The 56590-nt window shown below is 72.2% G+C and carries 56 protein-coding genes and 2 pseudogenes (1 of these 58 cut by a window edge); 16 read left to right on the forward strand and 42 right to left on the reverse strand.

Annotated features, from left to right (window positions below; translation table 11 throughout):
- Nucleotides 1-320: 320 nt before the first annotated feature.
- Nucleotides 321-725 carry a winged helix-turn-helix domain-containing protein gene (locus tag AB0J80_RS14385; protein ID WP_364704678.1) on the forward strand — a complete coding sequence of 135 codons (405 nt, stop codon included), beginning with the start codon at nucleotides 321-323 and terminating at the stop codon, nucleotides 723-725.
- Nucleotides 726-1187: 462 nt separating this feature from the next.
- Here the strand turns inward: AB0J80_RS14385 and AB0J80_RS14390 are convergent, their stop codons facing one another.
- Together AB0J80_RS14390 and AB0J80_RS14395 are read right to left on the reverse strand one after the other, a co-directional pair.
- On the reverse strand, nucleotides 1188-1649 hold the full coding sequence (locus tag AB0J80_RS14390; protein WP_364704680.1) for a pyridoxamine 5'-phosphate oxidase family protein: 462 nt from the start codon (nucleotides 1647-1649) through the stop codon (nucleotides 1188-1190).
- A gap of 376 nt (nucleotides 1650-2025) precedes the next feature.
- On the reverse strand, nucleotides 2026-2526 hold the full coding sequence (locus AB0J80_RS14395) for a DUF6636 domain-containing protein (protein WP_364704682.1): 501 nt from the start codon (nucleotides 2524-2526) through the stop codon (nucleotides 2026-2028).
- Nucleotides 2527-2855: 329 nt separating this feature from the next.
- On the opposite strand from AB0J80_RS14395, the gene AB0J80_RS14400 reads away from it, so the two are divergent.
- Together AB0J80_RS14400 and AB0J80_RS14405 are read left to right on the forward strand one after the other, a co-directional pair.
- Nucleotides 2856-3788 (forward strand): tyrosine recombinase XerC, encoded by a 933-nt coding sequence (locus AB0J80_RS14400; protein WP_364704683.1) that lies wholly within the window; start codon nucleotides 2856-2858, stop codon nucleotides 3786-3788.
- A gap of 99 nt (nucleotides 3789-3887) precedes the next feature.
- Nucleotides 3888-5075 carry an aminotransferase class V-fold PLP-dependent enzyme gene (locus tag AB0J80_RS14405; RefSeq protein WP_364704685.1) on the forward strand — a complete coding sequence of 396 codons (1188 nt, stop codon included), beginning with the start codon at nucleotides 3888-3890 and terminating at the stop codon, nucleotides 5073-5075.
- A gap of 14 nt (nucleotides 5076-5089) precedes the next feature.
- On the opposite strand, the pseudogene AB0J80_RS14410 reads toward AB0J80_RS14405, so the two are convergent.
- From AB0J80_RS14410 to AB0J80_RS14490, 17 genes and pseudogenes are all read right to left on the reverse strand, one after another.
- Nucleotides 5090-5494, reverse strand: a pseudogene (locus AB0J80_RS14410) (M23 family metallopeptidase); the annotation flags it as partial.
- An 88-nt stretch (nucleotides 5495-5582) separates the two neighbouring features.
- On the reverse strand, nucleotides 5583-5906 hold the full coding sequence (locus tag AB0J80_RS14415) for a DUF2469 domain-containing protein (RefSeq protein ID WP_043532656.1): 324 nt from the start codon (nucleotides 5904-5906) through the stop codon (nucleotides 5583-5585).
- Entirely contained in the window at nucleotides 5903-6739 is an 837-nt protein-coding gene (locus AB0J80_RS14420; protein WP_364704686.1) for a ribonuclease HII, read from the reverse strand. Before AB0J80_RS14420 ends, AB0J80_RS14415 begins: the two co-directional genes overlap by 4 nt.
- Nucleotides 6739-7182 (reverse strand): NUDIX domain-containing protein, encoded by a 444-nt coding sequence (locus AB0J80_RS14425; protein ID WP_364704687.1) that lies wholly within the window; start codon nucleotides 7180-7182, stop codon nucleotides 6739-6741. The genes AB0J80_RS14420 and AB0J80_RS14425 overlap by 1 nt, the downstream gene beginning before the upstream one ends.
- A gap of 56 nt (nucleotides 7183-7238) precedes the next feature.
- On the reverse strand, nucleotides 7239-7889 hold the full coding sequence (lepB, locus tag AB0J80_RS14430) for a signal peptidase I (protein ID WP_364704688.1): 651 nt from the start codon (nucleotides 7887-7889) through the stop codon (nucleotides 7239-7241).
- Nucleotides 7886-8770, reverse strand: coding sequence for a signal peptidase I (gene lepB, locus AB0J80_RS14435; RefSeq protein ID WP_364704690.1), 885 nt, complete (start codon nucleotides 8768-8770; stop codon nucleotides 7886-7888). Before lepB (AB0J80_RS14435) ends, lepB (AB0J80_RS14430) begins: the two co-directional genes overlap by 4 nt.
- Nucleotides 8771-8997: 227 nt before the next feature.
- Nucleotides 8998-9357 (reverse strand): 50S ribosomal protein L19, encoded by a 360-nt coding sequence (rplS, locus tag AB0J80_RS14440; RefSeq protein WP_364704692.1) that lies wholly within the window; start codon nucleotides 9355-9357, stop codon nucleotides 8998-9000.
- A gap of 125 nt (nucleotides 9358-9482) precedes the next feature.
- The gene (trmD, locus tag AB0J80_RS14445) at nucleotides 9483-10247 is read right to left on the reverse strand and encodes a tRNA (guanosine(37)-N1)-methyltransferase TrmD (RefSeq protein ID WP_364704694.1); all 765 of its coding nucleotides are present in this window, start codon (nucleotides 10245-10247) and stop codon (nucleotides 9483-9485) included.
- A 13-nt stretch (nucleotides 10248-10260) separates the two neighbouring features.
- Nucleotides 10261-10821: a ribosome maturation factor RimM gene (gene rimM, locus AB0J80_RS14450; RefSeq protein ID WP_364705056.1), complete on the reverse strand. Its 561-nt coding sequence runs from the start codon at nucleotides 10819-10821 to the stop codon at nucleotides 10261-10263.
- 18 nt (nucleotides 10822-10839) lie between these two features.
- Nucleotides 10840-11097, reverse strand: a complete 258-nt coding sequence (locus tag AB0J80_RS14455) for an RNA-binding protein (protein ID WP_014447131.1) — start codon at nucleotides 11095-11097, stop codon at nucleotides 10840-10842.
- On the reverse strand, nucleotides 11075-11590 hold the full coding sequence (gene rpsP, locus AB0J80_RS14460) for a 30S ribosomal protein S16 (protein WP_364704695.1): 516 nt from the start codon (nucleotides 11588-11590) through the stop codon (nucleotides 11075-11077). Before rpsP ends, AB0J80_RS14455 begins: the two co-directional genes overlap by 23 nt.
- Before the next feature lie 178 nt (nucleotides 11591-11768).
- Nucleotides 11769-12425 carry a hypothetical protein gene (locus AB0J80_RS14465; protein ID WP_364704697.1) on the reverse strand — a complete coding sequence of 219 codons (657 nt, stop codon included), beginning with the start codon at nucleotides 12423-12425 and terminating at the stop codon, nucleotides 11769-11771.
- A 46-nt stretch (nucleotides 12426-12471) separates the two neighbouring features.
- Entirely contained in the window at nucleotides 12472-13125 is a 654-nt protein-coding gene (locus tag AB0J80_RS14470) for a DUF402 domain-containing protein (RefSeq protein ID WP_364705057.1), read from the reverse strand.
- A complete protein-coding gene (proS, locus tag AB0J80_RS14475; RefSeq protein WP_364704699.1) occupies nucleotides 13122-14528 on the reverse strand; it encodes a proline--tRNA ligase in 1407 nt (468 codons plus the stop codon). Before proS ends, AB0J80_RS14470 begins: the two co-directional genes overlap by 4 nt.
- A gap of 122 nt (nucleotides 14529-14650) precedes the next feature.
- Complete coding sequence (locus tag AB0J80_RS14480) at nucleotides 14651-15100, reverse strand: hypothetical protein (RefSeq protein ID WP_364704701.1); 450 nt, start codon at nucleotides 15098-15100, stop codon at nucleotides 14651-14653.
- A gap of 173 nt (nucleotides 15101-15273) precedes the next feature.
- Nucleotides 15274-15690, reverse strand: a complete 417-nt coding sequence (locus AB0J80_RS14485; protein WP_364704702.1) for a hypothetical protein — start codon at nucleotides 15688-15690, stop codon at nucleotides 15274-15276.
- A gap of 62 nt (nucleotides 15691-15752) precedes the next feature.
- Nucleotides 15753-16829, reverse strand: a complete 1077-nt coding sequence (locus AB0J80_RS14490; protein WP_364704704.1) for an amidohydrolase family protein — start codon at nucleotides 16827-16829, stop codon at nucleotides 15753-15755.
- Between the two features lie 52 nt (nucleotides 16830-16881).
- Between AB0J80_RS14490 and AB0J80_RS14495 the strand changes: the two genes are divergently transcribed.
- Entirely contained in the window at nucleotides 16882-17580 is a 699-nt protein-coding gene (locus tag AB0J80_RS14495; protein WP_364704705.1) for a hypothetical protein, read from the forward strand.
- Between the two features lie 3 nt (nucleotides 17581-17583).
- Here the strand turns inward: AB0J80_RS14495 and ffh are convergent, their stop codons facing one another.
- Nucleotides 17584-19140: a signal recognition particle protein gene (gene ffh, locus AB0J80_RS14500; RefSeq protein WP_364704707.1), complete on the reverse strand. Its 1557-nt coding sequence runs from the start codon at nucleotides 19138-19140 to the stop codon at nucleotides 17584-17586.
- A 64-nt stretch (nucleotides 19141-19204) separates the two neighbouring features.
- A complete protein-coding gene (locus AB0J80_RS14505) occupies nucleotides 19205-19477 on the reverse strand; it encodes a hypothetical protein (RefSeq protein WP_364704709.1) in 273 nt (90 codons plus the stop codon).
- 225 nt (nucleotides 19478-19702) lie between these two features.
- Here AB0J80_RS14505 and AB0J80_RS14510 point away from each other — a divergent pair, with 225 nt between their 5' ends.
- The 3 genes from AB0J80_RS14510 to AB0J80_RS14520 are packed head-to-tail and all read left to right on the forward strand — an operon-like array spanning nucleotide 19703 to nucleotide 24865.
- Nucleotides 19703-21517, forward strand: coding sequence for a stealth family protein (locus AB0J80_RS14510; protein ID WP_364704710.1), 1815 nt, complete (start codon nucleotides 19703-19705; stop codon nucleotides 21515-21517).
- Between the two features lie 28 nt (nucleotides 21518-21545).
- A complete protein-coding gene (locus AB0J80_RS14515; RefSeq protein WP_364704711.1) occupies nucleotides 21546-22793 on the forward strand; it encodes a nucleotide sugar dehydrogenase in 1248 nt (415 codons plus the stop codon).
- Nucleotides 22794-22798: 5 nt separating this feature from the next.
- Complete coding sequence (locus AB0J80_RS14520; RefSeq protein WP_364704713.1) at nucleotides 22799-24865, forward strand: acyltransferase family protein; 2067 nt, start codon at nucleotides 22799-22801, stop codon at nucleotides 24863-24865.
- Here the strand turns inward: AB0J80_RS14520 and AB0J80_RS14525 are convergent.
- The 3 genes from AB0J80_RS14525 to AB0J80_RS14535 are packed head-to-tail and all read right to left on the reverse strand — an operon-like array spanning nucleotide 24810 to nucleotide 27854.
- Nucleotides 24810-25238, reverse strand: coding sequence for a GtrA family protein (locus AB0J80_RS14525; RefSeq protein WP_364704715.1), 429 nt, complete (start codon nucleotides 25236-25238; stop codon nucleotides 24810-24812). The genes AB0J80_RS14520 and AB0J80_RS14525 overlap by 56 nt on opposite strands.
- Nucleotides 25225-26217 carry a glycosyltransferase family 2 protein gene (locus AB0J80_RS14530; RefSeq protein ID WP_364704717.1) on the reverse strand — a complete coding sequence of 331 codons (993 nt, stop codon included), beginning with the start codon at nucleotides 26215-26217 and terminating at the stop codon, nucleotides 25225-25227. The genes AB0J80_RS14525 and AB0J80_RS14530 overlap by 14 nt, the downstream gene beginning before the upstream one ends.
- The gene (locus tag AB0J80_RS14535; RefSeq protein ID WP_364704719.1) at nucleotides 26214-27854 is read right to left on the reverse strand and encodes a hypothetical protein; all 1641 of its coding nucleotides are present in this window, start codon (nucleotides 27852-27854) and stop codon (nucleotides 26214-26216) included. Before AB0J80_RS14535 ends, AB0J80_RS14530 begins: the two co-directional genes overlap by 4 nt.
- Before the next feature lie 227 nt (nucleotides 27855-28081).
- On the opposite strand from AB0J80_RS14535, the gene AB0J80_RS14540 reads away from it, so the two are divergent.
- On the forward strand, nucleotides 28082-28573 hold the full coding sequence (locus AB0J80_RS14540; protein ID WP_364704720.1) for a CAP domain-containing protein: 492 nt from the start codon (nucleotides 28082-28084) through the stop codon (nucleotides 28571-28573).
- A gap of 58 nt (nucleotides 28574-28631) precedes the next feature.
- Here AB0J80_RS14540 and AB0J80_RS14545 read toward each other — a convergent pair whose 3' ends face one another.
- From AB0J80_RS14545 to ftsY, 7 genes and pseudogenes are all read right to left on the reverse strand, one after another.
- Nucleotides 28632-29675, reverse strand: a complete 1044-nt coding sequence (locus tag AB0J80_RS14545; RefSeq protein WP_364704721.1) for a class I SAM-dependent methyltransferase — start codon at nucleotides 29673-29675, stop codon at nucleotides 28632-28634.
- A 32-nt stretch (nucleotides 29676-29707) separates the two neighbouring features.
- Complete coding sequence (locus AB0J80_RS14550; RefSeq protein ID WP_364704722.1) at nucleotides 29708-32218, reverse strand: glycosyltransferase family A protein; 2511 nt, start codon at nucleotides 32216-32218, stop codon at nucleotides 29708-29710.
- A gap of 73 nt (nucleotides 32219-32291) precedes the next feature.
- A pseudogene (locus AB0J80_RS14555) lies at nucleotides 32292-34478 on the reverse strand ([protein-PII] uridylyltransferase); the annotation flags it as partial.
- A 20-nt stretch (nucleotides 34479-34498) separates the two neighbouring features.
- Nucleotides 34499-34837: a P-II family nitrogen regulator gene (locus tag AB0J80_RS14560; protein ID WP_364705059.1), complete on the reverse strand. Its 339-nt coding sequence runs from the start codon at nucleotides 34835-34837 to the stop codon at nucleotides 34499-34501.
- Nucleotides 34838-34862: 25 nt separating this feature from the next.
- On the reverse strand, nucleotides 34863-36251 hold the full coding sequence (locus tag AB0J80_RS14565; protein ID WP_364704723.1) for an ammonium transporter: 1389 nt from the start codon (nucleotides 36249-36251) through the stop codon (nucleotides 34863-34865).
- A gap of 236 nt (nucleotides 36252-36487) precedes the next feature.
- On the reverse strand, nucleotides 36488-37285 hold the full coding sequence (locus AB0J80_RS14570) for an aminoglycoside phosphotransferase family protein (RefSeq protein WP_364704725.1): 798 nt from the start codon (nucleotides 37283-37285) through the stop codon (nucleotides 36488-36490).
- A 51-nt stretch (nucleotides 37286-37336) separates the two neighbouring features.
- Nucleotides 37337-38524: a signal recognition particle-docking protein FtsY gene (gene ftsY / locus AB0J80_RS14575; RefSeq protein WP_364704727.1), complete on the reverse strand. Its 1188-nt coding sequence runs from the start codon at nucleotides 38522-38524 to the stop codon at nucleotides 37337-37339.
- A gap of 152 nt (nucleotides 38525-38676) precedes the next feature.
- Between ftsY and AB0J80_RS14580 the strand changes: the two genes are divergently transcribed.
- The 4 genes from AB0J80_RS14580 to AB0J80_RS14595 all read left to right on the forward strand — a co-directional run bounded on the left by AB0J80_RS14580 (nucleotide 38677) and on the right by AB0J80_RS14595 (nucleotide 41701).
- Entirely contained in the window at nucleotides 38677-40356 is a 1680-nt protein-coding gene (locus tag AB0J80_RS14580) for an alkaline phosphatase D family protein (RefSeq protein WP_364704729.1), read from the forward strand.
- 85 nt (nucleotides 40357-40441) lie between these two features.
- Nucleotides 40442-40726 carry a hypothetical protein gene (locus AB0J80_RS14585; protein ID WP_364704731.1) on the forward strand — a complete coding sequence of 95 codons (285 nt, stop codon included), beginning with the start codon at nucleotides 40442-40444 and terminating at the stop codon, nucleotides 40724-40726.
- A complete protein-coding gene (locus tag AB0J80_RS14590; protein ID WP_364704732.1) occupies nucleotides 40723-41139 on the forward strand; it encodes a hypothetical protein in 417 nt (138 codons plus the stop codon). Before AB0J80_RS14585 ends, AB0J80_RS14590 begins: the two co-directional genes overlap by 4 nt.
- Nucleotides 41140-41245: 106 nt before the next feature.
- Nucleotides 41246-41701, forward strand: a complete 456-nt coding sequence (locus AB0J80_RS14595; protein WP_364705060.1) for a DinB family protein — start codon at nucleotides 41246-41248, stop codon at nucleotides 41699-41701.
- Between the two features lie 19 nt (nucleotides 41702-41720).
- Here AB0J80_RS14595 and AB0J80_RS14600 read toward each other — a convergent pair whose 3' ends face one another.
- The 3 genes from AB0J80_RS14600 to AB0J80_RS14610 all read right to left on the reverse strand — a co-directional run bounded on the left by AB0J80_RS14600 (nucleotide 41721) and on the right by AB0J80_RS14610 (nucleotide 46549).
- Entirely contained in the window at nucleotides 41721-42338 is a 618-nt protein-coding gene (locus tag AB0J80_RS14600; protein ID WP_364704734.1) for an HAD-IA family hydrolase, read from the reverse strand.
- A 136-nt stretch (nucleotides 42339-42474) separates the two neighbouring features.
- Nucleotides 42475-46056 (reverse strand): chromosome segregation protein SMC, encoded by a 3582-nt coding sequence (gene smc / locus AB0J80_RS14605; RefSeq protein ID WP_364704736.1) that lies wholly within the window; start codon nucleotides 46054-46056, stop codon nucleotides 42475-42477.
- Between the two features lie 298 nt (nucleotides 46057-46354).
- Entirely contained in the window at nucleotides 46355-46549 is a 195-nt protein-coding gene (locus AB0J80_RS14610) for a hypothetical protein (RefSeq protein WP_364704737.1), read from the reverse strand.
- A gap of 436 nt (nucleotides 46550-46985) precedes the next feature.
- Between AB0J80_RS14610 and AB0J80_RS14615 the strand changes: the two genes are divergently transcribed.
- From AB0J80_RS14615 to AB0J80_RS14630, 4 genes are all read left to right on the forward strand, one after another.
- Nucleotides 46986-47795 (forward strand): CAP domain-containing protein, encoded by an 810-nt coding sequence (locus tag AB0J80_RS14615; protein ID WP_364704738.1) that lies wholly within the window; start codon nucleotides 46986-46988, stop codon nucleotides 47793-47795.
- A 132-nt stretch (nucleotides 47796-47927) separates the two neighbouring features.
- The gene (locus tag AB0J80_RS14620) at nucleotides 47928-49418 is read left to right on the forward strand and encodes a DUF3492 domain-containing protein (protein ID WP_364704740.1); all 1491 of its coding nucleotides are present in this window, start codon (nucleotides 47928-47930) and stop codon (nucleotides 49416-49418) included.
- Complete coding sequence (locus AB0J80_RS14625) at nucleotides 49415-50584, forward strand: hypothetical protein (protein ID WP_364704741.1); 1170 nt, start codon at nucleotides 49415-49417, stop codon at nucleotides 50582-50584. Before AB0J80_RS14620 ends, AB0J80_RS14625 begins: the two co-directional genes overlap by 4 nt.
- The gene (locus AB0J80_RS14630) at nucleotides 50581-51150 is read left to right on the forward strand and encodes a spherulation-specific family 4 protein (protein WP_364704743.1); all 570 of its coding nucleotides are present in this window, start codon (nucleotides 50581-50583) and stop codon (nucleotides 51148-51150) included. The genes AB0J80_RS14625 and AB0J80_RS14630 overlap by 4 nt, the downstream gene beginning before the upstream one ends.
- Here the strand turns inward: AB0J80_RS14630 and mutM are convergent.
- The 8 genes from mutM to coaD all read right to left on the reverse strand — a co-directional run.
- Nucleotides 51104-51958, reverse strand: coding sequence for a bifunctional DNA-formamidopyrimidine glycosylase/DNA-(apurinic or apyrimidinic site) lyase (gene mutM, locus AB0J80_RS14635; RefSeq protein ID WP_364704744.1), 855 nt, complete (start codon nucleotides 51956-51958; stop codon nucleotides 51104-51106). The two genes, AB0J80_RS14630 and mutM, sit on opposite strands and share 47 nt — an antisense overlap.
- Nucleotides 51959-51967: 9 nt before the next feature.
- The gene (locus AB0J80_RS14640) at nucleotides 51968-53155 is read right to left on the reverse strand and encodes a hypothetical protein (protein ID WP_364704745.1); all 1188 of its coding nucleotides are present in this window, start codon (nucleotides 53153-53155) and stop codon (nucleotides 51968-51970) included.
- Nucleotides 53152-54087: a ribonuclease III gene (rnc, locus tag AB0J80_RS14645; RefSeq protein WP_364704747.1), complete on the reverse strand. Its 936-nt coding sequence runs from the start codon at nucleotides 54085-54087 to the stop codon at nucleotides 53152-53154. The genes AB0J80_RS14640 and rnc overlap by 4 nt, the downstream gene beginning before the upstream one ends.
- On the reverse strand, nucleotides 54084-55022 hold the full coding sequence (locus AB0J80_RS14650) for a phosphate acyltransferase PlsX (protein ID WP_364705062.1): 939 nt from the start codon (nucleotides 55020-55022) through the stop codon (nucleotides 54084-54086). Before AB0J80_RS14650 ends, rnc begins: the two co-directional genes overlap by 4 nt.
- Nucleotides 55023-55150: 128 nt before the next feature.
- Nucleotides 55151-55324: a 50S ribosomal protein L32 gene (rpmF, locus tag AB0J80_RS14655; RefSeq protein WP_014694262.1), complete on the reverse strand. Its 174-nt coding sequence runs from the start codon at nucleotides 55322-55324 to the stop codon at nucleotides 55151-55153.
- Nucleotides 55325-55329: 5 nt separating this feature from the next.
- Entirely contained in the window at nucleotides 55330-55893 is a 564-nt protein-coding gene (locus tag AB0J80_RS14660) for a DUF177 domain-containing protein (protein ID WP_364704748.1), read from the reverse strand.
- Between the two features lie 70 nt (nucleotides 55894-55963).
- Entirely contained in the window at nucleotides 55964-56461 is a 498-nt protein-coding gene (locus AB0J80_RS14665) for a hypothetical protein (protein ID WP_364704749.1), read from the reverse strand.
- A 65-nt stretch (nucleotides 56462-56526) separates the two neighbouring features.
- A protein-coding gene (gene coaD / locus AB0J80_RS14670) for a pantetheine-phosphate adenylyltransferase (protein ID WP_364704750.1) crosses the window boundary here: on the reverse strand, nucleotides 56527-56590 show its final stretch. It continues 416 nt past the right edge of the window; only the last 64 of its 480 coding nucleotides appear in the window; the start codon falls outside the window, past its right edge; the stop codon is at nucleotides 56527-56529.

Raw genomic sequence — 56590 nt, forward strand, 5'->3', positions numbered from 1 at the left:
AGCGCACCGGACCTCCGCGCAGCTCTCAGCGCAAGCGCACCGGACCTCCCGGGCGGCCTTCAAGGCAGGCGCATCCGACCTTCCCGCGCCCCTCGGAGTCGGTGAACCGGGCAGTCTGTGAACGCTTCCCGAAGCGCGCTCGGCGCAGCTGCCGGATGACATGTCCGGCAGCGTGGACGGCGGTCGGGACCTCCTGGGACAGCCGACCGCCGCTCGCCACCCGATCAAGCTCGGCCTTCTCAGCGTGGCAGTCTGATCATACCGATGTCTCCCCGTACGTACAATGCTATGGAGCATCGTGACCACGTACGGTGTCCCACATGATCGATCCCTCGGCCGACCGCGCGGTCTTCCGCCAGCTCGCCGATCTTCTGCGCAACCAGATCGAGTCCGGCGAGCTCGCGCCGGGCGAGCCGCTGCCGAGCGAACTGCGGCTGGCCCAGGAGTACGGCATCAGCCGCACCACCGTCCGGCAGGCGATCGGCCAGCTCCGCACCGAGGGCCTGGTGACCGTCGACCGCCCACGAGGGACATTCGTCCGCGTCCCGGAACCGACGGAAGTCGTCACCCTCGGCCGCGGCGAGAAGGCCGGCGCCCGCATGCCGACCGACGCCGAACGCCGCACATACCGCCTCGGCGAAGGCGTCCCGGTCCTCGTCGTGACGGCTGCCGACGGCACAGTCACGGTGTACCCCGCCGACCGCGTGCAGCTGACCCGCCCCTGACGCTCCACGGCCCACCCCCACGGACCAGCCGCTCCCAGCCTCCCGCTCCCGACGTCCCGATCGTCACCTCCCGCCGCCCGGCCACCCCACCTCCCCGCCTTCCGGAGGCCCGGCCTCCCTTCCACCGGGCCACCCGGCCTCCCGGCGGCGCGGCCACCACGCCACCCGGCCTCCTCGCCTCCCGTGGGCCCGGCCACCCCGCCTCCCGACCTCCCCGCCTCCCGGCCTCGCCGCCTCCCGGCCCCCGATCGTCACCTCCCGCCGCCCGGCCTCCCGCCTCCGCCGAAGACTCCCAAGCTGCGCGACCGCCAATGAGTCGATGACCGACGACCGGCGTCCACCCGACGCGCACTGACGCTTCGCGCCTACGCGCACGCATCAACAGCTCAAACGGCCTGATTCCGGCGGCGAGGATGTGTATCCGTGGAGGCCGTCGCGGCGCTCGCCGTGCCGACCGCGCCCTTATTTGCGGGTGCGGCGGCGGTAACCGTGTCTTGCATCCCAGGACTCGATCACGAGGTGGTCCGCCGGGTTGCCGACGTAGGTGACCGAGACCTCGCTCACGTCCACACGGAAGTAGCCGGCGCCTTCATGCGGATCGCCCTCCGGCCGCGGCATCTCGATGGCGGTGCCGGCAAGCTTCGCGTCGCCGGGCCACTGCTCCGGGTGGTCGGCCGGGGGTTCCAGGGTGGGACTGTGGATCGCGACGCGGGGGTCGCGGCGGATGTCGAGCAGCTTCATCGAGCCGCTCATGGAGCCGAATGTGATCTCCCCGGCCTCGAACTTCAGCTCAGTGCCGCTGATTCGCGGGGACCCGTCGCGCCGCAGGGTCGCAATCGTCTTGTTGGTGCCGGCGTCGAAGAGGGACCGCACTTTGGCGGCGAACGTCGGGTTGTCGTCCTCGATCTGCTGCCAACTCGCCATGGCTCGACCCTAGGACCGGGGTCCGACAATAACGGGCCGGGACGAGGCCATCGGGAGGGCCCGCAGACAGGAATCTCCGCGGACGATGGCACCCCGGACGTCCCCGGCCCGCCACCGCAGGTCCCGCAAGGCCCTGTCCGCGGACGCGGACGCCGCCGGACGCCGACGCCGCCCCACACGAACCCCACCGCATCCCGACGCCGCCCCACACGAACCCCACCGGATCCCGACGCCGCCCCACGCGAACGCCGCCGACACGGACATTGCCTCGGAGGAAGGCGGACGGCGTCAGACGGCGCTCTGAAGGAAGCCCTCGAAGAGAAACCGCAAGGCGGCTCAGCAGGAAGCCCGAGGCGCGTCAGAGAAGCCGCGCACCTCAGAAGAAGTCGTACCGCTCCTTGGCGACCGTGAACCCATGCCCCGACGCCTCGTTCTCGCACCGCATACCCGCACTCCCGCTGTCGCAGCGGAAGTCGCCGGCCCGCAGCGCCTGCCCGTACTCGAGAATGTCGTTAGCCCCTAGCACGGTGTCTCCGGCGCAGGTGAAGTTCGCCTGTCCCGTCTTGCCCACCGCGACACCGAAGCCCCAGTCGAGCTCGCAATCCGCCGGCGCGGGTCCGGCCGACCAGTTCTTCTTCGCGAGGTCGCAACGCGCCCCGTCCACGGAGAGATAGCAGCCGATGTTGCGTGACGGCGACACGAAGGCGGCCTCGGTGACGACCTGCGGCGATGCGACCGGCGACGCCGAGGGCGCCGAGGAGGCCGAGGAAGCCGAGGAAGCCGGAGCATCTCCCAATCCGGCATTCGAAGCAGCCGTCGGTGTGACCGCCGGATCGGTACGCGAACCGGACGAACTCGAGCACCCGGCGAGCGCCACAGCCACCGCCACGAGCCCTACACCCGCCCGCAAGCGCGCAACCCCACCAGCCAACCCACCGCCGCGCACCCGCGAAGCACCCCCGGCCGAAGCACCACGTTCAACCCCGGCCGAAGCACCACCTTCATCCCACGAACCGCCACGTCGACCACTCACCGCATCAACCGCCAACCCGCCGCCGCGCACGCGCGCACCCCTCATCACTGCCCACCAGCACTACCAATATTTCCGACATGTCCGGCAGGCGACCCCTCCGGCTTCGAGGCCGGCGCGACTGATGGGATCGTGTGCAGCAGCCATGCCACCTCCAAAGGCGGAATGATAGGTCCGTGGAGCAAGATCGCAGCACCACCCGAGCAGCTCATGAGGCACTTCCGCCGGCCCTGCGCCAAGCCGTGGACGACTTCGGCCTGCACCTCGCCCGGATCGAGAATCGCTCCGCGCACACCGTACGGGCGTATGTCGGTGACGTGGTTTCCTTGCTCGATCATGCGGCCGCCGCCGGGTGCGCCTCTCCCGGTGATCTCGACATCGCGGTCCTGCGGGGATGGCTGGCGCGGCGCATGGCCGAGGGTGCCGCCCGCACCTCTCAGGCTCGGCGGGCCGCGGCTGCGCGCACGTTCACCGCGTGGGCTCATCGGACCGGGCTCTGCGCGGCCGATGTGGGGGCGCCGCTCGCCAGTCCCAGGGCGCATCGCGATCTGCCGTCGGTGTTGCGCGCCGATCAGGCGGCGGAGCTGGTCGTCACCACGGCAGACCTCCATTCGGTACGCGACAGAGCAGTCCTGGAGCTCCTCTACGCGACCGGCGTACGGGTCAGCGAGCTCTGCGGCCTGGACATCACCGACGTCGACGAGGCGCGGCGGGTGGTCCGCGTCTTCGGCAAGGGCGCCAAGGAGCGCGCGGTCCCGTACGGCGTGCCGGCGCAGCGGGCGCTCGACGACTGGCTGCGGCACGGGCGTCCGAAGCTGGTCCGCCCCGGCAGCGGCGATGCCCTGTTCCTCGGCGCGCGCGGTGGACGGCTGCAGCAGACGGCCGTACGCCGGATCGTCGACGCCGCGGCCCGGGCTGCCGGCCTTCCGCACACGAGCCCGCACGACCTGCGCCACTCGGCAGCCACCCACCTGCTGGACGGGGGCGCCGACCTGCGGGCGGTGCAGGAACTGCTGGGGCACGCGTCGCTGTCGAGCACCCAGATCTACACCCACGTGTCGAGCGAACGGCTCCGCGAGGCGTTCAAGCAGGCCCACCCCCGCGCTTGACCACACGGTGCTCGAGACCGGTGGGAGGAGCGGCGGCGGACGGGTGGTCGGGCTGTGGATCACGGCACGATGCAGCGTGTGGTGACGTACGATCGCAGCGTGAGCGCCGGAGATCCGCCCCCGCCCATCCCGGGAGCGCGGCTCCTCTTCTCCCTCGACGCCGCCACCGCCTATCTCAACCACGGCTCCTTCGGCGCCGTGCCGATCAGCGTGCAGCGGGCTCAGCAGCGGTTGCGGGACGAGACCGAGCGCAACCCCATGTCGTTCTTCCTGCCGCCCGGGCTCACCGACCGGATCGTCCATACCCGACGGCACCTGGCGCAGTTCCTCGGGGCCGATCCGGACGGCAGCGCGCTGGTGCCGAACACCACCGCGGGCGTCTCGCTGGTGCTGCAGTCGGTGCGCCTTCAGTCCGGTGACGAGGTCCTGCTGACCGATCACGGGTACGGCGCGAACGCGTTGGCCACCCGGCGCCAGTGTCGGCGGGCGGGTGCCACGGCGCGGACCGTCGCGGTGCCCGTCGACGCCGGTGCGGCCGAGGTGGTGGCGCGGGTCCGGGGCGCGTTGCGGCCCGGGCGTACGAAGCTTCTCATCGTCGACCAGCTGACCTCGCCCACCGCCAAGGTGCTGCCGGTGCGGGAGATCGCCGCCGCGGCACGCGAGCATGACATCCCCGTTCTCGTCGATGCCGCCCATGTGCCCGGCATGCTGCCCGTCGAGGTGGACCGGATCGGCGCCGACTTCTGGGTGGGGAACCTGCACAAGTGGGCGTACGCGCCTCGAGGCACGGCGCTGCTGGTCGTCGCCCCGGCCTGGCGGCGCCGGATGGAACCGCTCGTCGTCTCGTGGGAGCAGGACTCCGGCTATCCGCTGTCGGTGGAGTTCCAGGGCACGTTGGACTACACGTCGTGGCTGGCCGCGCCGACGGGGCTCTTCACGCTGCGCACGCTCGGCGTCGACACCGTGCGGCGGCACAATGCGGCGCTGGCTGCGTACGGTCAGCGGGTCGTCGGTGCCGCCATCGGCCTCGCGCCCACCGACCTGCCGGATCCGGGCGCCGCGGAGGCGTCGATGCGGGTTCTGCCGTTGCCGTCGGGCATCGCCACGACGCACCCGGAGGCGTACGCCCTGCGCCAGGCGATCGCGGAGAAGCTGGCGACCGAGGTGGCGGTGAACGCGTGGGGCGGGCGCGGATGGCTCCGGCTGAGCGCTCAGGTCTACAACCGAGCCGAAGAGTACGACCGCCTGGCGCAGCACCTCCCGGAGCTGCTCAGCAACGCGCGCTGACCCCCGGGCCGCACTCACAGCGGCAGGAGGCGGACGCGGCCGAGTCCCACCAGCGCGAGTGGATCGAGGTAGGCGGCTCCGCGGCGCAGGCCCCAGTGCAGGCAGGCCGCCGCCGGGCAGCCGGGGTGCCCCGGTGCCAGCCGGCCGATCTCCTGGCCGGCGGTGACCGTGTCGCCGATGCTCAGCTGTGCCGGAAGCAGGGGCTCGTAGGTCGTCCGAAGGCCGTCGGCGTGGGAGATGCTGACCACGCCGCGGCCCGCGACGGTGCCGCTGAAGACGACGGTTCCGGGCCCGGCGGAGCGCACGGGTGTGCCGGGCGCGGCGGCGAGGTCGACGCCGCGATGGCCGGTCAGCCAGGGCTGGGCGGGTGGGTCGAAGCGCCGCGTCACGTGGGGATCGGGCACCGGCCAGGTGAAGGACAGGGACAGCAGGAGTGCCAGCAGCAGAGCCATGCCCTGGATGGTCCCGGATCCGGCCTCCGGCCCGCTCAGGCCCTGTGGATAACGGTCAGCCGCCGAAGTTCGCGTCGTCCGGCAGCGAGATGTCCGGCTTCTCCAGCTCCTCCACGTTGACGTCCTTGAACGTCATCACCCGCACGTTCTTGACGAAGCGCGCCGGGCGATACATGTCCCAGACCCACGCGTCGTGCATCTCGACCTCGAAGTACACCTCGCCGTCGGAGTTGCGCACGTGCAGGTCCACCTGGTTCGCCAGGTAGAAGCGGCGTTCCGTCTCCACCACGTACGAGAACTGGCGGACGATGTCGCGGTACTCCCGGTAGAGCTGCAGCTCCATCTCGGTCTCGTACTTCTCGAGATCCTCTGCGCTCATCGCTTCTCGCCCTCCATGGCCTCATCTTCCCCCACCGGCACCGGCGGCCGAGGCTGCTCGCCCGACGCCACGCCGACGGTACCCTCCAGCTCCGGCCAGAGCATCAGCGGCTCGGCGGAAGCCGGCTCCGAAAGAGAACCGGGACGCGCCGCCGCCGGGCGCCGCGCACGCGGCGGGCGGTTGCCCCGGCCGGAGGCGGCCGCCACGTTCACATATGAGAACCGGTGCTCGGCGCAGGGCCCATGCGCCGTCAGCGCCGCGCTGTGCTCCTCGGTGATGTAGCCCTTGTGCACCGCGAACCCGTAGTCCGGGAACCGCCCGTCCAGCTCCACCATCAGCCGGTCCCGGGTGACCTTCGCCAGCACGCTGGCCGCCGCCACGCAGGCCGCCACCCGGTCGCCCTTCCACACCGCCAGACCCGGTGCGCCCAGCCCGTCGACCGGAAAGCCGTCGGTGAGCACGTAGTCCGGGGCCGCCGTCAGCGACGCCAGCGCCCGGCGCATCGCCGCGAGGTTGCACACGTGGAGGCCGCGCGCGTCCACCTCCGCGGGCGGGATGATCACGACCGACCAGGCCAGCGCCCGCTTCACGACCTCGTCGTAGACCCGCTCGCGGGCCGCCGGGGTCAGCAGCTTGGAGTCGGCCAGTTCCTCGATCTCGCCGCGCTTGCCCTCGGGCAGGATGGCGGCGCCGGCGACGAGCGGTCCGGCGCAGGCGCCGCGGCCGGCCTCGTCCGCCCCGGCGACGTTGCGGAAGCCGCGGCGCTGCAGCGCCCGCTCCAGGGCGTAGAGACCGCCTTCGCGCCGGACGACCGTACGGGGAGGTGCCAGCATCAGAGCCGCCGGAGCAGGTCGGCGAGGTCGAGGGGGTAGATCTCCTCGTCCGAGGCGTCGATCTCGGCCGGGGACCACCAGCGGTGCTCGGTGATGGTCTCGCGCTCGCCGGCGTCGAAGCCGTCGAAGGTCACGTCCCAGTGCGGCACGCGGTGCAGGAAGAAGTGCTGGGACTGCCGGTACTGCCGGGTGTCGTAGCTGAACTCGGTCACCTCGTGGTGTACGGGCTCGCCCAGCTCTTCGGGGTCCACGCGCAGCCCGGTCTCCTCGTACAGCTCGCGTGCGGCCCCCTGAGCGGGCGTCTCGCCCTCGCCGAGGCCTCCGCCGGGGGTGAACCACCACCGGGTGCCCGCCCGCGCCGGGTCACCGCCGCGGAGCAGCAGCGCACGCTCGTCGGCGTCGATGAGCAGCACCCGGGCGGCGCGCCGGTCGATGTACGTCACGTCTCCAGCCTATTGCGCCGGACATCGATCTTGAGCCCAGCCCCCAGGGTCCACCGCTACTTGGCGGCGGCCGGGTCGGGGATGCCGTCGAACTGCTCGGGCACCGGGAGCCAGGTGGCCCGGTCGACCGGCCAGAAGATGGTGAAGGCCCGGCCCACGATCGAGTCGGCCTTGATCGTGGCCTCCTCGATGTTCTCGGTCTGCTCCCAGTGCTCCAGGGAGTCGCCGGAGGCGGAGCGGTGGTCGCCCATCACCCAGAGGCGGTCCTTGGGCACGGTGATGTCGAAGGGCTCGTCGGCGGCCGGGTCCTGGTTGCCGTCGGCGTCCTTGTAGATGTACGGCTCGTCCAGCGGGTGACCGTTGATGATCAGGCGCTGCTGGCCGTCGCAGCAGACCACGTGGTCGCCGCCGACGCCGATGATGCGCTTGATGAAGTCCTCGCCCTCGGTGCCGCTCTGCCAGTCGCTGGGCGCCTTGAACACGACGATCTCGCCGCGGCGGGGCTCGCGGAAGTCGTAGACGAGCTTGTTGACCAGCACCCGGTCCCAGACGTTGAGCGTGTGCTCCATCGACGGGGAGGGGATGTAGAAGGTCTGCAGGACGAAGGCCCGAACCAGGACGGCGACGAGGATCGCCACGCCCAGCAGGATGGGAAGCTCGCGCCAGAAGGAACCACGGCGCTGCTCGCCGGTCTGCTCGTCAATCACGAACGGAGCCTACGTCGCCGCGGCCGCAACCACAGTCCGGAACGCGCGGATACGCCGACACTTAGCAGGAACGGCAACATTGCGGCCGTGGTGGCCGGATCGGGTCCCCGGGCCGGCTGCGGGCCGAGCGGTGCGGCGCCGACCGGGTGCGCGGCGGCGTACGCCTTCCAGTTGTCGGGGACGGAGAGGCTGGTGAAGCGGCTCGTCGGCCAGACAACGATGAAGGCGCGGCCGATCACGTTGTCGATCGGGACCGGGCCCTGACAGCGGGCGTCCTGGGAGACCAGCCGGTGGTCGCCCATGACGAACATCTCACCGGCGGGCACGGTCACCTCGGCGAAGCGCCGGCTGCTGCACTGCCGGGGGTTGGGAGGCGCGTCGAGGGGGGAGTTCTCCTGCACGTACGGCTCGTCGATGGGCTGGCCGTTGACCGTGATCCGGCCCTGCTCGTCACAGCACGCGACCTTGTCGCCGGGCAGGCCGATCACCCGTTTGATGAAGTCGCGCTCACCCGGGCGGCTGACGCCGACGAGGTCGCCGATGGTGCGGCCCAGCTTGGCGCCGAAGGTGTTGCTGATGGGCTGGGAGGGCTGCTCGGGGGCCCAGTTGTCGGTGCCGCGGAAGACGACGATCTCCCCGCGGACCGGGTCGCGCATGTCGTAGACGACCTTGTTCACGAGCACCCGGTCGCCGACGAGCAGGGTGTTCTCCATGGAGCCGGACGGGATGAAGAATGCCTGCACGAGGAAGGTACGGATGAGCACCGCGAGGCAGAACGCCACGACGAGCAGCAGCGGCAGCTCCTGCCAGAGCGGCATCTCCTTGCGCCGGATCACCCGGCCGCGGCGCCGCCCGGAGGAGGAGCCCCGGTACCCCTGCATCGGTTCCACGCTACGCATCTCCCGCCGCCTATCCGGTGCACTGCCCCGGATACAGCACTACCGCCCGCAGTGCCCCGCAGGGAACAGGTCGGGCGGTAGTGCGAATGGCCCACCAGCGCGGCGGACGCCGCAATGGCACTGATTCCCATCCGTCACTGGCGCAAGCCTAGTTCGCATGCGCAGTAAACGTCAGTCCGAGTGAATACGGCCCCGGACCGTCACGGGGTTCAGCTGACGGTCTGCTTCTCGCGCAGCTCCTTGATCTTGGCCTTCTTGCCACGGAGCTCACGCAGGTAGTACAGCTTGGCGCGGCGCACGTCACCGCGGGTCACGACCTCGATGCGGTCGATCGCCGGGCTGTTGAGCGGGTAGGTGCGCTCGACCCCGACGCCGAAGCTGATCTTCCGGATCTTGAAGGTCTCGCGCAGGCCACCGCCCTGGCGGCTGATCACGACGCCCTGGAAGACCTGGACGCGGGAGCGGTTGCCCTCGACGACCCGGGCGTGGACCTTGAGCGTGTCCCCGGCGCGGAAGTCGGGAATGTCGGTGCGCTGCGACTGGGCGTCGAGAGCGTCCAGCGTGTTCATCGCTGCATCCTCGGGTAACTCATAGCGCACCGGGAGTTCGATGCGCGAATGGGTGATTCTGATCTTCCGCAACTGAGGAAGATCCTCGTCCGCCCGCCACGGCGTGGGAGCGAACGGCAACCTCCCTACTTTGCCACACCCGACCCCGGGACCCGAAATCCGGCCTCCTCGATCGCCGCGCGGTCGCGCTTGTCGAGGCGATCCGGCGGGTACGCGTCGAAGAGGTCCGGCCGTCGCGCGGCGGTCCGCAGCAGCGACTGCTCCCGGCGCCAGCGCGCGATCCGGCCATGATCGCCGGAGCGCAGCACCTCCGGGACGTCCATCCCCCGCCACGACGCCGGCTTGGTGTAGACCGGCGCCTCCAGCAGGCCGGCCGCGTGCGACTCCTCCGTCAGCGACTCGGCGTTGCCCAGCACGCCGGGCAGGAGCCGGGTGATCGCCTCGAGCATCACGATGACCGCAACCTCGCCGCCGAACAGGACGTAGTCCCCCAGAGACACCTCACGGACCGGCATCCGGGTCGCAGCATCGTCGATGACCCGCTGGTCGATGCCCTCGTACCGGCCGCACGCGAAGATCAGATGCGGAAGCGCGGCCAGGGAGACAGCGTCGGCCTGAGTGAACGGCTTGCCGACCGGGGAGGGCACCACCAGCGTCGCCCCCGGCGACGCGACTTCCGAAAGAGCGGCGGCCCACGGCTCGGGGCGCATCACCATGCCGGGCCCCCCACCGTACGGGGTGTCGTCGACGGTGCGATGCACGTCGGAGGTCCACGTGCGCAGATCGTGCACGGACAGGTCCAGGATCCCGGCGCCCCGCGCCTTGCCGATCAGCGACAGGTCCAGCGGGGAGAAGTAGTCCGGGAAGATCGAGATGACGTCGACGCGCACGGCGGGAAACCTTCTAGAGGTCGAGCAGGCCCTCGGGCAGGTCGACGACGACGCGGCCGGCGGCCAGATCGACGGTCGGCACGATCGAGCTGACGAACGGGATGAGCGCGGTGCCGCCCGCGGCCTTGCGGAGCACGATCAGGTCCGAGGCGGGTGCGTGGTCGATGCGGTCGACCGTGCCCAGCTCGGCGCCGTCGACGCCGACCACCGAGAGCCCGATGAGCTGGTGGTCGTGGAACTCGTCCGGATCGTCCGGCGGCGCCACGTCCGCGCTGTCGACCTGCAGGAACACGCCGCGGAGCGCCTCGGCGACATTGCGGTCGTGCACGCCCTCGAACTGGGCGATGATCTTGCCCTGGTGCCAGCGGAGCGACTCCAGGGTCAGCTTGTCCGGCACCCGGTAGGGGACGCCGGCGGCGGGCGCCGGGCCGGTGCTCACCCTGCGGTCCCGTGGGACCTCGGTGGCGAACACCGCCCCGGCGACGAATCTCGCCTCTGGCTCATCGGTCCGGACGGTCACCATGACCTCCCCACGGATGCCGTGGGGCTTACCGATCTGGCCGACAACCAGCAACATCGCGCGACGGATGCCTCAGTACGCGTCGACGATGTCGACGCGGATGCCGCGCCCACCGATCGACCCGATGACCTGACGCAGCGCCTTGGCCGTCCGCCCGCCCCGACCGATGACCGTTCCCAGGTCCTCGGGGTGCACGCGGACCTCGAGCCGCTTGCCGCGGCGCGAGTCGACCAGCCGCACCCGGACGTCGTCCGGGTTGTCGACGATGCCCTTGACGAGGTGCTCCAGCGCGGGCCGGAGCGCCCCGTCAGCTCGCGTCGGCGCCGGCACCGGCCGGGTCCTCTGCGGTCTCGGCGACGGCCTCGCGGTTGGGCTCGGCCGGGTCGGCGGCCTTGGTCTGCGCCGGCTTGGCCTCGGCGGCCTCGGGCGCGGCGGCGACCTTGGTGGCCTTCTTCGCGGGCTTGGCCGGGGTGTCGGCGACACCGGCGGCAGCCTTGGCCTCGGCCTCGTAGGCGGCCTGGCGGTTGGCCTTCTCCGGCGCGACGAGCAGCGGCGGCGGGGCCGGCAGGCCCTTGAACTGCTGCCAGTCACCGGTCTTCTCGAGGATGCGCTGCACGGCCTCGCTCGGCTGCGCGCCGACCGAGAGCCAGTACTGCACGCGCTCGCTCTTGACCTCGATCACCGACGGGTCGTGCTTCGGCTGGTAGATGCCGACGTACTCGATGGCACGGCCGTCACGCTTGGTGCGCGAGTCGGCGACGACGATGCGGTACTGCGGGTTGCGGATCTTGCCCATCCGCAGGAGCCGGATCTTAACGGCCACGGTTGTTTCGCTCCTGATGATCACGAGGGTGAGCCGACGGAACCCACGTGGGGATGCGGGACCGATGTCTCGTGGACTGGCAACGCGCTCAGGGTTAGAGGGCGCCTCACGCGTGCCGGATACCAGCTAGCCATTCTGCCAGACGAACGGCGCGCCCTCACAATCGGGCCGGAACAGCTCAGCGAAGCCGCGGGAACGAGGCCCGGATTCCGTCCGAGAGGGCCCGGAAGGCCGGCTCCGGTGGGTCGACGGCCAGCACGGAGCCGTCCCGCGGTACGACGAGCTGCGCGTCGATGATCAGGTTCGCGTCCCGGGCGGCCACCTGGAAGGCGCCGTCCCCGTCGGAGTGGCTGAAAGCCTCCTCGCCGAGACCCGCCACGTCCCGCACGTCCTTCTCGGCGTAGATGGAACCCGCGGCGTCACCGCGGAGCGTGGAGAAGTAGAGCTGCGCGACGGGAGCGTACGGATAACGCGTGACGGTCATCTCGCCGACCGCGCGCGGCGTGACGCCGTCGGACCTGGTGACGGAGAAGCGGCAGCGGTGGATGACCGCTTCACCGGCCGAAGCGGCATCGGAGGGCCGGTCGGCGGCGGTGGGTGTCCCGACCGGCCCCGGCAGCGCCCTGAGGATCGGCTGGAGGTCCACCACGGGGCAGATGTCGCGGACCAGTGCGGGATACGGGGCGCCCACAAGGCCCCGGACGGCGTGGTAGGCGTAGGCGCCGCCGGCGAGGACGGCCAGCAGGGCGAGCCAGGAGGCGGTGCGGCGAGGGGGGCGCGGGATCGGATCCCAGGCGGGCGGCACTTCCGCGACGAGGGTGGATGGGACAGTCACCCGCGCAGGCTACGGACCTCGGCGGCCGTCGCGCTGCCCCGAGTGATCAAGAACGCGGGACGGGCGGGCGGTCCCAGCCGTCCGGGACGCGGGTGGGGACCGGCCAGGACGGGTCCGGCTGGAAGTCGGTCCAGGTGCCGTCGAAGGGGAAGTCGCCCGCCTCGATGTGCTTGGTCACACGCAGGCCCTCCGCGCGGACCGCGGCCTCGTCGCGGACCCAGTAGTGGGAGGGGAAGGCGAGGCGCTCGGTGAACTCGTCCTCGTCCTTCCACTGCCAGGTGCGGTCCGGGCGTACGACGATGTCGAGGTCCTGGTCGATCACATCGACGCCGGCCACGTCACCGTCGTCCCAGCGCAGGGCGCGCTCCTCGAGGTTGACGTACCAGGTGGTGAAGGTGCCCTGGTCGTCGCGGAAGAACCAGACCGAGTGGTCGGCGTCCGGCGGGATGAACTTGAGCAGGCCCGGGCCCTGCCAGACGGCCGGGACGACCCGGTGGCTCAGCCCGATCCACTCGGCGAACGGCATGTCGCGGATGCCGCGGCCGTCGGTGGCCTCCTCCACGACCACCGCCGAGCCGCGGGCCAGCCAGAGCAGCAGCCCGCGCTCGTCGTCCGAGATCACCCGGCACGGCCGTACGGAGGCCAGCCGGGGACCGTCGATGTTGCGGTAGAGGACCAGGCGCCCCGGGGCGAACATCAGTACGCGCGCGCCAGGATCGCCATGACGCCCGGTTCGTCGTCCGACTCGGGCACCGAGCCGTCCGGGTTGACCAGGCAGCGGACGGTGACCGCCTTGCCGTTCGCCTCGGTCTCGCCGTCGGTGCCGACCGCCGACCACGGCACCCGGGCCCAGCCGGTCTGGGCGGCCTCGATCGCATCGCCCAGGGTCTTCACGTCGACCGTGCGCTCCTCGCGCAGGGCCAGGGCGCTGTCGAAGAGGCGCTGCTGGTCGGCCTGCAGAGCGGCGGTCACCTCACCGACGACCGCGCCGAGCGCGACCGGCGTCTTCGTGCCGTCGACGCGCCGGGCCACCACCGCGTTGCCGGCGGCCAGGTCGCGCGGGCCCACCTCGATGCGGACCGGGATGCCCTGCAGCTCGGCGTCGACCGCCCGGCGCCCGAACGGCACGTCGGCGCGGTCGTCGAGCTTCACCCGTACCCCCGCGGCCTTGAGCTCGTCGCGCAGCCTGACCGCCGCTTCCGTGACGCCCTCGCCGGCCTTGACCACCATGATCTGGGCCTGGATCGGCGCGAGCCGCGGCGGGAGCCGCAGGCCGCTGTCGTCGCCGTGCACCATGATCAGGCCGCCGATCATGCGGGTGGTGCTGCCCCAGGACGTGGTCCACGCGTGCTCGACGGTGCCGGCCTGGGAGGTGTACGTGATGTCGAACGCCTTGGCGAAGTTCTGGCCGAGCTCGTGCGACGTACCCATCTGCAGGGCCTTGCCGTCGCCCATCATGGCCTCGAGCGTCATGGTGTTGGTGGCGCCGGCGAACCGCTCGCCCTTGGTCTTGCGGCCCGGCACCACCGGGATGGCCAGCAGGTTGACCATGAAGTCCTCGTAGACCGAGTGCAGGATCCGGCGCGCGTAGTCGCGGGCGTCGGCCTCGGTGGCGTGCGCGGTGTGGCCCTCCTGCCAGAGGAACTCGGTGGTCCGCAGAAACGTGCGGGGCCGCAGCTCCCAGCGCACCACGTTGGCCCACTGGTTGAGCAGCAGCGGCAGGTCGCGGTACGAGTCGATCCACTTCGCCATGAACTCGCCGAAGATCGTCTCGCTGGTGGGGCGGACCACGATCGGCTCGGCCAGCTCCTTGCCGCCGGCGTGGGTGACGACGGCGAGCTCCGGCGAGAAGCCCTCGACGTGCTGTGCCTCGCGGCTCAGGTAGCTCTCCGGGATGAAGAGCGGGAAGTACGCGTTCTGCGCCTCCGCCTCCTTGATCCGCGCGTCCATCTCGGCCTGCATGCGCTCCCAGATCGCGTACGCGGCCGGCCGGATCACCATCGTCCCGCGCACCGGGCCGTTGTCGGCCATCTGAGCCTTGGCGATGAGGTCCTGGTACCAGCGGGGGAAGTCCTCCGCACGGGGAGTGAGCACGCGAGCCATGAGGCAGCATCCTAGCCGCGCCCGCCGCGACCACCGGGGCGGGCGTCCCGTGTCCTGTGGATGACGGTACGGGCGCGCCCACCGCCTGGCAGGCGCGCCCGGTCTTTAGGCAACGAGCGCCGTCAGCGCCCGCCCCCGCCGCGACCCCTGCTGTGGGTGGAGGACGAGGATGATGTGTTGCCGGTGTGCAGAGAACCGGCGCGCGACTGCACCGGGCTCAGCTGCTCGACGAACTGCGACCCGCCGGCTCCGCGTCCGGCCGGGGCCGGCGGCCGGGGTCGCGCCGGCGCCGTCGGCTGGTACGCCGCCCGGGCAACCTCGGAATTGACCCGCTGGGTGAACGCGTCGTGCGCAGCCGCAGGGCGGTTCGAGTGCGCTGCGAGCCGGGTCAGCTGCCCCTGTTCGTAGGTCATGGAAACTCCGTACATGCGGCCGCCGCCACCGTTCACGTGCATGTTGGCGAACGCGTCGGCGACCTGCTGCATGGCCCGCTCGCCCGGCGCGATCCGGGGCCTCTGCTGCTGGGACGGCTGCTGGGATCCTGACCCGCCGCCACTGTTACTGCTGGACATTTCTCCTCCTCGTGAGAAACGCGGACGTGACGCCCGTAGAACGGCTGCGTGGATCTTCGGTTCACCAGCGCCGCCGACCCACGCTCATCGTTGCCCGCGAGTCCCCGAAGGCCGTCCTTCAGCGCAGCAAGGAGGCGGGCCGTGAACCGTGCCTGCACCCGGTGTCCCGGCACTCAGCGGCCGCGGCCACCGCGACGGGTGGACCCTGCACTCTGCGCGTTGCCGGTGGACGGCGACGGGGCTGCAACGACCTGGGATCCGCCGGCACCATGGCCGGCCTGCGGCTGGTGCGCCGCCTGGGACACCGCGTGGTTGATCCGTCTCGCTGCCTCGGCCTGCCGGGCGGCGGGGAGGTTCGAGTCCACGTTGAGGCTGGTGACGACGCCACCCGGCTGGACGCTCATCGCCACGCTGACGAATCGGCCGGCTCCGGCTGTCATCTGCTGGAGCGTGTTGCGGACCTCCTGCATCGCTTGCTCTTCGGGCCGCACATTCGGGTCCTGTTGGTGCGGCGGGGTGGTCTCGCGCGACGAACCGGCGTACACGGCCCGGGTCGAGGCGTTGTCGTCGGACGGGGATTCCGGTGGCATGGCTCTCCAGGTGCAGCGATGCGAATGGGACGCGCATACAACGCGATCCCGGGCGCATCGGTTCAGCGCACGACGCGGCCCTTGAGGACGATGCGCTGCGGCGCCCGGACCACGCGCAGGTCGGCGCGGGGGTCCTCGGGGTAGACGACCAGGTCGGCCAGCCCTCCCTCGACGAGGCCGGGGAAGCCGAGCCACTCCCGGGCCCGCCAGGACGCCGCCGCGAGGACGTCGGCCGCCGGAATGCCCGCCTCGTGCAGGAGCAGCATCTCCTCGGCCGCGAGCCCGTGCCGGATGCTGCCGCCGGCGTCCGTGCCGACGTAGACGGGGACACCGGCCTCGTGGGCGGCGACCACCACCTGCGGGAACCGGTCGCGCAGGGCCAGCATGTGGTCGGCGTACCCGGGGAACTTGGGTCTGGCCTGGTCGGCGATGCCACCGAAGGTCCGGATGTTGATCATCGTGGGAACCAGCGCGGTGCCCCGGCGGGCCATCTCGTCGATCAGGTCCAGGGACAGGCCGGTGCCGTGCTCGACCGAGTCGACGCCCGCCCGGACCATCTGCGCCACGCCCTCCTCGGAGAACGTGTGCACGGCGGCCCGGGCACCCGCGGCGTGCGCGGCCTCGACGGCGGCGGCCATGGTGGCGGGGTCCCAGGAGGGCGCGAGGTCGCCGACGGACCGGTCGATCCAGTCCCCCACGATCTTGACCCAGCCGGTGCCGGCCTTGGCCTGCGCGGTGACGGTCTCCACGACGTCCGCGGCGTCGACCTCGATGCCGATCTCGCGCAGGTAGCGCCGGGGCGGGGCGACGTGCCGGCCGGCCCGGACCAGGCGGGGGATCTCCGGCTCGTCGTCCAGCTCCGGGTACGGGTACGGCGATCCGGCGTCGCGCAGGGCGAGCACGCCGGCGTCACGGTCCTTCGACGCCAGGTCGCGGGCCTCGTCCAGGCTCTCGATCGGCGTCGCGCCGTACCGGATGCCCAGGTGGCAGTGGGCGTCGACCAGGCCGGGCACGATCCAGCCGGAGTCGCTGACCGTCTCGGCGTCCCGGACCGGCTCGAACGTGATCCGGTCCCCGACCAGCCACAGGTCCCGGACCTCACCGTCCGGCAGCAGCGTCCCGCGCACATGCAACGTCATGACTGAAGTCGTACCCGATGCGCGTGAACCACCGCCGCCCAGCCCCCGTTGGATGGCCATGCCGGGACAGCCGCGTCAGACGAACACCTGGACCGCCTGGGCACGGACCACGGTCACCGACCTCTTCGCCTATCAGCGGTCCGACGGCTCCCGGGTCGCCCGCTCGACGATCGACGACACTGTCGCCCTGGGCAGCGTGGCGAGCTCGGCCGGCAGCCTCGTCGCCGACGGCCTGAAGGACCACTGGGAGGCCGGCCGGGTCGCCGACGCGAAGAGCGCCTCGTCCTGGGGCCAGGCCCTCACCGGCCTGTACGAGGTCGGCGCCACGGTCTACCGCGGCTACCAGGGTCTCGAGCACCTCGGCGAGCACAAGATCAATAACCTGGCGAAGACCCTGGCCGCCGCGGCGGGCGTCGTCAAGGCGGTCACCGACGGCTACACCGACGCCGAGAAGGAGGCCAACCCGCGCGTCAAGCAGGCGGAGAGCGTCGCCAACTACGTGGCGGCCGCGGCGATGATGCTCGACCTCGCGACGCGGGTCAACACCCAGCGGCTGCAGAAGCGGAGGGAAGACATCGCCTCGCGGACGAGCTCCCCCACCGGATCGGTGCAGGGCGACCCCGAGCAGCGGCCGGTGGGCCCGGTGGCCACCGCCGCCTCCCTGCCACAGGGGAACCAGCCCACCGCCCCGATACCGCTGACTCAACGGCGGAACACCGCGCCCGCCAGGTCCGCGGGGCGCGGCCGCTGAGCGTTACCGCTTGTCGTCGTCGCGCTTGGGGTTGGACAGCTTGTTGAAGTCGAGCTTCGGCAGCTTGAAGCCCGGCGGCAGCCCCTGGCCACCCGCGAGCGCGTTCGGGTCCATCCCCGGGGGAAGCTGAGGCATGCCACCCGGGAAACCGGCCGGCATGCCGCCACCCACCCGGGGCCGGTTGCCACCCTTGGTGCCCTTGCGCTTGTTCTTCGGGCTCTTGGTCGCCTTGCGGCGGCCGGCGCCCGGCAGGCCCATCATGCCGCCCATCTGCTTCATCATCTTCTGCGCGTCGGCGAAGCGGTTGAGCAGCTGGTTGACGTCCATGACGGTCACGCCGGAGCCGTTGGCGATGCGGGCCCGGCGGGAGCCGTTGATGATCTTCGGGTTGGTGCGCTCGGCCGGGGTCATCGAGCGGATGATCGCCGTCACCCGGTCGAAGTGGCTGTCGTCGAGCTCGGCCAGCTGGTCCTTCATCTGGCCCATGCCCGGCATCATGCCGAGGATGTTCGCGATCGGGCCCATCCGGCGCACCGCGATGAGCTGGTCGAGGAAGTCCTCCAGGGTGAACTGCTCGCCACCGAGCAGCTTGGAGGTCATCTTCTCCTTCTGGTCCTCGTCGAAGGCCTGCTCGGCCTGCTCGATGAGGGTCAGCACGTCGCCCATGCCGAGGATGCGGCTGGCCATCCGGTCGGGGTGGAAGACGTCGAAGTCCTCGAGCTTCTCGCCCGTGGACGCGAAGAGGATCGGCTCGCCGGTGACGTGCCGGACCGACAGGGCGGCACCGCCGCGGGCGTCGCCGTCGAGCTTCGACAGGACCACGCCGGTGATGCCGACGCCGTCGCGGAAGGCCTCGGCGGTGGTGACCGCGTCCTGGCCGACCATGGCGTCGATGACGAAGATGGTCTCGTCCGGGTCGACCGCGTCGCGGATGTCGCGGGCCTGCTGCATCATCTCGGCGTCGATGCCGAGGCGGCCGGCGGTGTCGACGATCACGATGTCCTTGGCCGTACGCCGGGCGTGCTCGATCGAGTCCTTGGCGACCTGCACCGGGTTGCCCACGCCGTTGCCGGGCTCGGGGGCGTAGACGTCGACGCCGGCCCGGCCCGCGAGGACCTGGAGCTGGTTGACGGCGTTCGGGCGCTGCAGGTCACAGGCGGCCAGCAGCGGCTGGTGTCCCTGGGCCTTGAGCCAGCGGGACAGCTTGCCCGCCAGCGTCGTCTTACCGGAGCCCTGCAGGCCGGCCAGCATGATCACGGTCGGCGGCTGCTTGGCGAACTGCAGCCGCCGCCCCTCGCCGCCGAGGACGGTGATGAGCTCCTCGTGGACGATCTTGATGATCTGCTGCGCCGGGTTGAGCGCCTGCGACACCTCGGCGCCGCGGGCGCGTTCCTTGAGGTTCGCGATGAACGCCTTGACGACCGGCAGCGCGACGTCCGCCTCCAGCAGCGCGAGGCGGATCTCCCGCGCGGTGGCGTCGATGTCGGCGTCGGTGAGCCGGCCCTTGCCCCGGAGCTTGGTGAAGATCCCGGAGAGGCGGTCGCTCAAGGTGTCAAACACGGCACAACTTCCCGTTGGTCAGTAGGGAGGAGATGACCGCAAGCCTAGCCGCCCGCCGGAACGCTCACCGGTTGCGCATCCGGTACGTCTTCGCGGCCGCCTCGATCCGCCGCTGGGTGCGGGTGCCGGGCGCGAGCCCTTTCTTGGCCTTGCCGTACAGGTAGACGCCGCCGCCGACCACGATCGCGCCCACGATCAGGTACGCCAGCGCGCCCACGAGCACGTGCAGCAGCGAGACGGCGATCCATCCCACCACGATCACGCCGGCGATCATCGCCACCAGATAAGCCACTGCCTTGCCCATGTCGTCCTCCTCGAAGAGCCCGTTGTCCACCATGCGCCAGCGGTGCAAGTGAGCACATCAGGGCGCACCCGTAGGGGTGGGTCACGGCCGTTCTCCCCCGCCACGTCGGTAAATCGCGTATACCGCAGATATCAGGCGTAACGCTCCATAGCTCTGATGTCCGGAAAGCCGACATCGACCGCAACCATCCGGCGCATGTCGCCGTTGAGGCACAGGAACCGATCGGCCCCGAACGACATCCGGCGGAAGGACGAGCTCGTGCCCCTACGGCGGATCCTGCGACTGGCGCCCTGGGAAGTGCGGTCGCGCGTACTCAAGACCGTGCAGCGCCGGGTGCTGCCGAGGGTCGCGGAACAGCGCCGGCTCGGCGTCGCCAGGCGGCTCGTGTCGCTCGCCCCGGCACCGCGGCTGCCGCTCATGCGCGGTGCCGCCCGGGCGGAGACCCTCCGGGTCCGCACCGGCCGGGGCTGGGTCACGGCCCGCAAGGATCCGGCGGCCAGCCCCGCGGGCGTACGCCGGCAGAACCTCGACCGGGTCGTCGCGGCCCTCGACGAGGCGGGCATCGACTGGTTCCGGATCCCCACCAAGGCGCTGCGCACGACCGCGGTGGCCGTACGCGTCACCGACCGCCCCGCCGTGGTCCGCCTCCTCGAGGAGATCACCGCCGACGGCCTGCTCGACATCGTGAAGCCCCGCAAGGCGAAGCACCGGCGCCGGGCCGAGATCCTCAAGGCGTCCTGGCCGGTCACCGACCCGCAGGGCAGCCTGCTGCTCGGCCCCGAGCTCGGTTGCGAGATCGAGTTCTGGACCGAGCGCGACGACGTCCTGCAGGGCCCGCGCGGCAACCCCATCGCCGACGTTATCGCCCTGGACGAGCCGATCGTGTCCGCGCCCGAGCCCGCGTTCGGCCCGTTCAGCTCGCCCGCCGACCGGACCGCGTACCGGACCCGCGAGATCTTCACCCTGCCCAGCCCGGACCGGATCAGCTTCCCGATCGACGTGGTCTACACGTGGGTCGACGGTGGCGACCCGCAGTGGCAGGCGCGCAAGGCGGCCGCCCTGGCACAGAACCACTGGCTGGGCGACGCGAGCCGGCTCGCCACGAACAACGCCCGCTACACGTCCCGCGACGAGCTGCGCTACTCGCTGCGCGCCCTGCACTGCTTCGCGCCCTGGGTCAACCACATCTACCTGGTCACCGACGACCAGGTGCCCGACTGGCTGGACACCTCACAGCCGGGCCTGACCCTGGTCAGCCATCGGGAGATCTTCGGCGACACCGGCACGCTGCCCACCTTCAACTCGCAGGCCATCGAGTCGCGGCTGCACCGCATCCCCGGGCTCAGCGAGCACTTCCTCTACCTCAACGACGACGTGTTCCTGGGCCGGCCGGTCTCCCCCGAGCTGTTCTTCACCCCCGGCGGCCTGACCCGCTTCTTCCCGTCGAGCGCGCAGGTCGACTCGGCACCGCGGCGCCCCGACGACCCGCCCGCGGACTCGGCGGGCAAGAACAACCGGGAGCTCATCCGGACGGCGTTCGGCCGGGTGCTGACCCGCAAGATGATGCACACGCCGCACCCGTCGCGGCGCAGCGTCATCGCCGAGATCGAGCAGCGCTTCGCCGAGCACGTCGAAGCCACGGCGTCGCACCAGTTCCGGCACCCCGACGACGTCTCGCTGCTGTCGTCGCTGCAGCAGTACTACGCCTACCTGACCGGGCGGGCCGCGCCGGGGACCATCGCGTACGCGTACGCGGACCTCGCCAACCCGACGACGCCGCTGAAGCTCGCCGGCCTGCTGCGGCACCGCAACCTCGACGCGTTCTGCCTCAACGACACCGACTCGGACGACACGGTCGCCGCCGAGCAGGCGGCGCTGCTCGCCGAGTTCCTGCCGGCGTACCTGCCGTTCGCGTCGCCGTACGAGCTGACCGGCCCGCGACCCGCACCCGCCGTGCTCGCCCAGGTGGACCGGGGACCGGCGCTGGCACCCGGCAAGACGCCGGAGGTCGCCGTACCGGCGCAACCGGCGAAGAACGGCGGGCCGGCCGCCACCAACACGCCCGTCGCCTGACGGGTTCCGCGCAAAGGAGATCTCTCTCGTGAGCTTCGACGTCGTCATCCTCGGCCTCGGGTACGTGGGGCTGCCCCTGGCCCAGCAGGCCATCCGGGCCGGCATGACCGTGCTCGGCTTCGACGTCAACCCGGCGGTGGTCGACGCGCTCGGCGCGGGCCGCTCGCACGTGGACGACCTGTCCGACGCCGACGTGGCCGAGATGCTCGCCGGCGGGTTCCGCACCACCGCCGACGAGACCCGGATCGCCGAGGCGGACACCGCGGTCATCTGCGTGCCGACGCCGCTGTCCGAGGGCGACGGCCCGGACCTGCGCGCGGTCGTCGGCGCCACCGAGGCGGTCGGGCGCAACCTGCGCCCCGGCATGCTGGTCGTCCTCGAGTCCACGACCTACCCCGGTACGACCGACGACGTCGTCCGCCCGCTGCTGGAGAAGCTGTCCGGGCTGACCGCGGGCATCGACTTCCACGTCGCGTTCTCGCCCGAGCGCATCGACCCGGGCAACGAGCGGTTCGGCGCGCACAACACCCCGAAGGTCGTCGGCGGGTACACCACCGACTGCACCGACCGGGTCGCGGCGTTCTACGGGCGGTTCATCGAGACCGTCGTGCGCACCCGCGGCACCCGGGAGGCGGAGACCGCGAAGCTGCTGGAGAACACGTACCGGCACGTCAACATCGCGCTGGTCAACGAGATGGCCCGGTTCTGCCACGAGCTCGACATCGACCTCTGGGACGTCATCCACGCCGCGTCCACCAAGCCGTTCGGCTTCCAGGCGTTCTACCCGGGTCCCGGCGTCGGCGGCCACTGCATCCCGATCGACCCGAACTACCTGAGCCACAACGTCCGCAGCAAGCTCGGCTACCCGTTCCGCTTCGTGGAGCTGGCCCAGGAGATCAACGCCACGATGCCCGCGTACGTGGCCCGCCGCGCGCAGAACCTGCTCAACGCCGACGGCGTGGCGGTGCACGGCGCGAAGATCCTGCTGCTCGGCGTCACGTACAAGCCGAACATCGCCGACCAGCGGGAGTCGCCCGCCACGCCGCTGGCGCGCCACCTGACCGCCCTCGGCGCCGTCCTCACCTTCCACGACCCGTACGTCACCGAGTGGAGCGTGCCGCGCACCGACGACCTCGAGGGTGCCGCCGCCGCGGCCGACCTGGTCATCCTGGTGCAGCACCACCGCGAGTACGACGCCGACCACCTCGCCGGCATCGCCAAGCGCTTCTTCGACACCCGGGGCGTCACCACCAGCCGGGAGGCGCACCGGCTGTGACCGAGATGAGCATCGCGCCCGTCGCGCCCTCGCCCCGGCAGACCCCGCGGTCCGGCGGTCCGGTCCCGGGTGCCACGCCCGCCCCGGCCGCCGGCCCGCCCCGGCACCGCCGCGACATCGAGGGGCTGCGTGCGGTCGCGGTGCTCCTCGTGGTCGCGTACCACTGCGGCCTCCCGGTCGTCACCGGCGGCTACGTCGGGGTCGACGTCTTCTTCGTGATCTCCGGCTTCCTCATCACCGGCCTGCTGCTGCGGGAGGCGCGCAGCAAGGGCACGGTGTCGATCCCCCGCTTCTACGCGCGCCGTGCCCTGCGGCTGCTGCCCGCCTCGACCGTCGTGGTGGTGGCCACGGTGGCGGGTGCCGCGCTGTGGCTGCCGCCGCTGCGGCTGAGCGGCGTCCTGTCCGACGCGCTGCACACCACGATCTACGCGATGAACTACCGGCTCGCCGCGGTCGGCACCGACTACCTGCAGGCGGACGCGGAACCGTCGCCGCTGCAGCACTTCTGGTCGCTCGCGGTGGAGGAGCAGTTCTACCTCGTCTGGCCGCTGCTCATCATCGTCTTCGCCAGGAGGCGAGGGCTGGGAACCGTGCTGTCGCTGCTGACCGCCGGCTCGCTCGCCGTCGCGCTGTGGCAGACGCGCGAGAACGCCGGGTGGGCGTACTTCGGGATCCACACCCGCGCCTGGGAGCTCGGCGTCGGCGCCCTGCTCGCGGTGACCGCGCTGAAGCTGCCGCGCTGGTGCATCCCGGCCGGCCTGGTCGCCGTCGGCGCGTCCGCGGTCGTCTACACCGCCGAGACCCCGTTCCCCGGGTACGCCGCCCTCCTACCGGTCCTCGGCACCGCCGCGGTCATCGCCGGCGGCACCGGACGTCCGGCCGGCGTCCTCGGGCTGCCCCTGCTGCAGGGCATCGGCCGGCTCTCGTACTCGTGGTACCTGTGGCACTGGCCGGCGCTGATGCTGGCGCCGCACGCGATCGGCCGTCCCCTGGCCACCTGGGAGAACATCGTCGTCGCCCTCGGCGCGCTGGTGCTGGCCGCGCTGACCTTCGCCCTGGTCGAGAACCCGGTACGCCACCTGCGCGCCCTGCGGGACCGGCCGTGGCGTGGCATCGGGGTCGGCGCCGGCATCTCCGTACTCGCCGCGGTCCTGTGCGTGGCCATCACCTTCACCGCCACCCATCTGGGCGGCACGACCACGTACCGCGCCGCCGTCCTCGACCCGGCTACCTTCGACTCGAAGGACCTGAGCCGGCAGATCGCGGCGAGCGTGGCCGCGCCGGCCGTACCGGTGAACCTGACGCCGAAGCTGACCAGGGCGAGCAAGGACAAGCCGCGCTACTACACCGAGGGCTGCAACGGCGCGTTCGACGACCCCGAGGTCAAGAAGCCGTGCACATACGGCGACCCGTCGTCGGACACCACAGTGGTGCTGTTCGGCGACTCGCACGCCGGCCACTGGTTCCCCGCCTTCGATGCGGTCGCGCAGCAGCAGCGGTGGAAGCTCGTGATCGTCTCCAAGAGCGCGTGCACCGCGGCGGACAGCCTGATCTTCCTCCCGCAGCTCAAGCGCGAGTTCACCGAGTGCGTGCAGTGGCGCAAGGACGCGTGGCGGTACATCCGCTCGCTGCACCCGGCGAAGATCCTGATGGCGTCGACGTATCCGAGCAGCGAGCTGCTGCATGTGCCCGGGACCCAGGACGAGGCGTGGGTGGCCGGCTGGGAGCGGTCCATCCGGGCGGTCTCCGCGCCCGGCACCGAGGTCTACTTCATGAACGACACCCCGTGGATGACCGGAAGCGTGCCCGACTGCCTGTCGGAGCACCTCGACGACGTCGGCGCGTGCGGCCGGTCCCGCGAGACGGCGCTGGCCAAGCCGGCCCGCCGCAGGCTGATCGCCGCGGCGGCGCAGCGGGCGGGCGCGACGGTCATCGACCCGACGCCGTGGTTCTGCACCGCGACGACGTGCCCGCCGGTGGTCGGCAACCTGCTGGTCTACCGCGACCAGCACCACGTCACGACCGCGTACAGCCGGCTGCTGGCTCCGGAGCTGGCCGCTCAGCTGCGGTGAACGTCCAGCGCGAGTTCAGCGCGTAGTTGACGACGGGGATACAGACGATGGCGACGGCCTGCACGAAGGCATAGGGCAGGCCCAGCACCGAGGTTCCCGTACCCACGATGACGGTGTTGACGGTCCAGGCCACGGCGGTGACGGCGAGGAAGCGCGCCGCCCCCGTCCCGTGGCCGACCGTGGACCGGAAGACCCAGTTGCGCTGCAACGTGTACGACACCACGATGCTCGCGGCGAACCCCACGGTGGTCGCCACGACGGGCCACAGCCCCGCGCCGTCGTGCAGCGCGAGGGCCACGCCGAGATGGGTGACCGTGCTCGCGGCGCCGCTGACGCCGTAGCGCAGCAGGCGGCCCGGGTCAGAGCTCCGCACGCTCGGTCCGCTGCCCGACGATGACCGGCTCGTCGAGGCCGTCTGCCGGCGTGGTGCGCGCCTGGACGAGGTAGCGCGGGCGGCCCCGGACCTCCTCGTGGATGCGGGCCAGGTACTCGCCGATCACCCCGAGCCCGAGCAGGATGAACGTTCCCATCACGAGCAGCACCAGGATCACGGTCGGGAAGCCCGCGAGGGATCCGCCGCGCATCCACCGCACCAGCGTCTGCACCCCGAGGACGAGCGAGAACGCGGCGAAGCCGAAGCCGACGACCGTCACGAGGTGCAGCGGCGCGGAGGTGAAGGACGTGAGCCCGTTGACGGCGAGCCGGCACAGCGACCGGAAGGTCCATCGGGTCGCGCCGCCCTCGCGGTGGTCGATGTCGACCTCCACCGTCGTACGCCGGAACCCGATCCAGCTCGAGGTGCCCCGGAAGAACGACGAGTGCTCGGGCAGCCGCAGCAGCGCGTCGCACGCCGGGCGGCTCAGCAGCCGGAAGTCGGTGGCGTTGACCAGGTCCACGGTGGTGAGCCGGGTGAACGTCGCGTTGAACACCTTCGCGGCCAGCCGGGCCGCCGGCGACTGACCGGTCCGGTTGCGCTTGACGCCCTCGACGACGTCCGCGCCGTCACGCCAGCACTGCACCATCGCGGGGATCGCTGTCGGCGGATGCTGCAGGTCGGCGTCGATGACCACCACGACATCGCCCGAGGAGTGCTCGAGCCCGGCGAGGACCGCCGACTCCTTGCCGAAGTTGCGGGAGAGCCGGACGCCGCGCACGCGCGGGTCCAAGCTGTGTTGCGCGCACACCCGTGGCCAGGAGTCGTCGGCGGAGCCGTCGTCGACGAGGACCAGCTCGTAGCGCAGCCCCGCCGCCGCGAGCACGGCGCCGGTGCGCTGCACGAACCGGTCCACCCCGTGACCCTCGTTGAAGACCGGCGCGACGACCGACACGAGCGGGTCGGCGGGCCGGGTCACGTCTGGTCCGGGCGGCAGAACGGGCGGCCGTACAGCTGCCTGGTGGCCATGTCGATCGTCACCTCGAGACGGTCGGCCGGTGGCAAGGTGCCGGGAACATCGACACGAACGACCCGTGAGGACGAAAGATCTGGGTACAGCGCGCGGAACTCCGCCTCCAAGCCGCACCGGCGGGCGTTGCCGGCCGGCGTCCGGTCGAAGACGGCGAACTCGTGGGCGATGGCGTTGTTGACCACCGAGGAGGGGCGGCCCGCGGTGTCCGCGGCGTACCGTCCGTTCGCGGCAGCCGACCCGGCAGCGGTGAGGACCAACAGCGCCAACAGGGCGGCCGGGGTATGCCGCCATCTGGCGACGGCGAGGACGCAACCAAGCAGCACCGGCGCGCCGGCGGCCGCCGTGACGCCGCTGTCGCGCCAGCCGAGGCCCCACCGGCCGGCGCTCGCCGCGGCCTGCATGTCGCCGTTCGCCGCCGCGAGCACCGCGCCGAGGACGAGTATGGTGCCCGCGCTGACCGCCACGGCCGCCACCGCCCGGCGGTCGACCGGCGGCAGCTGGCGCAGATCCGTGGCGGTGCCCACGGCGAGCAGGGCGAGCGTCAGCAGGGCGAGCGCTGGCAGCAGGCCCACGACCCACGAGCCGTGCGTGCCGCGGGTCGCTTCGTGCCATTGCAGCGGGGGAAGCCACGCGACCATCCGGTGTACCCAGGCGAGGCCGAGATCGGGTCCGAGCACGACATCCGAGCCGCGGTAGCAGTCTCCGGCGCCGCAGGCCCGCGCGATCAGCCACCGCACGGGGACGAAGACCGGCAAGAATCCGAGCCACAGCAGCGCCACCATCCGCGTCGCCCGGTTGCCGAGCAGGGAGCGCAGATGAAGGCCGAGGACGAAGACGCCCCGGGCCACGACGGTGACAGCGGCGATCGGCAGCGCCAGGTAGGCGATCTCGTTGAACACGGCCAGCGCGGCACCCGACAGCACGGCGGCCACGGCCGGCACCACCCCCAGCGGCCGTCCGTCCGTGCGGAGCGCGCGGCAACACACTGCGGCGACTCCGAGGACCAACGCAGTGGAGAGGAAATACAGACCGCCGAATAGCACGGTGGTGCTCGTACCGCCAGCCGCCACGAGCGCGGCGCCGACGCCGTAGGGGACCAGCACGGTCAGCACCGACGGGGGCGTGCGGAACAGGCGTCCGCGCGCGATGATGCTCTCCGTCAGCAGCATCGCCGCGGCAGTCAGCACCATCGCGGCCAGCATCGCCACCACGCGCAGGGCGATGTTCGCGGGCAGCTGCACGACCTCCATCAGCAAGTAGGCCGCTCCGTCGACACCGCGCTCCAGCAGCCGGCCGAGCGGCCGGAAGTTCCCTGCCTCGAGATAGAGTGGCACGGTCCGGAACGGCTCGGCGAGCTGGCGCAACGGGTGCGCGCGTAAGCCCCCGCCGTGCCAGTAGAGGTTGAAGCGGTGGTCCGCGGTCGGCGCGAGCGTCAGCAACGGCAGCAGCACGACCAGGGGCACCAGGGCCGCCCGAAGCAGCGCACGCCGCCATGGCCGCCCGGCCGGCTCAGCCCGCTCCACCCGCACGGCGGCCGCTCGCGTCGCCACCTGCGCGGGGATGTCCAGGGTCTCGGAACTCACCTCAGCCCAACGATGTCCGGAATGTCGCAGTAACGCGAAGGCTCGCAACCGGTTCGCAACCGGGCGACCACCAGTGCCGCAACCCCTGTCGAGCAGGCACCCGGGCGGCAACTCAGCACTCACGGCAAGGCACCTGAACAGGCATCAGCGACCTCCGCAGGCCTTCCGAAGGGAATGGCGTACCTGGCGAACAAGCGCCGGTGCGGAGTTCTCCGAAAGGTTGTCCCGTGCAGAAGACCCTGGTCCGTCGCCTCGCCACCCTCGCGCTGATCCCCGCCGCCGCCCTGATCGGCCTGGTCACCCTCGCCGCCCCGGCCGAGGCCGCGGTGGTCTCGACCTCCACGCTGCAGTCGCAGGTCGTCGCGCTGTCGAACCAGGCGCGCGTCAAGGCCGGCTGCAAGGCGCTGCGCGTCAACGCGGACCTGCTCTGGGCCGCCCGCGGGCACAGCAAGTACATGGCCACCACCGGCCGGTTCAGCCACACCGGCTCGCGCAACTCCACGTTCATCACGCGGGCCCGCGCCGCCGGCTACACCGCCGCGCGCAGCGAGAACATCGCCTGGGGCTACCGCACCGCCCGCGAGGTCGTCAACGGCTGGCTGGCGTCGCCGGGCCACCGTCGCAACCTGCTCGACTGCGGTGCCAAGACGTTCGCCGTCGGCGTCGTCTACTCGACCAACGGCACGCCGTACTACACCCAGGACTTCGGCTCCCGCTGAAGCTTTTCCCTCCCCCGAGACCGGCCGGCATGCCCCCGCATGCCGGCCGGTCGAACTTTTACACGGGTACGGAGGCAGGCGCCCCGCTGCGCGAGTACGACAGCACCACGTGCCGCCCCAGCAGCTGCGGCTCGGCGGTGAGGCCGGCGACGTTCTCCGTCCAGCGCTGCACGGCGTCCTGCTCGTCGGCGCGGTTCGCGTCGTCGAGCACGACCGTGGCGACCGCCGCCAACCGGCTCTCCAGCGCGTGCATCGCCGGGTACCGGGCATCCGGCCCGGTGGACGCGGGCGGCCCGTCGATCAGGAGCAGGTCGATGTCGCGGACGTCGGCGAGCTTATCCACGTCGTACCAGCGGTAGGTCTTGCCGTCGACCAGCAGCTCGGTCAGCGGCGCGGTCCGCACCTCGGCCACGGCCGACAGCCCGTGCGCGTCGAGCATGTCCCGGGTCTTGCCCGCGTACTCCGCGTCGTGGTCCAGCGAGATGAGCCGGCCACCGGTCTTCTCCAGGGCGTACGCGAGCCACACCGTCGACGTGCCGCTGCCCAGCTCCACCACCAGCTGCGGCCGGCGCAGCCGGACGATGTGCAGCAGCTCCAGCAGATCCGTGGGGTTGAGCGCGAAGTCGCCGGACGACGGCATCGGCGCGCGCGGCGTGAACTCGGCGAAGAGCTGGAACATCGCCTCGATCTCCCGGCTCTGCGCGCGCAGCAGCAGGTCGTGGCCGTGCCCGTTCTGCCGCAGGCCGCGCGTGATGGTCCGGGTGACCTCCTGGTGCCGGTCGCCGGCGGTCAGCCGCTCCTTCTCCACGGTCGCCACCACCCGGCGCTGCATCTGCTCGACGACGACCCGCAGGTCGCGGTGCGCGGCCTGGTTCGCCCGGTACAGGCCGGCCATCCAGCGCGACAGGTGCAGGATGCCGAGCAGCACGGCGAGCAGCAGCACCGCGACAAGCGACGTGGCGAGGCCCTGATGCCCCGACGCGGCCGCCGTCCAGATGCCGGCGACGACCGCCAGCACCACGAAGAGGACGACCACCTGCGGACGGGTCAGGCTCTGCAGCCGTACCGCCAGCCGACCGCCGAACCGGGTCAGGCTGCTCATAGTTCCTCGAACCTCCGAATTGCGCTGTGCGGTCATGCCAGGGACAGCTCAGGTGTCCGCTGGGAGGGCGGGGTGCTGCGGGGGGCGTGGACCAGGCTCGCGATGCGGTCGACGTACCCCTGCGGGTCGTGGGCCTTGGCCACGACGGCCCGGGCGCGGCGGCTCTGCTCGGCGAAGAGCACCCGGTCCGCGGTGTAACGCTTGACGACCCCGGCGACCTCGGCCGGGGTGCAGTAGATCGCGGCGTCGCCGAACACCGCGGCGTGCCGCTCGGGCGTGATCACCACGCAGCCCTGCGCGGCCGCCGCCAGCGCCGGTCGGGAGTACGTCTCCACGGCCTCCGGGTGCGGGAAATGCAGGTAGAAGTCCAGCTGGTGGAGGAACGTCCGCAGGTCCAGGTCGACGGCCTCGAAGACCAGGTGCGCGCGCGGGCCGCCGAGACTGACCTCGGCACGCGGCCAGTCCGGCAGCCGCAGCCGCACGTCCACGTTGCGCAGGTCGTCGTAGACGAACAGCGCCTCGCGGGTGTCCCGCGGCCACACGCCCTGGTCGCACAGGTCGGTGCCGACCACCGGCAGGTCCCGGGTCGCGCCGTCGCGCACCGCCGACCACGTGCCGGCCGCGACGACCGTGGGCATGTCGTACGGCGTCAGCTCGATCGACGGGTACGCCCGCAGCGCCGTCCGGATCTCCGGGTCCTGCGGGCACCACACCGCCTCCGCCGCGAACATCCGCGTGGCCGTCCGCGTGCACGCCTCGGGGTCGTAGCGGTGGTCCAGCCCGTCGCGGCGTACCGGCGCCTGGTCGGCGACGATGAGCACCTGCCGGGGCCGCAGCAGGCACTCGTCGTCGAAGGCGAACTGCAGTGCGGCGGCGTGCCGCACGACGACCAGCGCCGCCTCGTTGACGTCGCCGGGCAGCAGCTGGGCGATGCGGCCGGCGTTGACGAGCTTCTGGATCGGCGCGGCCAGCGGGTAGCGGCGCCGGGCCATCGGGCGCAGCGACTCGATGTGCAGCACGGCGACGCGCAGCCCGCGGTCCACCAGCGCCCGCATCTCGTCGATCGCGGACAGCTGCGGCCCTTGCAGGAACCGCCAGTCGCCCGCCATCACCACGTCGTACTCCGGGCGCGGCGGGGCCTCGCCGCGGACGTACCGGAGGTGGTCGGGAGCCGCGAACGGCCGTTCGCCGCCCTCGCGCGGCAGATACGGTTTCGCCGCGCGCGCCGCGATGCGCCCGTGCCAGTACTGGTACGCCGACGAGTACGCCACCCGCGCGGGATGCATCCAGTACGCCCGGATCTCCGAGCGCGACAGCGAGCCCTGTGACAGCCGGATGAGCGCGAGCGGCTCCGACTCGACGTGGCGCACCGCGCGCTCGCCGTAGACCGCCCGCATCCGTCCGATGTACTCGGAGTCGGCGGCCTTGCGGACCTGGTCGAAGTAGCCGATCCGGTCCATCACCATCTCGCGGCGGAACAGCAGCGACGACGGGTTGAAGCGGCCCCGCCGCACCGCCGGGCGGGTGAGCACGAGCCGTTCGGTGACCGCCAGGCCGTCGGTGGTGGTGGCGACGATGCGGGAGTTCTCCAGCAGCGGGCGTACCTGCAGCTCCAGCCGGCGTGGGTGGGACCAGTCGTCGGAGTCCTGGAACGCGATGAACTCCCCCTCGGCCGCGTCGAGGCCGGCGTTGCGCCCCGCGTACGTGCCCTGGTTGTACGGCTGCTTCACCAGCCGCACCCGGGGATCCAGGGCGACGGCGCGCTGCAGCATCTCGTCGTACTCCGGCGGCGAGGCGTCGTCGACGATGACCACCTCGACGTTGCGCCACGACTGGGCGAGGATCGAGCGGACCGCGGTGATCAGGCCCTCGTCCGGGTGGAACGAGGTCACGATGACCGAGACGCGGTGCGGCTCGTCGATCGGGGCGGCGTCGGCGGTGACGGTGAGCCGGTCGAACGGCGGCAGCCCGTTGGCCGGGTCGAGCGCCGGGTAGGGCTTCGGCATCAGCCGTTGGAACGCGGCCAGCCAGGGCGCCACCGGCAGCTCGCCGTCACCGGCGAACGGATTGGCCACGTCGATCTCGAGGTCGCTGCGCACGGCTTCGCTGATTCCCGGGTACGCCCGCAGCAGCGCCCGAGCCGCCTCGGCACCCCGCCACGTGTACGTGAGCTGGGCATGCAGCCCCTGATGCGCCCCCGGCAGCGCCTGCGATCCCAGGGCGTTGCGCACCAGCTCGTAGAGGGCGAGCGCGTCCGCACGGTCCTCGGGCAGCATGTCCTGCAGCGCCAGCGTCTGCGCCAGCCCGGCCAGCACCGACGGCCGGACCCCCTGACGGATCCGTCGCAGCCACCCGAGATCACCGGCGCGCGCGGCGGCCAGCAGCTCCTCGTAGCCGGTCCCGGTGTCACGCAGCGCGGTGTACGCCAGCAGCCGCCGCATCTCGAGCGAGCGGAGCCGGATCGCGGTGGGCGGCACGGCCCGTTGCACGTGGTACCGGGCGATCCTCAGGTAGTCGTCGAGCAGACCGGCTGGTTCCCCCATGCGGCAACAGACCTCTTCATTACGCCCTGGATGTCAGTAAAGGCAACGCCGGGGCGCGGAGGAGGTGACGGGCTCAGACCACCGCCAGGACGGCCGCTTCGACCCGTGCCCGCTCACCGGCGTCCGACCAGGACCCGACGAGGTAGAAGGCGTCGACCACGTCGCCGCCGAGCGTGGAGATGCGCGCGGCCCGGACCTCGGCACCGGCCTCGTCCAGCGCGGTCGCGACCCGGTAGAGCAGGCCCGCCGAGTCGGCCGCCCGCAGCTCGAGCACCACCGCGTCGGTCGCCTCGGCGCGCAGCCACACCACGCGCGGAGCCGCACCGCCGCGGTCCGACGCCGCCCGGGCCCGCAGCCGCTGGGTGACGGACACGTCGCCGGCCGCGACCCGGCGCAGGTCCGCGGCCAGGGCGAGCGGGTCGGCCGGGGAGCCGTACCGAGGCTGGGTCCGGAACTCGACGATCGCCCGGCCGTCGACCGTGCAGGCGTCCGCGGAGACGACGTCGAGGCGGTGCATGGCCAGGCAGGCCGCCACCGAGCCGAGCAGCCCCCGGCGGTCGGCGGTGGCCACCGCGACCCGGTCGCCGTCGAGGTGCACCGCGGGCAGGTCGCCGGCGAGCAGCTCCGGGTCGGGCGCCGGCGGCTCGGGCAGCGCGCCGGTGTCCAGCGCGGTACGCACCCGGCGGACCAGCTCGGCGATCAGCCGCTCCTTCCAGTCCGACCACGCGGCGGGCCCGGTCGCGTGCGAGTCGGCGCGGGCGAGGGCGTGCAGCAGGTCCAGGGTCGTCGCGTCGCCCACGGCCTCGGCGACCGACGAGATGGTCACCGGGTCGCTCAGATCCCGGCGGGTCGCCACCTGCGGCAGCAGCAGGTGCAGGCGGACCAGCTTCTCGACCGTCGCGACGTCCGCCGGCGGCAGCCCGATCCGGGCCGCGATCTCGGCGGCGATCGGCGCGCCCACGGTGCTGTGGTCGCCGGGCAGGCCCTTGCCGACGTCGTGCAGGAACGCGCCGAGCAGCAGCAGATCGGGGCGGTCGACCTCGCGGGCGTACGCGGTCGCCTCGTAGGCCGCCTGCACGAGGTGGCGGTCCAGGGTGTACCGGTGCACCGGGTGGTGCTGCGGGAGGCTGCGCATCCGGGCCCACTCCGGCAGCCAGGCGTCGATGAGGCCGTACCGGTCGCAGGCCTCCCAGGCGGGCAGCAGCCCCGGCCCGGACCCGAGCAGGGACACCAGGGCGGCCCGGGCGGCGGGCGGCCACGGGGTGGGCAGCGGCGGGCAGAAGCTGGCGAGCCACTCGCAGGTCGCGCGCGCGATCGGCAGCCGTACGGTCGCGGCCGCCGCGGCCACCCGCAGCGAGAGCGTCGGATCCGGCACCGGCCCGATCGCGGTCCGCGCGAGCACCAGCTCGCCGTCCTGCTCGACCACGTCACGGGCGACCGGCCGCCGCGCGGGCGGACCCGGGGCGGTCCCGCGCCGGCGCCCGCTGCGGAGCCGGTCGGCGGCGCGCCACGCGTCGTCGAGGGCGTGCGCGATGGTCCGGGCGTCCCCGGCGACCCGGCGCAGCAACGCATCGCCGTCCTCGACGTCCAGCAGCTCGGCCACGGCCGTGCGCTCCTGGGCGACCAGCCGGTCCACCCGCCGGCCGACGGCGACGTGCAGGGCGTCGCGGGTATCGAGCAGTCGCAGGTCGGCAGCGCGGACCGCAGGGCGCATCGTGTCGGCGACCCCCGCCCGGCCGATGCCGCGCAGGATGGTCACGTCGCGCAGCCCGCCGGCGGCCTCCTTGAGGTCGCCCTCCAACAGGAACGCGAGCTCGCCGTGGGTGCCCCAGCGCGCGGTGGTGAGCTCCTTGAGCTGGGGAAGTAGCCGTACGGCGGTCCGCCGCCACTGGTCACCGGCGGCGGCGATGAGCTCGGCGGAGAGGGCGGCGTCCCCGGCGATGTGCCGGGCGTCGAGCAGGCCCAGCGAGACCTTCACGTCGTCATGGGCGACCGACAGGGCCTCGGGCAGCGTCCGCACCGAGTGGTCGAGGCCGAGCCGCGCGTCCCAGATCGGATACCACAGCGCGGAGGCGATCCGGTCGATGCCGGCCGTGCCGTTGTGCAGCAGCACGAGGTCCAGATCGCTGTACGGCGCGACGTCACGCCGGCCCAGGCCCCCGACCGCCACGAGGCTGACCCCGGGCAGGTGGTCCGGGAACATCCCGGCCAGCCACGCATCCAGCGCCGCCGCCCGGTGCACCCGGGCGGCGGCGCCGATGTCCTCTCGCTTCGTGGCGGTCAGAGCGCGTCGAGCCCGCGCTCGCCGGTGCGGACCCGGACCACGTCGTCGACCGACGTCACCCAGACCTTGCCGTCGCCGATCTTGCCGGTCCGCGCGGAAGCGACCACCGCGTCCACGACCTTGTCCACGTCGATCTCGTCGGTGACGACCTCGACCTTGATCTTCGGCAGGAACTCCACCGTGTACTCGGCACCCCGGTACACCTCGGTGTGGCCCTTCTGCCGCCCGTACCCCTGCACCTCGCTCACGGTGAGCCCGGCGACGCCCAGGGCGTGCAGAGCCTCCTTCACCGCGTCGAGCTGGTACGGCTTGATGACCGCGGTCACCAGCTTCATGCTCAGTCCCTCCATGTCAGAGAACTTAACCGGCGACCTTCTGGCTGACGTCGGCCTTGCCGTCAGCGTCGATCGGTGCGGAGTTGGTCAGGCCGGCCATCGCGAAGGCGCCGCCGCCACCCGAACCGCCGCTCGGGGTGAGGTCGTAGCCGGTCTCACCGTGGTCGGCGATGTCGATGCCGGAGATCTCCGCCTCCGGGGTGACCCGCAGGCTCTTGAAGGCCTTGATGGCCAGGGCGATGGCGGCCGCGATGGCGAACGAGTACAGCGTCACGACGAAGCTGCCCAGGAACTGGCGACCGAGCTGGGCCAGGCCACCGCCGTAGAAGAGGCCCTCGCTCGCGTTCAGGATCTTGCTGTCGGTGATGCCGGCGTTGACCTGCGCGGTGGCGAAGAAGCCGATCGACAGCGAGCCGATCCAGCCGCCGACGAAGTGGACGCCGACGACGTCGAGCGAGTCGTCGTAGCCGAAGCGGTACTTCAGGCCGACGGCCAGGGCGCAGAAGGCACCGGCGATCAGGCCGATGAGCACGGCCGGCAGCGGGGCGACGAAACCGCAGGCCGGAGTGATGGCGACCAGGCCGGCCACCGCGCCCGAGGAGGCACCGACCAGCGTCGGCTTGCCGTCGCGGAACCACTCCACGACGACCCAGCCGACCAGGGCGGCGGCCGTCGCGACCTGGGTGTTGATGAAGGCGAAGACGGTGGTGCCGTCGACGGTGAGCTCGGAGCCGGCGTTGAAGCCGAACCAGCCGAACCACAGCAGGCCGGCGCCGAGCGCGACGAACGGCACGTTGTGCGGGCGCATGTTCTCCCGCGGCCAGCCGATGCGCTTGCCGAGGATCAGGCAGAGCGCCAGCGCGGCGGCACCGGCGTTGATGTGCACCGCCGTACCACCGGCGAAGTCGAGGGCCCGGATCTTGGAGCCGATGAAGCCGCCGCCCCAGACCCAGTGCGCGACCGGGATGTAGACCAGCGTGAACCAGGCGAACGCGAAGATGACCCAGCCGCCGAACTTCAGGCGGTCCGACACCGCGCCGCTGATCAGCGCGACGGTGATGATGGCGAACATCATCTGGAAGCCCATGAACGCGTACGTCGGGATGCCGGTGTTCGCGCCGAAGAACAGCCATTCCTCGGTGATCGCGCTGGTGCCCGTACCGAAGTAGGTCGAGAAGTTTCCGATGATGTTGTTCAGGCCGGCGCTGCCGTTGACGCCGAAGGCCAGAGTGAAGCCGTACAGAACCCAGAGGACGGAGATGAGCCCGATGCACGAGAAGCTCATCATCATCATGTTCAGTACGCCCTTGGACCGGTTCAGGCCACCGTAGAACAGCGCCAGACCCGGAGTCATGAGCAAAACGAGCGCAGACGACAGGAGCAACCAGGCGGTATTGCCGGTGTTGATCTCCACGCTGCCTCCTCTCGGATAGGTGTCCTTCAGCGCTTGCCCACGCGGCGAGCCGTCGGGCAATGCGGGGTCGGCCCCCAGAGCAGCGTCGCGCCAGTTGACCGGTGTGAGGCGGAAGCCTTCCGGTCAGCTGTTTCACGCACGGTCTTCGGGCGATTTCCAACAGGTCACCGGTTGTTTCGTACGTGTGAAGAAACTCTCACAAGCACGAGGTGGCGTGTGGGTTTTGCCCTATTCCGTCAGCGGAGGGCGTATTCCAAGGTGTGGCGCTCGTAGTCGAGCAGCCGGAGATCCCGCATCGGGCGGCGCAGGTGGCCCTTGTGCACGATGCGGACGAAGGCCGGGTCGCCGGCGGCAGCCATCCGCCGGATGCCCTCGACGTGGTCCACGATCCGCTTGCGGATGGTCCGGACCAGGCGGTGCCGGTCGCGCGGGATCAGACCGTACGCGTCGGCGAACAGCCGCAGCCGCCGCGGCCGGTTGGGCCGCTTCCACCCCAGCGTGTACGAGTCGCGGTCGCTGAACAGCGGCACCCACGTCCAAGCCGCGTACGCCACGTCGTAGATGCGGGCGCCCGGCGAGGCGAGGTCGAAGTCGATGAGGGCGAGCGTGCCGTCCGGCCGCCACACCACGTTGTGCGGGGCGGCGTCGTGGTGGCAGATCACCTCGGTGTCCGGCGGCGGCGGCCCGAAGCTGCGCCACACCGCGCCCGGCGGAGGCTGGAAGCCGTACTGCGCGTCGTGGAACATCCGCAGCATCGTGGCGACCGTGACCAGCGCCTCCTCGGTCGTCCAGTGCGGAGCCAGCGGATACTCACCGCACTCGCCGTCGAGGTACGACAGGACCTCCCGGCCCTTCTCGTCCATCCCCAGGGCGTGCGGCGACCCGGTGAAACCCACCCGCTGAAGGTGGTTGAGCAGCGAGTGCACGGCCGGGGTCCAGGGCCCGGCGTTGCGACGGACCGTGTCACCGACCCGCGAGACCGTGCTGACGTTCCCGCCGTGCAATGGGATCTCGCGGACGGGCTCCTGCGTCACCCACGACCTCCCCTAGAAGTGCCCGCCTGCACGGGCCTGCCACTGCCGAGCCTACGCGTCGGTGCCAAGCAGGGCCTCGACGAAGGCGGCGGGCTCGAACGGCGCGAGATCGTCCGGGCCCTCGCCCAGGCCGACCAGCTTGACCGGAATCCCCAGCTTGCGCTGCACGGCGATGACGATGCCGCCCTTGGCGGTGCCGTCCAGCTTGGTGAGCACCACCCCCGTGACATCCACCACCTCGGTGAACACCCGGGCCTGCTCCAGCCCGTTCTGCCCGGTGGTGGCGTCGAGGATGAGCAGCGTCTCGTCGACCGGACCGTGCTTCTCGACCACCCGCTTGACCTTGCCGAGCTCGTCCATGAGCCCGACCTTGTTCTGCAGCCGGCCCGCGGTGTCGATGAGAACCGTGTCCACGCCCACGTCGATACCCCGCTTCACGGCGTCGAACGCGACGCTGGCCGGGTCACCGCCCTCGGGACCCCGGACGGTCTCCGCCCCCACCCGCTCACCCCAGGTGGCGAGCTGCTCGGCGGCGGCGGCCCGGAACGTGTCGGCCGCGCCGAAGAGAACGGTACGGCCGTCCGCGACGAGCACCCGGCCGATCTTGCCGCAGGTGGTGGTCTTCCCGGCGCCGTTGACGCCGACGACCAGCATGACGGCGGGCCGGCCCTCGTGCGGGACGGTGTTCAGGCTGCGGTCCAGCTCCGGCTCCAGCGCGGCGGTGAGCTCCTCGGCCAGCTGCGCCCGCACCTCGGCGACCGTACGCGTGCCCAGCACCCGCACCCGCTCCCGCAGCCGCTCGACGATGACCTGGGTGGCCTCGACGCCGACGTCCGCCGTGATCAGGCTGTCCTCGATCTCCTCCCACGCGTCCTCGTCGAGGTGGTCGCGCGACAGCACACTGAGCAGTCCCCGCCCGAAGATGTTCTGCGACCGGCTGAGCCGCGCCCGCAGCCGCACCAGCCGCCCGGCCGTCGGCTCCGGCGTCTCGATGACCGGCGCCTCGGCCACCGGCTCCTCGACCACCGGCTCCGCGGGCCGCTCGATCAGCGGCGGCAGCGCCTCGGTGTCCGGCACGGCCGGCGGGCGCTCGAGCGTGGTCGTGCCCGCCCGGCTCTCCCCCGGCAGGCCCTCGCCCGGCGGCGGAAGCTCACGCCGGCGCAGGCGCGGCACGACGAGGCCGACGGCCCCGACGATCAGCACCGCCAGCAGGATCAGGGAGGCGACCACGTATTCCATGTACGAAATCCTGACAGATGTGCCCGGCGGGCGTGGCGCCACCCGTCGGTGTCGCCGGACACGTCGGGTGACCCGGTGGTGGCCGAAAGCGCGGTGGCGGAATCCCGGGCCGCTGGGGAGGATGGAATCATGGCTCTCCCCCCGGCGGTCCGGTGACCGCGCACCTGCTCATCGGGCCGGTGCTGCGCCGTGTCGTGGGCGACAAGGCGACGATCTGGGTGGAGACCACCGAGCCGGCCCGGGTGCGGGTCGAGGCCACCGGCGGCGGCGCCGGGTCCGCCGACACCTTCTCGGCGTACGGGCACCACTACGCGATCGTGATCGTCGAGGGCCTCCCCCGCGGGGCCGCCTCCGAGTACCAGATGTGGCTCGACGACCGGCAGGTGTGGCCGCAGAAGGACTCCCCGTACCCGCCGAGCCTCATCGTGACCCGCCCCGACGACGACGCCGGCCACCCGGTGAGCATGATCTTCGGCTCCTGCCGGGAGGCCACGCCGCACGCCACCGGGCGCAAGCTGCCACCGGACGCGCTGGACGCGTACGCCCGAAGGCTGATGACCGACCCGCGCAACCCGGACCTGCGCCCCGACCTGGCCGTCCTCCTGGGCGACCAGGTCTATGCCGACAAGACCTCGACGAAGGTACGCCGCTTCCTGCGCCGCCGCCGCGCGGCCGGCCACCACGGCCCCAGGGACGAGGTCGTCTCCTTCGACGAGTACACGAAGCTCTACCTCGAGTCCTGGCGCGACCCGGAGGTCCGCTGGCTGCTCGCCACCGTGCCGAGCGTCATGATCTTCGACGACCACGAGATCATCGACGACTGGAACACCTCGGCCACCTGGCGCGCCGACATGTCGGACCAGCCCTGGTGGGCCGACCGCATCGCCGGCGGCCTCGCCTCCTACTGGGTCTACCAGCACCTCGGCAACCTCAGCCCCGACGAGCTCGCCGCCGACCCGCTGCTGGCCAAGATCACCTCGGTTCCGGACGCGACCGACCTGCTGCACGACTTCGGCCTGTCGGTCGACTCACCGACGTCCGCGGAGAACACCGACCGGCCGTACCAGTGGAGCTTCGCCCTCGACATCGGCCGCACCCGCCTCGTCATGCTGGACAACCGCTGCAACCGCGTCCTGACCCCCGGAGCCCGCGAGATGCTCCCGGCGCCGGAATGGCGCTGGTTCGTCGACCAGGCCCACGGCGACTACGACCACCTGGTGGTGGGCTCGTCGCTGCCCTGGCTGATGCCCCCGGCGATCCACCACGTCGAAGCCTGGAACGAGAAGGCCACGGACCCCACGGGGAGAGGCCTGCCGGAGGCGATGCGCCGCGCCTTCGACCTCGAACACTGGGCGGCGTTCCGGCGCTCGTTCAACGCCCTCACGGAGCTGTTCCGCCGCATCGGCGAGGGCGGCGAGGACGCCCCCCGCCACCGGGTCGGCGCAGGCGGCGCGTACGCGGCACCCGCCACGATCAGCGTGCTCTCCGGGGACGTGCACCACTCGTACGTGGCCCGGGCCGACCTGGGACCGGGCGTGCGCACCCCCGTCCACCAGCTGACCTGCTCCCCGATCCACAACCAGGTCCCGGCGCCGCTGAAGCCCCTGATGCGGCTGAGCTGGTCCCGCGTGGCAGCCAGGATGATGCGCGGCCTGGCCCGCTCGACCGGCGTGGCGAAGCCGCCGCTGACCTGGAAGAGGCTGGCCGGCCCGTACTTCGGGAACGCGGTGAGCACCCTCCGGCACAGCGGTGAGCGCGCGGAGGTGCTTCTCGAGGGCACCACCAAGGACGGCGATCTCTTCCCGGTCGCCAAGGTCCCGCTGACCGACTGACCCCTCAAGATCGATTCGCGTCCAATATCCGGCCATAGTATTGTCCCTACAGTCCTACCTCGGGACGTCAGAGTATGATGCGAGTATGACAAGGCGGATCACCGTGAGTCTCCCCGACGACGTAGCGCAATACCTCGACAAACACCCCAACAGCTCAGCGATCGTGACCGAGGCGGTGCGCTCCCACATGCAGCGCGGCGCCACCACCAGGGCAATGCTGGAAGCGGCGGGCTTCACCATCACGGACGAGGGCGTGGAGCGCTGGCGCGACAAATTGCGCCGCCCTACCGAGGCCCAGCGCGCCGAGAGCCGCCGCAGGCTCGAAGCGATCGAGTCCGGCCGCTGGCCCGATCAGGAGGACCCGGCATGACCGACCTCCCCGAGATCCGGGCCGTCCTCGACCGCTCCGCCATCCAGTCCTATGCTCACGGCCACGTCCACGTCGGCGAGGTCATCACGGAGGTCGCCGACGAGCGCGCCGCCGTTGGCATTCCGGCAACAGCCCTCCTCGACGCCCACGCCCGCTGCGTAGGCGACAAGGTCGCGCGCGCCCGCCTGGACGTGCTGATCCACCTCCCGGGCACGCAGATGCTGGACCTGACCGCCGAGTCCGCCGGCCCGATCGCGGACACGGTCGCGTTCACCGGAGGCGACCTCGCGCGCTCCCACGCGGTGTGGGCCTCCCTCACCCACGCGGCCGTCTACCTCACGGCCGAGCCGCAGGAGTCCGCGCGCCTGATCGCGGACGACAGAATCATCGTCGTCCCGGCTGAAGACGCATAACCGGGCGGAAAATGTCGGAGGGGCGGTTCAGGATGTGCTCGTGACTTCCTGGACCGCGCCTGCGGCGCAACGACAAAGCGAACCGCGTACCGGCGACGAGCGACCCATGCTCGAAGGCTGGCTCGACTGGCACAGACAGACCCTGCTCACCAAGTGCGCGGACCTGACCGTCGAGCAGCTGAAGAAGCCGGCGGTCGAGCCCTCCAACCTGACCCTCCTGGGCCTCGTCCGCCACATGTCCGAGGTGGAGCGCGCGTGGTTCCGGGCGCGGGCGGCGGGCCGGCAGCTCAGCGACATCTACTGCGACGACGACAACCCGGACGGCGACTTCGACGACGTGGCTGACGCCGACGCCGAGCGCGACTTTGCCACCTACCTCGCCGAGATCGAGGCGGCCCGCTCGGCGGCGGCGGACCTCCCCCTCGACCACGAGTTCAGCTACGACGGTCGGCCCCCGACCAGCCTGCGCTGGGTCTACCTGCACATGATCGAGGAGTACGCCCGCCACAACGGCCACGCGGACCTGCTCCGAGAACGCATCGACGGCCGGACCGGCGACTGATTTCCAGCCGCGGCGCGGGTCAGGACGGGAGGGCGAGCGCCTTGCGCAGGTAGGGCAGGTCCTGCGTGCCGGTCCAGCGGAAGCCGAGGAGCTTCGCCGCCCGGGCGCCGCGGATCACTCGGTCGTCGTCGTCCACGAAGAGCACCCACGGCGCCTCGGTGTTCAGGGCTTCGCAGGCTCGGGCGAAGTATTCCGGAGCCGGCTTGTGCACCTTGAGCTCCCAGGAGCTGACGATCACGTCGAACTCGTCGGTGAGACCGAGCGCCGCCAGGTCGTCGCGGAGGCGGTCGGTGGCGTTCGTGGCCAGGCCGACCGGGCGGCCGGCGGCCCTGGCCTCGCGGACGAAGGCGAGCGCGTCGGGGTCGACGGTGCCTCGGTGTTGCTGCCACTGGGCTACTGCCGCGGCGGCCTCGTCGGAGGGGAGCGGCAGGCGGGTGGCGACGAGGTGCATCCATTCCGCGTCGGTGATCTCACCGGCTATGGCGGGGCGGAGGAGATCCCAGGAGAAGGCCGTCTGCATCAGGATGCCCGCCGGCAGCTTGTGCTCGGCTTCCACCGCGGCCGGGACGGCGGGGTCCCAGCGGCGGACGACGCCGTCCAGGTCGATCAGCATGGCCTGGGCGGGTTGGCGCTGCATGCGGTTGACGGTCCCTTCGCGACGACGGTCGAGCGGCGAGGCGCTCCGACCGCAAGATTACGCGGACGCCGTGCCGCGCCAACCTGCCAGGGACCAGCCGTCCCGTCACGCGCTCCGCGCGAGACGGGAGCCGGCCTCAGTCCTCGGACTCCCGGTTCAGCCGCTGGCTGATCACCTGCGTCACGCCGGACCGCATCGTCACGCCGTACAGGGCGTCGGCGACCTCCATCGTGCGCTTCTGGTGGGTGATGATCAGGAGCTGGCTCTTCTCCCGGAGCTGCTGGAAGAGGGTGATCAACCGGCCGAGGTTGACGTCGTCGAGGGCCGCCTCGACCTCGTCCATGATGTAGAAGGGGCTGGGGCGGGCCCGGAAGATGGCGCAGAGCATGGCGACCGCCGTGAGGGAGCGTTCGCCACCCGAGAGCAGCGACAGGCGCTTGATCTTCTTGCCGGGCGGGCGGGCCTCGACCTCGACGCCGGTGGTCAGCATGTCCTCCGGGTCGGTGAGGACGAGCCGGCCTTCACCGCCCGGGAAGAGGACCTGGAAGACGGTCTGGAACTCGCGGGCGGTGTCCTCGAACGCCGACGTGAACACCTCGAGGATGCGGTCGTCGACGTCCTTGACCACCGTGAGCAGGTCCTTGCGGGTGGCCTTGAGGTCTTCGAGCTGGTCCGAGAGGAACTTGAAACGTTCCTCCAGCGCCGCGAACTCCTCGAGCGCCAGCGGGTTGACCTTGCCGAGCAGGGCGAGGTCGCGTTCCGCCTTGTTGGCCCGCTTCTCCTGGGTGGGGCGGTGGAACGGCACCGGGTCGGGGACCGGCTTGCCGTCCTTCTCGGCCTGGGCGACCTCGGCCTGGGTCGGCGGTACGAGCTGGTCCGGCCCGTACTCGGCGACGAGGGTGTCGACGTCGAGGGAGAAGTCCTCGGCCGCCTTGGCCTCGAGCTGTTCGATACGCATGCGCTGCTCGGCACGGGCCACCTCGTCGCGGTGGACCTCGCTGGTGAGGCGTTCGAGCTCGGTGACCAGGCGCTTGGCTGTCGCCCGTACCTCGGACAGCTCCGCTTCCCGGGCCGTACGCGCACGGGCCAGCTCGTCGCGGACCTCGACCGCCGCGGCCAGCGAGACCGCCACCCGGGCCAGGGCGGATGCCGCGCCCAGCGCGACCGCCTTGGCGATCTCGGCGCCGCGGGCGCGGGCTGCCCGGCGGGCCGCCGCCCGTTCGCGGGCCTGACGTTCGGCGTTGGCCTGGCGCAGCAGCGAGTCGGCGCGGCCGGCGATCGAGGAGACCCGTTCCTCCGCCGTGCGGACCGCGAGCCGGACCTCCATCTCGTTCTGCCGGGCCTGCGGCACGAGCGCGGCGAGCCGGTCGCGTTCCTCGGTGGACGGCTCCTCGTCGAGGGGGGTGGCTTCGGCGAGGCGCAGCCGTTCCTCGAGCTCGGCGAGCCCGGCGAGGTCGCGGTCGCGGTTCGCTTCCGCCTTCTGGCGGGAGGCGCCGAGCCGCTCGGACTCGGCCTTGGCGGAGCGGGCGGCGGCGCCGAGCTCGGCGAGGCGGCGGGCGGCGGCGTTGCGTTCGCCCTCGGCGGCGCGTTTGGCGGCCGCGGCCACGTTGACCGCTTCCTTGTGCCCGGCGACCTCGGCGCGGGCCTCGGCGAGCCGTTCCTTGAGCTCGACGATGGACTGTTCGGCGGTTTCGCGGTTGGCGCGCGCCTCGTCGACGGCGGCCTGCACCTCGATGTAGCTGGTGGCCTTGCCGGAGCCGCCGGCCGCGGCGTGGGCGCCGAGGACGTCGCCGTCGGGCGTGACCGCGCGCAGTTCGGCGTTCTGGGCGACGAGGCGGGCCGCGGCAGCCAGGTCGGGCACGAGGACGACGTCGCGGAGCGCGCGGTTGAGCGCCGGGCGGATCGTGTCGGGGCAGTCGATGACGTCCGGGGCCCAGGTGGCGCCGTCCGGGAGGGCCGGCCGCAGGGAGTCGAGGGGGCCCTGCATACCCGGCGCCGCGGGACTCGCGACGACGAGGGCGGCGCGGCCCGCGTCGGCAATCTTGAGCGTACGCATGGCCTCGACGGCCTCGTCGATCCCGGTGAGGGCGACCGCGTCGGCGAGCGCGCCCAGTGCCGCGGCGAGGGCGGCCTCGTGTCCGGGTCGGACGGTGAGCATCGAGGCGAGGCTGCCGAGCAGGCCGGGGACCTGGTCGGCCTTGCCGAGCAGCGCGCCGGCGCCGTCCTTGCGCTTGAGGCCGAGGGCGAGCGCCTCCTCGCGGGCCTTCCAGCTCGCGGCGTCCTTCTCGGCGGCGCGCTCGGCGTCGGAGAGCTCCTTGACCACGGCGGCGGCCCGGTCGTGGGCGCCGACGGCCTCGGCGTGCCGGGCGTCCAGCTCCGCGTTGTCGCGGTCGGCCTCGGTGGACTCCGCGGAGACCGCGTCGACCTCGGCCTGCGCGGCCTCGGCGCGCATGAGGGCGTCGGTGTGCGCGGCGGCGAGGCGCTCGATCTCCTCAGCGGCGCTTCCGGTACGCGCCCGGGCCGCGTTCACCTGCCCGGTCAGCTTCGCGAGGCCCTCACGCCGGTCGGCGATCGCCTTGGCGGCCGTACGCAGGGCGCCCTCGGCCGCGGCCAGCTGGCGTTCCAGCTCCTGGCGGTGCTCGACCGCCTCGGCCAGCCGCATCTGGTCCTCGGTCAGCGCCTCGCGCAGCTCCTCCTCCTGCTCCCGGACCCGTTCGGCCTCGGCGACGAGCTGGTCGGGGTCGCGGCCGGTGCGTTCCTCGTCGGGGGTGGCGGCGAGGTGGCGCAGCCGTTCGGAGGCGAGCTGCTCGGTGGAGCGGAAGCGTTCCTGCAGGGTGGAGAGCTTGTACCAGGTGTCCTGGGCGGCCTGGAGCAGCGGCGCGTCCTCGGCGTGCTGCGCCTCGAGGTCGGCGAGCCAGCGCTGGACCTCGCGGTTCTCGTCCTCGACCTGCTGGCGGCGTTCGCGCATCGCCGACTCGTCGGCGATCTCCTTGTCCAGGGTGGTCCGCAGCGTGTGCAGGTCGTCGGCGAGCAGCCGGAGCCGGGCGTCGCGCAGGTCGGCCTGGATGCCGGCGGCGCGGCGGGCGACCTCGGCCTGCTTGCCGAGCGGCTTGAGCTGGCGGCGCAGCTCGGCGGTGAGGTCGTTGAGCCGGTTGAGGTTGGTCTGCATCGCGTCGAGCTTGCGGATCGCCTTCTCTTTACGCTTGCGATGCTTGAGGACGCCGGCGGCCTCCTCGATGAAGGCGCGGCGGTCCTCGGGCTTGGCGTGCAGCATCGCGTCGAGCCGGCCCTGGCCGACGATGATGTGCATCTCGCGGCCGATGCCGGAGTCGCTCAGCAGCTCCTGGATGTCGAGCAGGCGGCAGGAGCTGCCGTTGATCTCGTACTCGCTCTCGCCGGAGCGGAACATCCGGCGGGTGATCGACACCTCGGTGTAGTCGATGGGCAGGGCGCCGTCGCCGTTGTCGATCGTGAGCGTCACCTCGGCCCGGCCGAGCGGGGCCCGGCCGGCGGTGCCGGCGAAGATGACGTCCTCCATCTTGCCGCCGCGCAGCGCCTTGGCTCCCTGCTCACCGAGGACCCAGGCGATGGCGTCGACGACGTTGGACTTGCCGGAGCCGTTGGGGCCCACCACACAGGTGATGCCCGGCTCCAGCCGCAGCGTCGTAGCGGAGGCGAAGGACTTGAAGCCCTTGACCGTCAGGCTCTTGAGGTGCACGGATCTCCGGGGGTCGCGGTTTGCTCTCGGGCAGCAGGGTACCCGCAGGTGCGGGCCGTGTCCGCGCACGCCGCGCGTCCCGGTCCGTGCGCTTCTCGAACTGTTACGACGCCTTTGTCCGGTTCAGGGCGCGCTCAGTGCTACCGGCAAGGCGCGGAAAGCGACGCCGGCCAGCAAGATTGGCACTACTGAAGGCAAAAAGATGCGCGCCGCCACAGCTGTGGAGGCGCGCTTTTCAGTGTGCGTTTGTGGTGCGAGGGGGATGAGAGACGCCCGGTCCCGGCGCCTCAAGAGGAGCTCAGGTCAGCGCCGGCTCGGTCAGCCGCATCAGATCGTCCGTCTCGGCGGCGGCAGCCGCGAGCCGGTCGTTCTCCGCCCGGAGGCGGGTGACCTCGAACTCCAGAGCCTGCACCCTGGAACGCAGTCGGGTGACCTCGTCGAGCAGGCGCCGGTCGGGCGCCGCACCTACGTGGCCGTAGAGGGCCTTCGCCATGACTTCTCCTTGTGAGACACCGCGTCTCTTTGTAAGCGCTGCCGGAAAGGCCGGCCAAACGCGCGCCCAGTGATACCGCACACCTGCTTCCCACGGGCACGCGTGGGCGCAGAGACCTGCACCCTGGACGAGCGTGAGATGCAGATTTACCCGCGCTCAGGACTCGACTGAGCACAGATGGGCGCGACTGGCGACTCTTCTATGGTGCGCCGATGACCAGGCTCCGTCAAGCCGTGGGCACCGCGCCGACCCCCGTCTACCAGTGAATCACGCCACCTTGGCATGCGGCCCGAGCTTTGATCAAGGGGTTTTCGGCGGGAAGAGTGCCTGAAGGGACCCTTATCTCTTCCTTAGCTGGTTTGCCGCGTATCCGTACGGCTGCTTACCGTCACCCGGGTCGAAACCTCTCGATCCCTGAGGACCGCGGAGGCAGGACGTGCACGGGCCAGTCGAGCACACCGGACGGGAACAGCGAGTGGACGCCGCGGGGCGGCACCGCGGACGGCAGCCGATGCCGCCGCTGGTCCTTCTGGCCCTGCCGGTCGCCGGTCTGCTCGCCGTGCTCGGCGGGGGCGCCGCCCTGCTGCCGTCAAGCCTCACCGGCCCGGGCATCGCCGCCGAGCGTCCCGAGGCCGCCGTCGCCGCCCTGGCGCCGGGTGCCGGTGGCGGGGCACCCGGCGCCGGGACGGATTCCCCACGCGTACGGGCCACGACGCCACCGGCAGCGCCGAAGGCGCCGGCGAAGGCGCCGGCGAAGACCCCGCCCAGGAAGGCCAAGCCCGCGCCCAAGAAGACGACGGCTCCGGCGAAGAAGCGGCCGCCGGAGACCACGAGCGCGCCGAAGGTGCCGGCCGGGCTGGCAGGGCAGGAGACCGAGGTCATCCGCCTGGTCAACGTCGAGCGGGACAAGGCGGGCTGCGGGTCCGTACGGCTCGACAAGAGGCTCCGCTCGGCCATCCGGCTGCACGTGCGGGAGCTGGGCACGCACGGCGACCTGTACATCAGCCACGTCAGCGACGACGGCCGGGACTTCGTCCAGCGGGCCAAGGCGCAGGGGTACGACGACCCGGGCGGCGAGAACGTGGCCCGGGGCCAGCGCGACGCGGCGGACGTCATGAAGTCGTGGATGAACAGCGAGGGCCACCGCGCCAACATTCTCAACTGTGACTTCAAGGCGATGGGGGCCGGTGCGGTCAAGGGCGTGGACGGCACGATCGTCTGGGGCCAGCTTTTCGGGCGATCGTAGGCAAAAGGCCCGATAAATCAGACAAATGGTGCGAACATCTGTCGCCTAGGTGACAGGCTCCCGTTACTTTTCGCCGCTGTCTCGTTGCAGCCTTCGTGATATCGCCCCCGACGCGCCCGCGGTGCTGACCGCATGCGCATCTGTCTGCTCACCGGGGGCGGCTATCCGTTCCGCCGGGACGCGCTGGGCGGCTGGTGCCGGACGCTCGTCGACGGCCTCGCCCGCTTCCGCTTCGACCTCGTCACCGTCTCCGACCGCGAGCCACCGGGTGGGCCGGCGTACCCGTTGCCCGCGCATGTCTCGTCCGCGCGTACGGTCGCGCTGTCGCGGGAGACGCCGCGGCGGGAGGGGCGCGACGAGCACGCCACCGCGGCCGCCGCGCGGCTGTGCCAGGGCCTGGTCACCGAGCAGGACGAGGTGTTCGCTCGGGGACTCGCCGGGCTGGCCGCCCTGGCCGACGGCGGGACGGTGGGCGCGGGGGCCCCGCTGAACGCCGTACCGCTGGCCGACGTACTCCTGGAGGCATGGCGGGCCGGGCGGTCCTCGGGCGCCGACGACCGGCTGCCGCGGCTCAGCCTCCGCGACGCGCGTACCGCCGCCACCCTGTTGCGGCACGCGGCGCGGGCGCTGGCCGTACCGTTGCCCGAAGTTGACCTTGTGCATTGTGTCGGTGGCACGACCCCGCTGCTGGCGGCCCTGGCCGGGCGATGGCGCACCGGCACGGCGCTGCTGCTCACCGAGGCGCGGGCGCCCGTCGCCAAGCTGCGCGCGCACGAGGAGCGGCTGTCACCTGCCGTGCAGACCGTGCTGCGACGGTTCCGCCGGGCCGTGGCGCGCACCGGGTACGCCGAAGCCGGTCTCATCGCCCCGCTGAGCGAGTACCACCACTCCTGGGCGCTGCGGCACGGCGCGGATCCGCGACGGCTCGTGCCGGTGCCCGCCGGCGTGGACCCGCAGGACTTCCCGTGCGCCCCGGAGGCGCGGAACCCGCCGGCGATCGTGTGGGCGGGCAACGGCGGGCCGCAGAGCGGGCTGGCCTGCGTGCTGGACGCGTTCGCGCGGGTGGCCGCGGCCGTGCCGGGCACGGTGCTGCACCTGGTCGGGGTGACCGCCGCCCACGAGGACCACTGCGCCGAGCAGATCGAGCGGACCGGGCTGGGCCGCGCGATCCGGCTGCACCCCCTGCCCGCCGACCCCCGCGACCGGTACGCCGCCGGCCACGTCGTCGTGCACGTGCCCGGCCCGTCCGACCCGCCGTACCGTTTGATCGAGGGCATGATGTCCGGCCGCGCGGTCGTCGGTGTCGATGTCGGGCCGGTCGCGGAGACGCTCGGCGACGCGGGCCTGGTCGTGCCGGACCGCGACCCGGCGGCGCTGGCGGCGGCCTGCACCGGCCTGCTCACCGCACCCGCCCGGCGGCGCGCTCTCGGCGACGCCGCCCGCCGCCGCGCGCTGGCCTGTTTCACGGCCGACCGGGTCGTCCGCGTCTACGGCGCGCTCTACACCGATCTCGCCGGGCCGCCGCCCGCTCCCGCCTACGAACTGACGCTGGCCGTTCCCGCGCCCCGCGATGCCCGGCCGGCCACCCTGCGATGGCTCGCCGGGGCCGGGGAGGACCGATGACAGCCGATCTCGCCCTGCGGGGCGGCACCCTGCGTGCGCCCGCTCTGAGCTCCACCCTGCTGCGCTGTGCGCTCTATCTCGGACCGCTCAGCGCCGCGGTGGCCGCCGCCCGGCCGCTCGCCCACCTCGCCTGGCCGGTGCCGGTCGGCACGCTGATGCTCGGCTGGAGCGTCGCCCACGCCGGGACCGGCGTCGGCGCCCTGGTCGCCCGTCGCTCCGGGCGCGGACCGGCCGTCAAGCTGGTCGCCCGGGTCTTCCTCGCGGCCGTCGTGCTGTGGGCGGGCGCGGCCGGACTCGCGCCCGCCACGCTGGTCGGACCGGACCGCATGCTCGCGGTCACGGCCGGCGTCTGCAGCCTGGTCTGCCTCGGTACGGTCACCGCCGCCCTGGTCACCCGCACCGAGGCGGCGGTCGTCCGCTGGAGCCTGCCGTGCTGGCTGCTCGCCGCGGTGAGCATCGCCGGAATGGTCGGCGACACGCTGGCACAGCGGGTTCCGGTGACCGCGCTCCTGCCGGTCACCATCGCGCTCGCCGCGGCCCGCGCGTTCCGGCCCGCCCTCGGCGCCTCGCCGGTGGGCCGGCTACGGGGATCCGACCTGCGCCACGGCGGCATGCGGCTGCTGCTCGGGGCGGCCCAGGCGGCGTGCGTGGCGCTGCTGTGGCGGGCCGGGCCACCGACCGCCACCTCCCCCGCCGTTCTGCCGCTGCTCGCCGCCGGGCCCGTTCTCGAGGCGCTGATCGGCTGGCACCGCCGGCAGGTCCAGGCCGGACTCGACGCGTCGGAGAGCGCCGAGGAGCTCCGTGCGCACCTCAGCGGCGTGACGGTGGTGACCGTCGCCGCGCTCGTACCGCCACTCGCCGCCGGGACCGCGCTGGCGGTCGCCGCGTACCAGGTGCCCGCCGGAACGGCCGGGGTGCTGATCTTCGCCGGCGGCATCCTGCTCAGCGGTGTCCTGGCCGTCACCCTGCTGCTCGGCTGGCGGGGGCGTACCGGGGTGGCCGCCCTGCTCGCCGTCGCGCCGCCGGTCGCCGCGTTCGCCGCCCCGCTCGTACCGGCCCTGCCGCCGGACCCGTTGCCCACCGTCGTCGTGATCCTGGCGGCGACCCACCTCGCCGGCCTGCTCATCGTCGCCCGCACCGCCGCAGACCCCCGGAGGACGCCGTGAAGACCCTGTTCCCCCCGTACGCGCACCCGTCGCCCGAGCTGCCCGTCGACGCCGACACCTGGGTCGTGCAGGAACGGCCGGGCCCGCGCCGCTCCGGGCACCAGCGGCTCGGCCGCGTCGACCTGGACTGGGGCGGGCGTTCCCTCGCCGACGTGCTGGCCGACGTGGACGCGTGGCGCGAGGACGGGGTCGAAGGACTGTTCCTGGACCGGGCGCCGGCCGGATCGGGCGGCGTGGGGCCGGTGGCGCTGACCGTACGGCTGGCGGCCCGCCGGGGGCTGCACCGGGTGGTGCTGAACCCGGGCGTGCCCACGCACCCGCTCTACCGCGACCTGGGCGTGAAGATCTGCACCTTCGACGGGCCGTGGTCGGCGTACCAGGGCTGGGACGGCGACGGCGTCCGGCCCGGCGACGGCCACCTCGTGCACGGCGTCCCCACCACGCTGCTCACGGCGGCCCGCCGGCTGATGGGCCGGCGCGGCGCGGGCTTCGGCCTGGCCACCGACGCGGGACCGTACGTCAGCGCAGCGGCTTCCGGGGGCGCGGCTGGCACCGGGGACAGCTGAACGACGACCGGTTCATGAACTGCTCGCGGCGGATGGCCGTGCCGCACCGGTGGCACGGCTGTCCCTCCCGCCCGTACGCGTTCAGGGACCGGTCGAAGTACCCGCTCTGCCCGTTCACGTTGACGTAGAGCGCGTCGAAGCTGGTACCGCCGGCGACGATCGCCTCCCCGAGGACGTCGCGCACGTGGCCCAGCAGCCGGCGGACGACCGGCTTGGTCAGCGCGTCGGTCGGGCGTACCCCGTGCAGCTGGGCCCGCCACAGCGCCTCGTCGGCGTAGATGTTGCCGACCCCGGAGATCAGCGTCTGGTCGAGCAGGGCCCGCTTGATCTCGGTGTGCTTGCGCCGCAGCGCCGCGACGAACCCCTCGTCGTCGAAGAGCGGATCCATCGGGTCCCGGGCGATGTGCGCGATCTCCACGGGGAGCTCGGCCCCGCCCTCGGAGACGGACAGGCCGCCGAACGTGCGCTGGTCGACGAAGCGCAGCTCCGGCCCGTCGTCGGCGAACCCGAAGCGGACCCGCAGGTGCGTCTCGTCCGGCGCCTCGGCGGGTTGCATCAGCAGCTGACCACTCATCCCCAGGTGCGCGATGATCGCGTCACCCGAGTCGAGCGGCAGCCACAGGTACTTGCCGCGGCGCGAGACGTCGCTGATGGTCCGTCCGGCGAGGACTGCGGCGAAGTGCGCATCACCGGGCAGGTGGCGGCGGATCGCGCGGGGATGGCGTACCTCGACCGCGTCGATGCGCCGGCCCGCCACCCACTTCGCCAGTCCCTGCCGGACGGTCTCGACCTCGGGAAGCTCAGGCATCAGGACCTCTTAAATGGTGTACGGCCACACGGCGACCATGTACGCGCCGTACCAGAGGCCGAAGGCGGCCCACGCGCCGATGGCCAGGATCGCGACCCTGGGGCGGGCCCGGCCGGCGGCCACGACCGACGGCAACAGCGTCAACAGTACGGGCAGCAGCAGCCGCGGCTTGGAGTGGTAGTAGCCGGCCTGGCCGTACACGAGCACCATCGCGACGACCCCGTAAACGGCCACCGGCAGCCACGGCCGGCCGGCCAGCGCGACCCCGGCGGCGGCAGCGGCGGCGAGCAGGATCAGTGCCACACTCATCGGCACCCAGCCGTCGCCAGTGGTCAGCGTCTCGTCGAGGAACGTCAGCGTGCTGCTGCCGAAGTCGAAGGCCGTGCCCCACTCGGCGGACTGGATCTTGAACCAGGCGTCGAGCTCGCCGACCCGCCACCCGACCCAGCCCAGGAAGGCCGGGACGCCGGCCAGCGCCACCCCGGCGGCGGCCAGCGGTGGCCACTTCTTCGCCGGGTCGTCCCGCACGGCCAGGGCCGCGGCGACGGCGAGGGCGACGGCGGCCGCGGCGCCGGTCGGCCGGGTCAGGGCGCAGCCGAGCCCGAGCAGACCCGCCGCCCACCACACCCTGCGGTGCGCGGCGACGAGCATCCCGGCGACGAGGGCGAGGAAGAGGCTCTCCGAGTACGCCATGGACAGCACCACGGACATCGGGGCGGTGCAGCAGATCGCGACGAGGGCCCAGCCGGCGCGGCGGCCGTACAGGGTCGTGCCGAGCAGGTGCAGCGCGACGGCCGCGCCGACGGAGGCCAGCCAGCTCACCGTGAGCGCGGCACTACCCGGGTCGAAGCCCAGGTGCGACAGCCCGCGGATGAGCATCGGGTACAGCGGGAAGAACGCCAGCTCGTTCCCGGCGAGGGCGCCGTCGGGCCCGTACGTGTAGCCGTGCGGGTAGCCGGCGGCGGCCCGCATGAACCAGCCGCCGTCCCAGACCAGCAGGTTGCTGCGCAGCCCCGCCGGCTCCTCGGTGGCCCGGTCGAGGCCGACGAGCAGGATGATCTGAACGATCCGGGACAGCGCGAGGATCCCGACCGCCACGGCGGCGCCGTGCCAGCGCCCGGCCCGGTCCCAGAGGCTCCCGCCCGCGGGGCCGGCGGTCTCGACGGCGCTGTCCGCGTCCTGAGCCGCCACGCTCACCGGCCGGCGGCGCTTCTGTCGTCGGCCGGCGCCGCGGCGGTCCTGTCGTCGGCCAGCGCGGCGGCACTTCCGTTGGTGGCCTGCGCGGCGACGCTTCCGTTGTTCGCCTGCGCGCCGGTGCGTCCGTCGTCGGCCTCTGCGGCGGCTTGGCTGTCGGCAGCCGACATGTCCGCGTGTCCGCCGCCCGCGACGGCCGGCGGCGGCGTCTCGGCCTCGGCCCGCTCGGTGAGGGTGCGCCAGGCGGCCGCCGCGGCGCGCTGCTCGGCCTGCTTCTTGCTGCGCCCGTCCGACCCGCCGTAACGCTCCCCGGCCACGACCACCCAGGCGGTGAAGGTCTTGGCGTGGTCCGGCCCGGCGTCGTCGATGACGTAGTCGGGCACACCCAGCCCGAGCGCCGCGGTCAGCTCCTGCAGGCTGGTCTTCCAGTCCAGCGCCGCGCCCCGGCCGGCCGACTCGGCCATCAGCGGGTCGAACAGGCGGTGGATGACCTCGCTCGCGGTGTCCAGGCCGTGCTCGAGGTAGATGGCTCCGAGCAGCGCCTCGAGGGTGTCGGCGAGGATGCTCGCCTTGTCCCGGCCGCCGGTCGTCTCCTCGCCCTTGCCGAGCAGCAGGTGGGGGCCGAGTCCCGCGGGGCCGAGGGTGCGGGCGACGTCGGCGAGCGCGTGCATGTTGACCACGCTGGCGCGCAGCTTGGCGAGCTGGCCCTCGGGCAGGTCGGGGTGGTTGTGGAACAGCGCCGAGGTGATCACCACGCCCAGGACCGAGTCGCCCAGGAACTCCAGGCGCTCGTTGGTCGGCAGGCCGCCGTTCTCGTACGCGTACGAGCGGTGGGTGAGCGCCCGCTCGAGCAGCTCGGGTTCGAAGGGAACGCCGAAGGCCTCTTCGAGCGGCGCGGTGGAGGGCCGGAACCGCCGCTTGTCGTTACTGCTCATGAACCACCTCTGGGGCTGTGCGGATCGGATCCCGTGATCAAGTCGGCTATGGCCGGGACGGCGGACCGGCGGTGCAGGTCGGCGGCGAACCCGATGCCCGCGGCGATGTCCGCGCCGGACGCGGCACCGTGGCAGACGACGACCGTGCCGCCGACGCCGAGCAGGACGGCCGCCCGCGGCGGGATGTCGTCGGGTTGCGGCGGGCCGACCAGCGCGTACGCGGTTTCAAGGCCCTTGAGCAGCACATTTCCGGTGAAGCCGTCGGTCACCACGACGTCGGCGGGGGCGCCGGTCACCACGTCGTTGCCCTCGATCAGGCCGGCGTAGCGGCCGCCGCCGGGCAGGTCGAGGGCGGCGAGGTGGGCGGGGGCGGCCCGGCGCAGGCGGTCGCCCTTGCCGCGCTCGGTGCCGATGGTGAGCAGGCCCACCCGCGGCGCGGCGACCCGGTGCACCACGGCGGCGTACGCGGCTCCCAGCCGGGCGTGCATCGCGAGAGTGGCCTCGTCGGGGTCGACGGAGGAACCCACGTCGAGCAGGACGAGCCGGCCGGCGGCGCTGGGCAGGACGGCGGCGAGCGGCGGCCGGCGCACCCCGGGCCAGCGGCCGAGGCCGAGCGCGGCGGAGGTGACGGTGGCGCCGGTGTTGCCGGCGGAGATCACGGCGTCGGCGCGGCCCTGGGCCACGGCGAGCACCGCCGTGCGGACGCCCGACTCGACGCTGCTGGCGTCCCGGTCGTGCGACTGCAGGCCGGTGGGGGCGGGCACGGCGCGGACCCGGTCGCGTTCGGCCGGGCCGAGGGCGCCGAGAATCGCGTCGGCCGCTTCCACCGGGCCGACGAGAAGGAGCTGGAGGGCCGGATCGGCCTGGCAGGCGCGCAGAGCGCCGTCAACCACGACGGCGGGAGCTTGGTCCCCGCCGAGGAGGTCGACGGCGATCCGCGCGGTGCCCGGCTCCCGCCGAGTGCCGGCCTCGGGGCCGGACTGCGTCGGGAGCGGGGCACCGGACGTTCGCCGCTGCTCAGGCTCGACCCGCCCGAAAGTCGGGCGTGCCACTGAAGCGAGGCTCAGACCTCGAGGACCTGACGGCCGTTGTACGTGCCGCAGACCGAGCAGGCGGTGTGCGGCAGCTTCGGCGACTTGCACTGGGGGCACGCCACGGTCGAGACCGCGGTCGCCTTCCAGTTCGCCCGGCGAGACCGGGTGTTGCTGCGCGACATCTTGCGCTTCGGGACGGCCACGGTACCTACTCCTCGTTTGTTGACAGATTGCGCAAAGCGGCCCAGCGGGGGTCGACTTCCTCGTGGCTGTGGTCAGCCGGGAGGTCGTCATAGTGCACCCCGCACTCGGGGCACAACCCTGGGCAGTCCGGCCGGCAGACCGGGTTGGTCGGCAGCGTGAGCACCACCGCGTCACGGACCGCCGGTTCCAGGTCGATGAGGTCGCCCTGCATCCGGCCCACCTCGTCCTCGTCCGTGGTCTCCTCCGTGGTGCTGTCCTCGTAGGCGTACAGCTCCGCGATGGGGACGTCGAACTGCTCCGAGATCTCGTTGAGGCAGCGCCCGCACTCGCCGGAGAGCGATCCGCGCACGTTGCCGCTGACGTACACGCCCTCGGAGACCGACGTCAGGCTCAGATCGAGCTCGAGGTCGGAGCCCTCGGGCACCGAGATCAGTTCCAGACCGAGGTCCGCCGGCGCCGGGACGACCCGCTTCAGGGCACGCGTCGCCCCAGGCTGGCGCGGGAGCTTCGTCGTGTCGACGACCAGCGGCTGCCTGGGATCGAGGTGATTCTGCGGAGACTTGGGCATCGTGAATCCTCAGCCTGTGTAGGCCGACTGGAAAGGTTACCTGAGCAGGGACCGTAGCGTCGAATCGGCCTCAGAAGGGCAGCGGGCGCTCGGTGTCCTCGCCCTGGAAGGTGCCGATCTCGCGCAGCGCGTGCATCTTGTCGCGGCCGCGCTCTATCGACGCCAGCGCCCGGGTCAGGAACTGCTCGAAGTTGGCCAGGGCGGTGTCGACGTAGTCGTCGACCTCCTCGCGCAGGCGCTGGGCCTCGGCCCGGGCCTCGGCGATGATCCGGGCGCCCTCGTGCTCGGCGGACACCGTGATCTCGTTCACCGACACGAGGCGGGCGTGTTCCGTCTCACCCTCGCTGATGATCCGGTCCGCCTCGCGCTTGCCGGCATCGATGATCTTGTCGCGCTCCTCCAGGAGAGCGACCGCCCGCCGCAGGTCACCCGGGAGCTCGGAGCGCAGCTCGTCGAGGAGGGCCACCATCTCGGCCCGGTCGAACATGAAGTTGGTCCGGGACATCGGGACCGAGCGTGCTTGTTCCACCATGGAGATGATCTCGTCGATGCGGTCGAGCGGATCCACCGGCGCCTCACTCCTGTCAGCTAGCACTCACGCTGAGTGGTGCGATCACGTTACTGCCGAACCCGTCAGTTTTGCCGCAGCCGCGTCACGAGTCGTTCCCCGACGAAGTCCGGCACGTACGACGACGCG

The sequence above is a fragment of the Actinoplanes sp. NPDC049548 genome (genome assembly GCF_040676695.1).
Taxonomy (GTDB): Bacteria; Actinomycetota; Actinomycetes; order Mycobacteriales; family Micromonosporaceae; genus Actinoplanes.

Bases quoted from the DNA above. Each gene is read 5' to 3' on its own strand.
- AB0J80_RS14385 (WP_364704678.1), top strand. From the start codon at position 321: ATGATCGATCCCTCGGCCGACCGCGCGGTCTTCCGCCAGCTCGCCGAT.
- AB0J80_RS14390 (WP_364704680.1), bottom strand. From the start codon at position 1,649: ATGGCGAGTTGGCAGCAGATCGAGGACGACAACCCGACGTTCGCCGCC.
- AB0J80_RS14415 (WP_043532656.1), bottom strand. From the start codon at position 5,906: ATGAGCGCAGAGGATCTCGAGAAGTACGAGACCGAGATGGAGCTGCAG.
- AB0J80_RS14420 (WP_364704686.1), bottom strand. From the start codon at position 6,739: ATGCTGGCACCTCCCCGTACGGTCGTCCGGCGCGAAGGCGGTCTCTAC.
- lepB (WP_364704690.1), bottom strand. From the start codon at position 8,770: ATGCAGGGGTACCGGGGCTCCTCCTCCGGGCGGCGCCGCGGCCGGGTG.
- rplS (WP_364704692.1), bottom strand. From the start codon at position 9,357: ATGAACACGCTGGACGCTCTCGACGCCCAGTCGCAGCGCACCGACATT.
- proS (WP_364704699.1), bottom strand. From the start codon at position 14,528: ATGGCTCGCGTGCTCACTCCCCGTGCGGAGGACTTCCCCCGCTGGTAC.
- AB0J80_RS14480 (WP_364704701.1), bottom strand. From the start codon at position 15,100: ATGTCCAGCAGTAACAGTGGCGGCGGGTCAGGATCCCAGCAGCCGTCC.
- AB0J80_RS14485 (WP_364704702.1), bottom strand. From the start codon at position 15,690: ATGCCACCGGAATCCCCGTCCGACGACAACGCCTCGACCCGGGCCGTG.
- AB0J80_RS14490 (WP_364704704.1), bottom strand. From the start codon at position 16,829: ATGACGTTGCATGTGCGCGGGACGCTGCTGCCGGACGGTGAGGTCCGG.
- AB0J80_RS14495 (WP_364704705.1), top strand. From the start codon at position 16,882: ATGGCCATGCCGGGACAGCCGCGTCAGACGAACACCTGGACCGCCTGG.
- AB0J80_RS14505 (WP_364704709.1), bottom strand. From the start codon at position 19,477: ATGGTGGACAACGGGCTCTTCGAGGAGGACGACATGGGCAAGGCAGTG.
- AB0J80_RS14520 (WP_364704713.1), top strand. From the start codon at position 22,799: ATGAGCATCGCGCCCGTCGCGCCCTCGCCCCGGCAGACCCCGCGGTCC.
- AB0J80_RS14545 (WP_364704721.1), bottom strand. From the start codon at position 29,675: ATGAGCAGCCTGACCCGGTTCGGCGGTCGGCTGGCGGTACGGCTGCAG.
- AB0J80_RS14550 (WP_364704722.1), bottom strand. From the start codon at position 32,218: ATGGGGGAACCAGCCGGTCTGCTCGACGACTACCTGAGGATCGCCCGG.
- AB0J80_RS14560 (WP_364705059.1), bottom strand. From the start codon at position 34,837: ATGAAGCTGGTGACCGCGGTCATCAAGCCGTACCAGCTCGACGCGGTG.
- ftsY (WP_364704727.1), bottom strand. From the start codon at position 38,524: ATGGAATACGTGGTCGCCTCCCTGATCCTGCTGGCGGTGCTGATCGTC.
- AB0J80_RS14585 (WP_364704731.1), top strand. From the start codon at position 40,442: ATGACAAGGCGGATCACCGTGAGTCTCCCCGACGACGTAGCGCAATAC.
- AB0J80_RS14590 (WP_364704732.1), top strand. From the start codon at position 40,723: ATGACCGACCTCCCCGAGATCCGGGCCGTCCTCGACCGCTCCGCCATC.
- AB0J80_RS14595 (WP_364705060.1), top strand. From the start codon at position 41,246: ATGCTCGAAGGCTGGCTCGACTGGCACAGACAGACCCTGCTCACCAAG.
- AB0J80_RS14600 (WP_364704734.1), bottom strand. From the start codon at position 42,338: ATGCAGCGCCAACCCGCCCAGGCCATGCTGATCGACCTGGACGGCGTC.
- AB0J80_RS14610 (WP_364704737.1), bottom strand. From the start codon at position 46,549: ATGGCGAAGGCCCTCTACGGCCACGTAGGTGCGGCGCCCGACCGGCGC.
- AB0J80_RS14620 (WP_364704740.1), top strand. From the start codon at position 47,928: ATGCGCATCTGTCTGCTCACCGGGGGCGGCTATCCGTTCCGCCGGGAC.
- AB0J80_RS14625 (WP_364704741.1), top strand. From the start codon at position 49,415: ATGACAGCCGATCTCGCCCTGCGGGGCGGCACCCTGCGTGCGCCCGCT.
- mutM (WP_364704744.1), bottom strand. From the start codon at position 51,958: ATGCCTGAGCTTCCCGAGGTCGAGACCGTCCGGCAGGGACTGGCGAAG.
- rnc (WP_364704747.1), bottom strand. From the start codon at position 54,087: ATGAGCAGTAACGACAAGCGGCGGTTCCGGCCCTCCACCGCGCCGCTC.
- AB0J80_RS14660 (WP_364704748.1), bottom strand. From the start codon at position 55,893: ATGCCCAAGTCTCCGCAGAATCACCTCGATCCCAGGCAGCCGCTGGTC.